The sequence below is a fragment of the Enterobacter sp. EC_50 genome (assembly GCF_019584525.1).
Lineage (GTDB): Bacteria > Pseudomonadota > Gammaproteobacteria > Enterobacterales > Enterobacteriaceae > Enterobacter > Enterobacter roggenkampii.
This window is the reverse complement of record NZ_VDAF01000003.1, coordinates 170,987-227,970: the sequence shown is the minus strand read 5'-3', so window position 1 is coordinate 227,970 and position 56,984 is coordinate 170,987. Positions and strand designations below refer to the sequence as shown.

Genomic DNA, 56,984 nt, shown 5'->3' with positions numbered 1-56,984 from the left:
ATGCGCCAGCGCATATCCAGCTGCTTTTCCAGCGGCGGGCACAGGGCTCCGACGGGGATGTAAACCGGCTGATGGCCATCCAGCTTCGCCTGCGCCTGTCCTGCATGACGCGTTGGCTCAATCCCCAGCATGCCGAAAATGGTCTCCGTCAACACGCGGGTGGGATCTTCGCTGACCCCGTGAACCACCACCGGGAACCCCAGCTTATGCAATAAGATCGCCAGCAGCGGAGTGAGGTTTGCCTGCTTGCGCGCGCCGTTATAGCTCGGGATGACAATCGGCATCGGTTTTGCCACCGGCGGCGTCAGGCGCAGCGTTTGCGCCTGCATCGCCTCGTAAAAACCGCGCATCTCCGCTTCGCCTTCGCCTTTGATACGCAGCGCAATCAGTATGCCGCCCATCTCCAGGTCAGGTACCTCGCCATCGAGCATTCGGGTATACAGGGCGCGAGCAGTTTCATGGTCCAGATCGCGGGCGTGGTTTTTGCCCCTGCCTACCTCTTTGATAATCTTGCGATAATCCACGACATCTCTCCTGAAAATATCCTTCTGGTAACAATATAGCCCTGTTAAACGTTCGGACGTTAGTTTTTTTCTACATCATCAACGTTCTGTTTTTAAGGATAAAAAAGAAACTCAAGCATTATTTCAATTATTTGTGATTTCTGCAGAAGATTCTTAATGCACCATTATTTGTTTAAATAACCAGCGGAAAGTCATTAAGGGTCAACGGTGAAAACGTCCAGGCAACGCTCTCACCAGAAACATATCAGGATTTGTTATGAACAAGGTTGCTTTAGGTTTAATCATCGCCGCAGCGGTGGGATGTTCTGCATCCACGTTTGCGGCAACAAACGGTGAAGGTCAGATCAATTTCACCGGTGAAATTATCGATTCTGCTTGTCAGGTTGTGAATGGATTAAGTAATCCATTAAATGTTCAGCTGGGAAAAGTGTCTAAAACGGTATTTACCGGTGCTGGCTCTACCAGCACATTAACGAAGTTTGATATTCAGTTAACGAATTGTCCTGACACGGTCACCTCCGCAGCCATTAATTTCGGCGGTACGCCAGATGCGAATAACAACGCTACGCTGGCCTTAACGCCAGATAGCGATGCGGCGACCGGTGTGGCAATTCAGCTGGTTGATGCCTCAGAGCAGCCTGTCAGCCTGTATACGCCATCGCAGCAGTATCAATTAACCTCCGGTACGGCGGTTAACGATCTGGAATTTGGTGCCCGTTATATCCAAACCGGCGCTGCGATCACCGCAGGCCCTGCTAACTCTGTATCGACCTTCACCGTTATTTATAACTGATCTTATCAATCCTGAGATATTAATGCTTTTGCGGGCATTAATATCTCATCTATTTATTGAGAAATCTGTATGCGCCACGGTTATTTACTGAGCACGCTTTTACTGGTAGCCGCCACTGCACATGCGGGCGTCATTATTAATGGCACCCGTCTGGTCTACCAGGGAGATAAAAAGGAATCATCTCTTGGTCTTTCAAATCCAGATGCGACGGATTATCTGGTACAGTCCTGGGTTGATTCCGGCGGTAAAAACCTGGCCAAAGCCCCGTTCCTCATCACCCCGCCGCTTTTCCGTCTGGATGCGAAAGAAGATAACGTTCTGCGCGTGGTACGTACGGGCGGAAATTTGCCTGAAGACAGGGAATCCCTGTACTGGTTGAATATTAAAGCGATCCCTTCCTCAAAGCAGGTGGAAGGCGTGAATACGCTGCAAATTGCGATTAATACCCGTATTAAATTGCTGTATCGCCCGTCTGCGGTAAAAGGCAGACCAGAAGACGTGGCCGATAAGCTTGAATGGCGTCGCGAAGGTAACGAGCTGGTGGTGAATAACCCCACGCCGTTTTATATGAATTTCCAGGCAGTCACCCTGAATGGTCAGAAAGTGACGAAAGCGACCTGGGCCGTTCCAAAAACAGAAACGCATTTTGCCATACCGGGTAATGTCAGAGGCTCGAACGTGACGTATTCCATTATTACTGATTACGGCAGCATCAGCCATACCTGGTCGAAATCCGTTCATTAATACTTTTCCCCGGTAATAAAATAATCATGTACAGCCATAAAAAGCCGTTCACCTGCCGATTTTCATCATTGCTGGTCATTCTTTTTGGCCTGGTAATGGCGATCTTTGCGCATCAGGTTATGGCTGATGATTATTTTAACCCTGCCCTGCTGGATATTGATAATCCCCAGCAGGGAAAAACCGATTTATCCATCTATGAAAAAGGCCCTGGCCAGGCGCCGGGTAAATATCAGGTTACGGTGTTTATCAATAATAATAAAATTGATACCCGCGATGTCACCTTTACGCTGCAGAAAGACGATCAGGGCAACAGCACGCTGCAACCTTGCTTTACCGTGGACGATTTAAAAAGCCTCGGGATCAAGACCCAAAAATATCCGCAGCTGAAAGCCAAAGGCCAGTGCGCCGATTTACACGCCATCCCTGCGGCATCCGCGACCTTCCGCGTTCGCAACCAGCAACTGCTGCTGAGCATTCCCCAGTCGGCGCTCGGTCAGGTGCCTCGCGGCTACATTGACCCAAAAGAGTTTGACGAAGGAATTAACGCGGGCCTGCTTAGCTACAGTGCAAATGCCAGCCAAAGCCATGCGCGCCAGCCGGGTGAACAGGATAACAGCAGCCAGTACGTTAACCTGCGTCCGGGTTTGAACATTGGCGCATGGCGCATTCGCAACTATTCCACCTGGAATCGCAGCACCACGGGTAACGAGGAGGACCAAAAATTCACCTCCGTATATACCTACGCGCAACGCGATATGGTGGCGATGAAAAGCGACCTCACCGTCGGCCAGAGTTCCTCGCCTTCCGACGTTTTTGACAGCGTACCCTACACCGGCGTGGAGCTGAAATCCGATAACGACATGCTGCCGGACAGTGAAAAAGGCTACGCCCCCATTATTCGCGGCACCGCCCACAGTAACGCGCAGGTGGTGGTACGCCAGAACGGTTACATCATTTATCAGAACACGGTCGCCCCCGGCGCGTTCGAAATTAACGATCTCTACCCCACCGGCAGCAGCGGCGATCTCCAGGTCACCGTGAAAGAGACCGACGGCAGCGAAAGCCATTTCGTCGTGCCGTTTGCCTCCGTGCCGGTATTGCAGCGTGAAAAAAATCTGCGCTACAGCGTGACTGCCGGACGCTACCGTTCTTATGACAACGACGTCGAGAAGACCCCGTTTGCCCAGGGCAGCGCCATCTACGGTTTACCCTACGGTTTCACCGCCTACGGTGGCGTGCAGCAGAGCAGCCATTACCAGTCTCAGGCGGCTGGCGTCGGGAAAAACATGGGCGATTTAGGCGCCTTCTCCATTGACGTGACCCGCGCGAAGGCTCTGTTGAAAAAACAGCAGGCCAGCAAAGGCCAGTCATGGCGCGTGCGCTATAGCAAAGACATCGCCCGGTCAGGCACCAACTTCTCACTGGCCGGCTACCGCTACAACAGCAAAGGGTTTTACACCCTTGAAGACACCATGGAGTCATATACCCGCTCCGACGACTGGTCTGCACCGCAGCAGCGCCGCGCCCGAACCGAAGCCACCATCGACCAGACGCTGCCGGAAGGCTGGGGATCCGTCACCCTGAGCATGGTGAAAGAGACTTACTGGAGTCAGAGTCAGAACATGACCTCGATGAGCGTCAGCTACAACAATAGCTGGCACGGGGTGAGCTACAGCCTCAGCTACAGCATGAACAAAAACACCCAGGACAGCGATGAAGACGGTAACGAGGTGACAAACGACAACCAGTTCTCGCTGAGCGTCTCGGTGCCGCTGGACCGCTGGATGCATAACACCTGGGCCACCTACAACCTGAACAACACCAAAGACGGCACGACGCAGAACATCGGCCTGAACGGTACGGCGCTGAAAGAGGACAACCTGAACTGGAACATCCAGGAAGGGCTGAGCAGCACCGGCAGCGGTAACTCCACCAGCATCAACGCCGATTATAAAGCGACCTATGGTGAAGTGAGCGCAGGCGTCAGTCAGGATAAATATCAGCAGACCGTGAACGTCGGTTTGCAGGGCGGCGTGGTTGCCCATGCGAACGGAATAACCCTGAGCCAGCCGCTCGGTGACACCATCGCGCTGGTGAAAGCGCCGGGCACGCACGGAACCCATATCACGAACCAGACGGGCGTCGAGACCGACTTCCGCGGCTACACCGTCGTGCCGTTTGTTACCGCGTATCGCCACAACACCATCGCGCTGGATACCGAAACGCTACCGGACAACGCCGACGTCACCCACGCGGCGCAGATCGTGACGCCAACCCGCGGGGCCGTGGTGCGCGCCAGCTTTAACACCCGCGTGGGTAACCGCGTCCTGATGACGCTTACGCAAAAGGGTAAACCGCTGCCCTTCGGCGCAACGGTCACCACCGAGGATAAGGACAGCGAATTTATTGTCGGGAATGACGGCCAGACATACCTCTCTGGTCTGCCGCAGCAAGGGCATCTCTACGTTTCCTGGGGACAGGGGGCGGACGAGCACTGCGTCGCTGACTATGCGCTAACGGATGAGAAAGAGAAAACCAGCATCATTAACGCTGCCGCGCAGTGTCACTGATCCACCGTTCAGGCTAACGATTATGCAAATGATTAAACAGTGCTTTTTCTTACTGGTTCTGGGAACCGCCGCGTTATTTATGCCGCATGCGAAGGCGACCTGTACTACGCCAGATCTGCCGAAAATGATCAACGTGGCCTCTATCTCCGTTCCCACGACGCTGGCCGTTGGCGAAACGATCCCGGGTACAGAGCAAACCGCCCATATCGCCGGTAATTGTGACAATGCGGAAGATAAGGGGCTGGAAATTGTCTCTTGTTACTACGGCACTGGGGCTGAGATTCCAGGCCTGAAAGGTGTCTACGATTCGGGAGTTCCTGGGATCGGTGTGGCCCTAATGAACGATCAGGGGCAGCGCATCAGCGGAGCCGGAGGCGTTAACTGCATTTCCACAGGAACGCCGTTGGGTTATGTTTCCAGCGATGGCAAACAGACCTTTAATTTCGACGTTACGCTGGAGTTGGTCAAAACCAGCGATACCGTAGCGTCAGGCACGCTGAATCAAAGTCAGACCCGTTTTGGGATCGGGGTTTATCACCACGAAGGGCTGGGCGATCCCAACACCATCTCCTATGCAGGCAACGTTATTCTGAAAGAGGTCACCTGCTCCGTCCTGCCGAAAAACCTGACGGTCAATCTGGGGGATTTCCCGCTCAGCGATTTTATCAGCGTGGGGATGCTCTCTTCCCCGGCACGAAACTTTGACGTCACGGTGAACTGCAACAGCACCGTACAGCCTGAAGTGAAAATTACCAGCTCAAACGGCTATGAAACGGCCTTCGAAGGGGTGCTGAAACTCACGCAGCAGACCGGCGTCGCGACGGGCGTCGGTGTCCGAATGCTGTTCGACGACAATATCGCCACCTTTGATACCTACGTTAACACCCGAAGCGAAGCCATTGCCAACGAAACGCTGACCATACCGTTTGAGGTGCGCTACGAGCAGGTCAGCGACGTGGTCACTCCCGGTCCGGCCAACACCGTTGCCACCATCACGCTTGCTTATAAGTAACTGACATGAAGAAGATAATTGCGTTTATGGCGCTGGGGCTGATCGCCCAGGCACACGCCGAGGATATTCAGATCCAGATGACGGGCAACATTTACGCCAATGCCTGCATCATCGACAGCGCCAGCCGGAACCTGACGGTGGATTTAGGTCAGGCGGCATCCGGTGATTTTAAAGACGTGGGCGATACCGGCGAGTGGAAAGACTTTTCCCTGTCAGTATCCCACTGCCCGCCAAGCCTCGCGCTTGCCACCGCCTACTTCTATGGACAGGCGGACAGCACACACCCCACTAAATTCGCCAATATCGGCAGTGCAAAGGGGCTGGCGCTGGAGCTGGCAGACCGGCAGGACAATATTCTCATCGCTCCGCAGGCGAGCTTTAACGCGGTGATTAATCAAAACGATCATACGGCCACCTTCCCACTCGCCGCACGCTACTACGCCACCTCCATGCCGGTGAGCGCAGGGACGTTCAGCAGCGTGGTGCAGGTAACCTTCACTTACCAGTAGGACCGCGCCCCTTAGCACGGATGCTTTTCCTGCGCCCGGCGGTCAGTGTTGCCGGGCGTTTTTTTACCTCGGGGACCTCTGGCTGTTCAATCGGAAAGATCGGCAGCGCGTTTAACAACCGTTGGCCGTAATTTTTAGTGAGCAGACGCTTGTCATAAATCACCACCTCCCCCCAGCAGCCGTGGCTACGGATCAGACGCCCGACCTGCTGAATAAGGTTAAACGACGCCGCAGGTAAGCTCTGCACCTCAAACGGATAGCGGTTGAGGCTCTTCAGCCACTCGCCCTCGGTGATAACGACCGGGCTGTCGATGGGCGGGAAGGCAATTTTATGAATATGCACCTGCGTCAGGTAATCGCCCTTCAAATCCAGACCTTCCGCGAAGGACTGCAATCCTACCAGCACGCTGCGCTCGCCGTTATCGATGCGCTTGCGATGGGTTTCCACCAGCCGGTAACGGGGCTGGTCGCCCTGGACCAGCAGAAGCAGGCGCAGGTCGGTCACATGTTCCAGAAAACGCTGCATCGCCCGTCCGCTGGCAAACAGCACCAGCATGCCGGGGTACTTCCTGCTCTCAACCTGTTCGCGGAAGTAGGCCGCCATTTCTGCAATGTGCTGCTCTTCGTTGTCGATAAGCGGCTCGTACTTCATGCGCGGGATCACCAGCTTACCCTGCTCGCAGTGGTTAAACGGCGAATCCAGCGCGACAAAACGATCGCCCGCTTTCTCTTTCAGGCCGCTCATCTCCTGCAGCCGCGAGAAGTTGTTCAGGGAGCGCAGCGTGGCGGAGGTCACGACCACGTGCGGCACGCTGCGCCAGATGAGTTTTTCCAGCTGATCGGCCACGCGGATGCCCACGCAGTGGAAAAACAGGTGGACCTGGCCGTCGCGCACTTCACGGGTGGCCCATTTGGTGACCGGCGCGCCCGACGCCTGTGCCATCGAGGCCAGCCGCCAGAGCTTGCTCTGGGCTTCGAACATGCCGAGCGCACGGTTCATTTGCAGCAGAATGCGGTGCAGGCGAACAACGTCATGGGTGCCGGTTTTCTCGCTGAGATCGTTTAAGAACATCTCCGCCAGCCCGCGCAGCTTTTCCAGATGCTTCGCCAGCTGCTGGCAAATCTCCATCACCTCCTCCGGCAGTTCGCCCATCGCAAAGCGGTGTTCCGCCTCCTGGGCTGCGGGAAGATAAAGATTCAGGATGTTGTTCAGAGACGAGATAAGGCTGTAAACCTCTTCGCAGTGATCGCTCAGACGCTCCGGCACCGCCAGCGGCGGCGTGGTTTTCGGGCGGAACTGCTCCATGCAGGTGGCGACAAGCTTGCAGAAGAGATCCAGCTGCAGGCGGAACCAGGGCGCGGTAATTTCTGCGCTCATCTCCAGCGCGTCGCGCGCCACGTCGGGCAGATGGTGGCCTTCGTCGAGCACCAGCAGCAGGTTTTTCGGCTCCGGCAGCACCGCTTCGCTCTCCAGCGCCGCCATCACCAGCGCGTGGTTAGCCACCACCACTTCGGCTTCCTGAATTTCGCGCCGCGCGACGAAGAACGGGCATTCGCGGTAGTAGTGACAGTTGCGGTTCAGACAGCTGGCCTTGTCGGTGCTGAGCCTGCGCCACAGATCGTCGCTGATGGCTTTATCGGTGTGATCGCGCAGGCCGTCCCATTTATAACCATCAAGATCGCCTTTCAGCGTTGCGCAGAGCTCCTGCTCGGCTTTGTTGTTGGGCGTGAGATCGTCGTCGAGGAACGCCAGCAGATCCTGTTGCGACGCCTCGCTGCTGGCAAGCCCTGCCAGGTTACGCGGGCAGACGTAGCGACCGCGGCCAAAGGCGGCCGTAAACCGCAGGTCGGGGATGATTTTGCGCAGCAGCGGCAAATCTTTGCTGAAGATCTGGTCCTGCAAGGCCACGTTGGCGGTGCTGACCACCAGCGTTTTGTCCTCCTCCCGCGCGATGGCGATGCCGGGAATGAGATACGACAGGGTTTTCCCGACGCCGGTCGGGGCTTCAATCGCCAGATGTCGCCCGTCGTCCCCGGCGAGCGTTTTTGCCACGTCGGCAATCATCTGCCGCTGCGGCGCTCGGGGGATAAAATCGGGGATCTGCTGCTGTAGCGCCTTATACCAGGCGCCTATTTGCGCTTTCAGCGCCGCGGTTAAAGCCATTGGAAAACCTGAAATACTGTATAAACAGCCACTATTGTGGCACTTTCTCTTCGCTGCCGCAAAAAGAAAAGCCCGGCTTTACGACCGGGCTTCCAGATTACTGCGGGTTAGCAGGCTTGCGCGGGCGGCGTCGGCGCTGCCCTTCCCCTGCCGGCTTGCCTTCGCCGCTGCGCCACGGATTGTCACCGGCCGGTTTGCTGTCGTTGCTACGACGCGGCGGTTTGCCCGCTGTCTTCGGCGCGCCACCTTCGGCACGACGCGGCTGCTGGCCGCGACCACCGCCGCCCTGACCGCGACCGCCCTGACGACCGTTCTGAATCGGCTCGGCTTTGATCGACGGATCCACTTCATAGCCCGGGGTTTCGATGCGCGGGATCTCTTTCTTCAGCAGGCGTTCGATGTCGCGCAGGAGCTTGTGCTCGTCCACGCACACCAGAGAGAGCGCTTCACCGGTGGCCGCCGCACGACCGGTACGGCCGATACGGTGCACGTAGTCTTCCGGCACGTTTGGCAGCTCGTAGTTCACCACGTGCGGCAGCTCTTCAATGTCGAGGCCACGGGCGGCGATGTCGGTCGCCACCAGCACGCGGATGTCGCCAGACTTGAAGTCCGCCAGCGCACGGGTACGCGCCCCCTGGCTCTTGTTGCCGTGGATCGCCGCACTGCGGATGCCGTCTTTGTTCAGCTGCTCCGCCAGGTGGTTCGCGCCGTGTTTGGTGCGGGTAAAGACCAGCACCTGCTGCCAGTTACCCTGGCCGATCATCTGGGAGAGCAGTTCGCGCTTGCGCTTTTTATCCACAAAGTGAACGTGCTGCGTCACCTGCTCAGAGGCGGTGTTGCGGCGCGCCACCTCTACTTCCAGCGGGTTATGCAGCAGCTTTTCCGCCAGCGCCTTGATCTCGTCTGAGAAGGTCGCGGAGAAGAGCAGATTCTGACGACGCGGCGGCAGCTTGGCCAGCACGCGACGAATGTCGTGAATAAAGCCCATGTCGAGCATGCGGTCGGCTTCGTCCAGCACCAGAATTTCGATGTTATCCAGCTTCACCGCGTTCTGGTGTTCCAGATCCAGCAGACGGCCCGGCGTTGCCACCAGCACGTCCACGCCGCCGCGCAGCTTCATCATCTGCGGGTTGATGCTGACCCCGCCGAACACCACCAGCGAGCGAATGTTGAGATAGCGGCTGTAGTCACGCACGTTCTCACCAATCTGCGCGGCCAGCTCGCGGGTTGGGGTGAGGATCAGCGCACGAACCGGACGACGGCCTTTTGCGTGCGGCTGATTTTTTACCAGCAGTTCTAACAGCGGCAGCGTAAAGCCCGCGGTTTTACCGGTGCCGGTCTGGGCGCTGGCCATCAGGTCACGGCCCTGAAGAACGGCAGGAATAGCCTGTTGCTGGATTGGGGTTGGCTCAACGTAGCCCTGCTCTGCGATCGCGCGCAGAATTTCCGGGTTCAGGCCAAGGGAATCAAAAGACATAAAAACTCCGAACCGCCCCGACCATCACAGGTGTAGTTTTCAGGGAGATATAACAATTGAGAGGACAAAAACCACAATGTCGCGAAGGGGCGGAGTGTAGCAGCTTTTGTGACGTGGCGCATAAAATATCCCTCCGCGTTCCCTCGACGTAAGCGTGAATCAGGCATAATCTTAATCAATCGATTGATTAATTTTTAATGCCGCCATGAATACAACACCCACAACAACCAAAGGTGAACAGGCCAAAAACCAGCTTATTGCCGCCGCGCTGGCGCAGTTTGGTGAGTATGGGCTGCACGCGACCACGCGCGATATCGCCGCGCTGGCCGGGCAAAACATTGCGGCGATTACCTACTATTTTGGCTCAAAAGAGGATTTATATCTCGCCTGCGCCGAGTGGATCGCCGATTTTATCGGCACGCAGTTTCACCCGCACGTCGAGGAGGCCACCGCGCTGCTCGGCCAGCCGTCGCCCGATCGCGAGGCCATCCGCCAGCTGATCCTCAATGCCTGTCACAACATGATCCGCGTGCTGACCCACGACGATACGCTTAACCTGAGCAAGTTTATCTCCCGCGAGCAGCTCTCCCCCACTGCCGCCTACCAGCGGGTACACGATCGGGTGATTGCCCCGATGCATACCCACCTGACCCGGCTGATCGCCGCCTATACCGGGCGGGATGCCGGCGATACCGCGACAATTTTGCATACCCACGCCCTGCTGGGTGAAATCCTTGCCTTCCGTCTGGGCCGGGAAACCATCCTGTTACGCACCGGCTGGACACAATTTGATGAGGATAAAGCCGCGCAGATCGGTGAGGTGATCGCCTGTCATCTCGATCTGATCCTGCAAGGCTTAACGCAAAGGAGCCTGAAGTCATGAAAAAACCTGTCGCCATCATTCTGGTGGTCGTTGTGTTGCTTGCCGCGGGCGTCGGTGGATGGCTGTGGTACCAGAGCCATCAGGATAAAGGCCTGACGCTGTACGGTAACGTGGATATTCGCACGGTGAACATGAGCTTCCGCGTGGGCGGACGTCTCGCCTCGCTGAACGTGGACGAAGGCGATGCCATTAAAAGCGGGCAGACGCTGGGGATGCTGGACAAAGCGCCCTATGAGAACGCGCTGCTGCAGGCCAAAGCGGGCGTCTCCGTTGCGCAGGCGCAGTATGACCTGATGCTGGCCGGCTATCGCGACGAAGAGATCGCCCAGGCCGCTGCCGCCGTCAAACAGGCACAGGCGGCCTATGACTACGCGCAGAACTTCTATGCCCGCCAGCAGGGGCTGTGGAAAAGCCGCACCATTTCCGCGAATGACCTGGAAAATGCGCGCTCGTCCCGCGACCAGGCGCAGGCAACCCTGAAGTCCGCGCAGGATAAATTAAGCCAGTACCACACCGGTAACCGCCCGCAGGATATCGCCCAGGCGAAAGCCAGCCTTGAACAGGCGCAGGCCCAGCTGGCGCAGGCAGAGCTGGATCTGCACGACACCACGCTCATCGCACCGTCTGACGGCACGCTGATGACCCGCGCCGTCGAGCCGGGCAGCATGCTCAGCGCGGGCAGCACCGTGTTAACCCTGTCGCTCACCCGTCCGGTGTGGGTGCGCGCCTACATTGATGAGCCTAATCTCGGCCAGATGCAGCCGGGCCGCGAGCTGCTGCTTTATACCGACGGTCGCCCGGACAAGCCGTATCACGGCAAGGTGGGCTTTGTCTCCCCTACCGCCGAATTCACGCCGAAAACGGTAGAAACGCCGGACCTGCGTACCGACCTGGTGTATCGCCTGCGCATCATCGTGACCGATGCGGACGACGCCCTGCGCCAGGGCATGCCCGTCACCGTAAAAGTGAACAGCGGGGAACGACATGAATGACGCGGTTATTCAGCTCAACAGTCTGGTTAAACGCTTTAAGGGGATGGATAAGCCTGCCGTCGCGCCGCTGAACTGCACCATCCAGAAGGGCTATGTGACCGGTCTGGTCGGCCCGGACGGTGCGGGAAAGACCACGCTGATGCGGATGCTGGCAGGGTTGCTGAAGCCGGATGAAGGATCGGCCCGCGTGCTGGGCCTGGATCCGATAAAGGACGACGGCCCGCTCCACGCCATGCTCGGCTATATGCCGCAGAAGTTTGGCCTGTATGAAGACCTGACGGTGATGGAAAACCTGAACCTGTACGCCGACCTGCGCAGCGTCACCGGCGAAACCCGGGAGAAAACCTTCGCCCGCCTGCTGGAATTTACCTCGCTCGGCCCGTTCACCGACCGGCTGGCGGGCAAGCTCTCCGGCGGGATGAAGCAGAAGCTGGGGCTGGCCTGCACGCTGGTGGGCGAGCCGAAGGTGCTGCTGCTGGACGAGCCCGGCGTCGGCGTAGACCCGATTTCCCGCCGCGAGCTGTGGCAGATGGTGCACGAGCTGGCGGGCGACGGGATGCTGATCCTCTGGAGCACCTCCTACCTCGACGAAGCCGAGCAGTGCCGGGACGTGCTGCTGATGAACGAAGGCGAGCTGCTCTATCAGGGCGAGCCGACGACGCTGACGCAGAGCATGGCCGGGCGCAGCTTCCTGCTGCACAGCCCGCAGGCGTCCAACCGCTCGCTGCTGCAGCGGGTGCTCAGGCTGCCGCAGGTCAGCGACGGGATGATTCAGGGCCGCTCGGTGCGGGTCATCCTCAAAAAAGAGGCCACCGTCGACGATATTCGCCGGGCGCCTGGAATGCCGACGATTGAGATGGAAGAGACGGCGCCGCGTTTTGAAGATGCGTTCATCGACCTGCTGGGCGGCGCGGGGACCTCCGAGTCGCCGCTTGGGGCGATCCTGCACACGGTGGAAGGCACGCCGGGCGAAACGGTGATCGAAGCCAAATCCCTCACCAAAAAGTTCGGGGATTTCGCCGCCACCGACAACGTCAATTTTGCCGTGAAGCGCGGCGAGATTTTTGGTCTGCTCGGACCAAACGGCGCGGGAAAATCGACCACCTTTAAGATGATGTGCGGCCTGCTGGTGCCGACGTCCGGCAAGGCGCTGGTGCTGGATATGGATCTGAAGGTCAGCTCCGGCAAGGCGCGCCAGCACCTGGGCTATATGGCGCAGAAGTTCTCCCTGTACGGCAACCTGACGGTCGAGCAGAATCTGCGCTTTTTCTCCGGCGTGTACGGCCTGCGCGGGCGGGCGCAGAACGAGAAAATTCGCCGCATGAGCGACGCCTTCGGGTTAACGACGATTGCTTCCCACGCCACCGACGAACTGCCGCTCGGCTTTAAGCAGCGACTGGCGCTGGCCTGCTCGCTGATGCACGAGCCGGATATTCTGTTTCTGGACGAGCCGACCTCCGGCGTTGATCCCATTACCCGCCGCGAGTTCTGGCTGCATATCAACAGCATGGTGGAAAAAGGGGTGACCGTGATGGTGACCACCCACTTTATGGACGAGGCGGAGTACTGCGACCGCATCGGGCTGGTGTATCGCGGCAAACTGATTGCCCACGGCACGCCGGACGACCTGAAAAACCAGGCCGCTGACGATGAGGTCCCGGACCCGACCATGGAGCAGGCGTTTATCACCCTCATCCACGACTGGGATAAGGAGAATGCCCATGCGCAGTAACGCCCTTTCCTGGCGCCGGGTGCGCGCCCTGTGCGTTAAAGAGACGCGGCAGATCGTGCGCGATCCCAGCAGCTGGCTGATTGCGGTGGTGATCCCCCTGCTGCTGCTGTTTATCTTTGGCTACGGCATTAACCTGGATTCCAGCAAGCTGCGGGTCGGGATTTTACTCGAACAGCAGAGCGAAGAGGCGCTGGACTTTACCCACGCCATGACCGGTTCGCCCTACATTGATGCCACCATCAGCGACAACCGCCAGGAGCTGATCCAGAAGATGCAGGCCGGGAAAATTCGCGGTCTGATCGTCATTCCGGTGGATTTTGCCGCCAATATGGCGCGGGCGAATACCGATGCGCCGATCCAGGTCATCACCGACGGCAGCGAGCCGAACACCGCGAACTTCGTGCAGGGCTACGCGGAGGGGATCTGGCAACTCTGGCAGATGCAGCGCGCCGAAGACCGGGGTGAAGAATTTAAGCCGCTTATCGACGTGCAGACGCGCTACTGGTTTAACCCCGCCGCCATCAGCCAGCACTTTATTATTCCGGGCGCGGTGACGATTATTATGACGGTCATTGGCGCGATTCTGACCTCGCTGGTCATCGCCCGCGAGTGGGAGCGCGGCACCATGGAGGCGCTGCTTTCAACCGAAGTGACGCGCGTCGAGCTGCTGCTGTGCAAGCTTATTCCCTACTACTTCCTCGGCATGCTGGCGATGCTGCTCTGCATGCTGGTGTCCGTCTTTATCCTCGGCGTGCCGTATCGCGGCTCGCTGATCGTGCTGTTCTTTATCACCAGCCTGTTTTTACTCAGCACGCTGGGGATGGGGCTGCTCATCTCCACCATCACCCGCAACCAGTTTAACGCCGCGCAGGTGGCGCTGAACGCCGCTTTTCTGCCGTCGATAATGCTTTCAGGGTTTATCTTCCAGATAGACAGCATGCCTGCCGTCATCCGCGCCGTGACCTACATTATCCCGGCGCGCTACTTCGTGAGCACCCTGCAAAGCCTGTTCCTGGCGGGGAATATTCCGGTAGTGCTGATTATCAACACGCTGTTTTTAATGGCGTCGGCGGTGATGTTTATCGGGTTGACGTGGATGAAAACCAAACGGCGGTTAGATTAAGGAGCGCGCATGTTTCACCGTTTATGGACGTTAATACGCAAAGAGCTGCAATCCCTGCTGCGCGAGCCGCAAACCCGCGCCATTCTGGTGTTGCCGGTGCTGATCCAGGTTTTACTGTTCCCGTTTGCCGCCACCCTTGAGGTGACCAACGCCACCATTGCCATTTACAACGAAGACAACGGCAAACATTCCGTCGAGCTAACGCAGCGCTTTGCGCGTGCGAAGGCCTTTACCCACATCCTGCTGCTGAAAAGTCCGCAGGAGATCCAGCCTACCATCGACACGCAAAAAGCGCTGCTGCTGGTGCGGTTCCCGGCGGATTTCTCCCGCAATCTGGATACCTTCCAGACCGCGCCGATGCAGCTGATCCTCGACGGGCGCAACTCCAACAGCGCCCAGATTGCGGCCAACTACCTCCAGCAGGTGGTGAAGGATTACCAGCAGGAGCTGATGGACGGCAAACCGAAGCCCAACAACAGCGAACTGGTGGTGCGCAACTGGTATAACCCGAATCTGGACTACAAGTGGTTTGTGGTGCCGTCGCTGATCGCCATGATCACCACCATCGGGGTGATGATTGTGACCTCTCTCTCCGTCGCCCGCGAGCGCGAACAGGGCACGCTGGATCAGCTGCTGGTCTCTCCGCTCGCCACCTGGCAAATTTTCGTCGGCAAAGCGGTGCCGGCGCTCATTGTCGCCACCTTCCAGGCCACCATCGTGCTGGGCGTGGGAATTTGGGCCTACCAGATCCCGTTCGCCGGATCGCTGGCGCTGTTTTACTTCACGATGGTGATTTACGGGCTGTCGCTGGTGGGGTTTGGGCTGCTGATTTCCGCACTCTGCTCGACGCAGCAGCAGGCGTTTATCGGGGTATTCGTCTTTATGATGCCCGCGATCCTGCTCTCCGGGTACGTCTCGCCGGTTGAGAATATGCCGGTGTGGCTCCAGGATCTGACGTGGATAAACCCGATACGCCACTTTACGGATATCACCAAGCAGATCTATCTGAAGGATGCGAGTCTGGATATTGTCTGGGGAAGTTTGTGGCCGCTACTGGTCATCGCGGCCACGACAGGCTCAGTGGCCTATGCGATGTTTAGACGCAACATCGCGTAGCTTTTTCTCTTTGGTCAGCAACGAGACCACCGCAGGCCCTGCGAGGATTGCCAGACCCGCCAGGGCCAGCAGCAGGTTGTTTTGCAGCACGCGTGAAAGCAGCCACAGAACAATCATCGCCGCACCAAAGTACCAGGTGGTGGTGAGCTCTTCGAGCACGTCACCCACCTCGCGCCAGCGCGCGTCATGGTGGCGCTGCAAGAACAGCATCGACAGCACGGTGACGCCGTAAAGGACGCATAGCCCCAGGCCAACACGTACCAGCGTGCCGCTCATCCAGCCCATCACCAGTACGGCCACGACCAGTAAATGCAACATTATCTGCCAGCAACTCAGGCCAGTTGCGACACGAACACGTTGTTGCCACTTCATGGCTTCTCTCCTGAAGGATTTTTCTCTGCTTAATCAGACTACCGCACTTTACGGAAAATTCCGTAACGCCGCATCTTTTTGTGACGACGACTACACTTTATTTTCATCGGGATAGTCACTCAGGAAGGAGCTTATGACGAAAAAAATGCAGCATTTCTCGCTTAAAGTGCTGACGATAAACATTCATAAGGGCTTCACAGCATTTAACCGCCGCTTCATTTTACCGGAGCTGCGCGACGCGGTGCGCACCGTCAGCGCGGATATTGTCTGCCTGCAGGAGGTGATGGGCGCACACGAAGTACATCCGCTTCACTTTGAGAACTGGCCCGACACGCCGCACTATGAATTTCTGGCCGACACCATGTGGAGCGATTACGCCTACGGCCGCAACGCGGTCTATCCTGAAGGTCATCACGGCAACGCGGTGCTGTCGCGTTATCCCATTGAACATTATGAAAACCGCGACGTTTCCGTCGGGGAGAGCGAAAAACGCGGCCTGCTCTACTGCCGCATTACCCCGCCCGACCTTGAGCTGCCCGTCCACGTCGGCTGCGTTCATCTGGGCCTGCGCGAAACCCATCGTCAGGCGCAGCTGAAAATGCTGGCCGAATGGGCCAACGCGCTGCCTGACGGTGAACCTGTTGTCGTGGCAGGCGATTTCAACGACTGGCGCCAGCGGGCAAACCATCCGTTGAAGGTGGATGCCGGGCTGGAGGAGATCTTCACCCGGGCGAACGGCAGGCCTGCGCGCACGTTTCCGGTCCGTTTCCCGCTGCTGCGGCTTGACCGCATCTACGTGAAAAATGCCCACGCCAGCAGCCCGACCGCCCTGGCGCTTCTCAACTGGCGGCATCTTTCCGACCATGCCCCGCTCAGCGCGGAGATCCACTTATGAAATGTTCCTGGCAGGAAGGCAACCGGATCACGCTGCTGGTCAACGGGGACGAGTATTACCCGGCCGTGTTTAAGGCGATTGATAACGCCCAGCAGAAAGTGATCCTCGAAACCTTTATCTGGTTCGAAGACAACGTCGGCAAGCAGCTGCACAGCGTGCTGCTGCGCGCCGCACAGCGCGGCGTCAAAATTGAAGTGCTGCTGGATGGCTACGGCTCGCCGGACCTCAGCGATGCGTTCGTCAATGAACTGACCGCCGCAGGCGTGGTATTCCGCTACTACGATCCCGGCCCTCGCCTGTTCGGCATGCGGACCAACCTTTTCCGCCGAATGCACCGCAAAATTGTGGTGGTGGATGAGACGGTAGCGTTTGTCGGCGGCATTAACTACTCGGCGGAACATATGTCCGACTACGGCCCGGAAGCGAAGCAGGATTACGCCATTCGCATTGAAGGCCCGGTGGTGCAGGACATCTTGCTGTTTGAGCTGGAGAACCTGCCGGGGAAAGAGGCCGTACGCCGCTGGTGGCGACGCCGCCATCGCCCGGAAGAGAACCGGAAGCCCGGCGAAGCGCAGGCGCTTTTCGTCTGGCGCGACAACGGCGAGCACCGGGACGACATTGAACGTCACTATCTCAAGATGCTGGCCAACGCCAAGCGCGAAGTGATCATCGCTAACGCCTACTTTTTCCCGGGCTATCGACTGCTGCATGCCATGCGAAATGCTGCAAGACGCGGCGTGCGCGTGAAGCTGATTGTCCAGGGCGAGCCGGATATGCCGATCGTCAAAGTCGGGGCGCGGCTGCTGTACAACTACCTGGTGAAGGGCGGCGTCCAGATCTACGAATATCGTCGTCGACCGCTGCACGGCAAAGTCGCGCTGATGGACGATCACTGGGCCACCGTAGGCTCCAGTAACCTCGATCCGCTGAGCCTGTCGCTTAACCTTGAAGCCAACCTGATCATTCACGACCGCCAGTTTAACCAGACCCTGCGGGATAACCTGCAGGCGTTGATCGTTAACGACTGCGTGCGCGTGGATGAGTCTATGGTTCCCAAACGCACCTGGTGGAACCTGGGCATCAGCGTGGTGGTGTTCCACTTCCTGCGGCATTTCCCGGCGATGGTCGGCTGGCTGCCGGCGCATACGCCGAAGCTGGCGCAGGTGGACCCGCCGGTACAACCCGAAATGGAAACCCAGGACCGCATTGAAGCGGAAGACGGAGGCAAACCCTGATGTCAAAATCGCATCCACGCTGGCGTCTGGCAAAAAAGATCCTCACCTGGGTATTCTTTATTGCCGTCGCGGTGCTGCTGGTGGTCTACGCGCAGAAAGTGGACTGGGAAGAGGTGTGGAAGGTCATCCGCAACTATAACCGGATGGTGCTGCTGGGCGCGACGGGGCTGGTTATCGTGAGCTACCTGATGTACGGCTGCTATGATCTGCTGGGTCGGGCCTACTGCGGCCACAAGCTGGCCAAACGTCAGGTGATGCTGGTGTCGTTTATCTGCTACGCCTTTAACCTGACGCTGAGCACCTGGGTCGGGGGGATTGGCATGCGCTATCGCCTCTACTCGCGGCTCGGCCTGCCGGGCGGGACCATCACGCGTATTTTTTCCCTGAGCATTACCACCAACTGGCTGGGCTATATCCTGCTCGGCGGGGTGATCTTCACCATCGGCGTCGTGCAGCTGCCCGCGCACTGGTATATCGACGAGGCCACGCTGCGCATTCTGGGCATCGTGCTGCTGCTGATTATCGCCGTTTATCTCTGGGCCTGCGCGTTTGCAAAGCGCCGCCATATGACCATCAAAGGGCAAAAGCTGGTCCTGCCCTCGTGGAAGTTTGCGGTGCTGCAGATGGCGGTCTCCAGCGCCAACTGGATGGCCATGGGGGCCATCATCTGGCTGCTGATTGGCGAGGACGTCAATTACTTCTTCGTGCTGGGCGTGCTGCTGGTGAGCAGCATTGCCGGGGTGATTGTGCACATTCCGGCGGGGATCGGCGTGCTGGAGGCGGTGTTTATTGCCCTGCTGGCCGGGGAGCATGTTTCTCAGGGAACGATTATCGCCGCCCTGCTGGCGTACAGGATGCTGTATTACTTCCTGCCGCTGGCGCTGGCAACGATCTGCTATCTGGTGCTGGAAAGTCGGGCGAAAAAGCTGCGGGCGAAGAATGAGAGGATGCTAGCGAAGTGAATAAGTCGGGTGGCGGCTTCGCCTTACCCGACCTATGGTTCGCGATTCGCAGGACGGGTAAGGCGAAGCCGCCACCCGGCAAAGCAACCTTAGCGACGGTTGCCTAAAATCCGCAGCAGCATCAGGAACAGGTTGATGAAGTCCAGATAGAGCGTCAGCGCGCCCAGAATCGAGTATTTGCGCAGGTTGGAACTGTCGCGCACGTCGATCTGCTCGCCGATGTTTTTCAGCTTCTGGGTGTCATAGGCCGTCAACCCGACGAAGAGCACCACCCCGATATAGGTCACGGCCCACATCAGCGCGTCGCTCTTGAGCCACAGGTTCACCAGTGACGCCAGCACAATCCCGATCAGCCCCATAAACAGCATGCTGCCGAAACCGCTCAGATCGCGCTTCGTGGTGTAGCCGTACAGGCTCATCGCACCAAACATCCCGCCGGTGACCACGAAGGTGCTGGCGATGGATGAGTAGGTGTAAACGATGAAAATACTGGAAAGCGTCAGCCCCGTTAGCGCCGAATAGAGCATAAACAGGGTCGTTGCCATGCCGGCACTTAGCTTATGCACCAGACCCGAAAGCACAAACACCAGCGCCAGCTGCGCGATAATCAGCCCAAAGAAGGTGATCTTGCTGGAGAAGATAAACATCATCAGCTCCGGCGTATTCGCCGCATACCACGCGATAAACGCGGTAAGCAGCAGGCCAACCGTCATCCAGCCGTACACCTGAGCCATATACGTCTGCAGGCCGCTACGGGTCTGCTGCACTATTGAATCGGAACGCGGAAATCGGTCCATGATTCACTCCTGATTAAGATTAAGTAGACACACTCGTTAAGAGTAACACATCCACGTAAACCGACTACCAACGGCTGGCGGCCTGTTTATCGCTATCGCGAGATTCTACCCAGCGATCGCCTTCCGGCGTGGCTTCGCGCTTCCAGAACGGCGCTTTGGTTTTGAGGTAATCCATAATGAACTCCCCTGCCGCAAACGCGCTGCCGCGGTGGGCGCTGGTCACCCCGACAAAGACAATCTCCTCGCCAGGCCACATCTCACCGATGCGGTGAATCACCGTGACGCGCCCGAGCGGCCAGCGGTCCCGCGCCTCGTCCACTATCTCCGCCAGCGATTTTTCCGTCATGCCGGGATAGTGCTCCAGCGTCAGCGCCTTCACGCTGTCACCGAGGTTGTGATTGCGCACTTTGCCGGTAAAGGTCACGACCGCACCGTCTTCGTCGCGTTCCGCCAGCCAGCTGTATTCTGTCCCTACGTTAAAGCGCTCAGGGCCAACCAGAATGCGGGTTTCACTCATATTAGCCCCCTGTGACCGGCGGGAAGAAGGCCACTTCATCCCCGGCCTTCAGCGGATGGGTAAGCTCCACCAGCGTCTGGTTAACGGCGGCCAGCAGCTTGCCTTCGTCGAGCGCCAGCGCCCAGCGGTCGCTCTGTGCCGCCAGATGCGCGCGCAGGGCAGCGACGTTTTCAAAAGACGCATCCAGCGTCAGGCTGTCGGTATTCACCAGCTCGCGCACCTGCGCAAAAAAGAGCACCTTAATCATGGCTGTCCACCTTAAAATCTCCGGATTTGCCGCCGCTTTTTGCCAGCAGGCGAACCGGGCCAATCACCATGTCTTTCTGCACCGCTTTGCACATGTCGTAGATGGTCAGCGCGGCCACGGACGCTGCCGTCAGCGCCTCCATCTCCACGCCGGTTTTGCCGGTTAAGCGGCACAGCGATTCAATGCGCACGCGATTGTGCTCCGGCTGTGCCTGCAGGTTTACCTCCACCTTGCTCAGCATCAGCGGATGGCACAGCGGAATTAAGTCCCAGGTGCGCTTGGCGGCCTGAATACCGGCGATGCGGGCGGTGGCAAAGACATCACCCTTGTGATGGCTGCCGTCGATGATCATCGCCAGCGTTTCCGGCAGCATGGTGACGAACGCTTCGGCGCGCGCCTCGCGCACCGTTTCCGCTTTGGCGGAGACGTCCACCATATGCGCTTCGCCCGCGGCGTTAATGTGGGTCAGTTGTGACATAGCTTATTTCTTTAAATGGGGATGGAAATTACACGGACGGGTACGGGCATCCAGCTGCGGGGCGATGATGTTTTCCCACGCGGTGCGGCAGGCTTTGGTCGAGCCCGGCATGGCGAAAATCAGGGTGTTGTTCGCCACCCCGGCAACGGCGCGCGACTGCAGCGTGGAGGTGCCAATCTCTTCAAAGGAGAGCATGCGGAACACTTCGCCAAAGCCTTCCACCTCGCGGTCGAACAGCGGGATCAGCGCTTCGGGGGCCTGATCGCCTGCAGTAAAGCCGGTGCCGCCGGTGATCAGCACCACCTGCACCTCATCGCTGGCGATCCACTGCGAAACCTGCGCGCGAATGGCGTAGCGGTTCTCCTTCACGATCGCTTTATCGACGATGTGATGCCCCGCGTCATGGGCCGCCTCGCGCAGCCAGTGGCCGGAGGTATCATCCTCTTCGCCACGGCGATCGGAAACGGTAAGGATAGCAATGCGTGTCGGGATAAATTCTGCGCTTACCTGACTCATCTTCTGATTCCTTCTTAAGCCTGATTACCCGCCAATGTAAGACAGGTTCTGAGTAATGCCGGTATTGCCCTGATGCAGGAAGTGGGTCTGTTTTTTATGCGTCAGCGCTTCAGAAATGCGCGCTTCAAGCGCCTCCTGCTGGGCATCGTCTGCCAGCAGATCGCGCAGGTCTACGCCGCCGTCCCCGAACAGGCACAGGTGCAGCTTGCCGACGGAAGAGACGCGCAGGCGGTTGCAGCTGGCGCAGAAGTCTTTCTCGTAAGGCATGATAAGCCCAATTTCGCCTTCGTAATCAGGATGGCAGAAGACCTGCGCCGGGCCGTCGCTGCACTGGCGGATCTGGTGGATCCAGCCGCGTTTCAGCAGCGCGTCGCGCAGCACCATGCCGGAGATGTGATGACGACGGAACAGCTCGCTGCCCTCGCCGGTTTCCATCAGCTCGATAAAGCGCAGCTGAATGGGGCGGGATTTGATCCAGGCGAGGAAGGTGTCCAGCTGATGGTGGTTGACGTCGCGCATCAGCACCGTATTGACTTTGACCTTCTCGAACCCGGCGCTGAACGCCGCGTCGATGCCGTCCATCACCTGGCGGAATTTATCCTGGCCGGTAATGGCGTGAAACTGGCGGGCGTCGAGACTGTCCACGCTGACGTTAATGGCGGTTAAGCCCGCATCGCGCCAGGTGGCCACGTCGCGCGCCATGCGGTAACCGTTGGTGGTCACGGCAATCTGGCGAATGCGGTCGTTTTCACGCACGGCGGCAATGATGTCCGGGAAATCACGGCGCAGAGAGGGTTCACCGCCGGTCAGACGCACTTTTTCAGTGCCGAGCTCAGAGAAGGCGCGCGTGACGCGGCGCACTTCATCCACGGAGAGAAAGCCGTTATTGGTGACGCTGCCCGGTTTGTAGCCGTCGGGCAGGCAGTAGGTGCAACGGAAGTTACACACATCGGTAATCGACAGACGTAAGTAATAAAACTTACGCGCGAAAGCATCAGTAAGTTGTGAAGCCATGTACACCTTTCCAGATACGGGAGGCACAGTCATTTCTTTCTGTACCCTGGTGGCAAATTCGCCACGGCCAGAGCGCCATATCTTCCGACACAGGCACAAGGGCTAGAGTGTATGTTTTCAGTGTTGAAAACGTGGTTAAGGCGATAGTAGCGCGGAAAGTCTGACAGCGCCATTATCGCTTTTCGCTATATAATTACGTATATAGCGAATCAATCCTGCATTTTCGCTACAGAATACCTAAAAACTGCGCTTTCACATTGATATACGTCATTTTGCTTCGGGTGAGGCATCGTCTTTTAGGGGTAGTTAGGTTACTGTTACGCGATCGAACGTGATAAGGAATACGTATGCGCAATCGCACTTTTGCGGATCTTGACCGAGTGGTCGCTCTTGGCGGAGGCCACGGCCTGGGCCGCGTTATGTCCTCTTTGTCGTCACTCGGCTCAAGGCTGACAGGGATAGTGACCACCACCGATAACGGCGGCTCAACCGGGCGGATCAGACGTGCCGAAGGCGGCATTGCCTGGGGAGATATGCGCAACTGCCTGAACCAGTTAATTACCGAGCCGAGCGTCGCATCGGCGATGTTTGAGTACCGTTTTGGCGGCAATGGCGAACTTTCCGGGCATAACCTCGGAAATCTGATGTTAAAGGCGCTGGATCACCTGAGCGTAAGGCCTCTTGAAGCCATCAATCTGATCCGTAACCTGCTCAAAGTGGACGCATTCCTGATCCCGATGTCTGAACAACCGGTCGATTTGATGGCCATCGACGCCGAAGGGCATGAAGTGTACGGCGAGGTGAATATTGACCAGCTTCTGCTGCCGCCCAAAGAGCTGATGACTTACCCGAGCGTGCCGGCGACGCGTGAAGCCGTAGAAGCAATTGGCGATGCGGATTTAATTCTGATCGGCCCGGGCAGCTTTTACACCAGCCTGATGCCGATCCTGCTGGTGAAAGAGCTGGCGCAGGCACTGCGCCGCACCCCGGCGCCGATGGTCTATATCGGTAACCTGGGCCGTGAGCTGAGCCCGGCAGCGGCGAGCCTGTCGCTGGCGGACAAGCTGGACCTGATGGAGCAGTACGTCGGTAAGAAAATTATCGACGGTGTCGTGGTTGGGCCAAAAGTGGATGTGACAGGGATTGGCGATCGCGTGGTGGTGCAGGAGCCGCTGGAAGCCAGCGATATTAAATATCGTCACGACCGCCACCTGCTGCGCGAGGCGCTGGAGAAAGCGATTCAGGCGTTGGGTTAACAAAAACCCCGGTGGCGCTGCGCTTACCGGGGCGACAAAAGACGCTAAACCTGTAGGCCCGGTAAGCGCAGCGCCACCGGGCAAAAAACTCACGATGCCGCGATAAACAGATCCCGCAGCTGATGAAGCTGGTCGCGGATCTGCGCCGCCTCTTCGAACTCCAGGTTCTGCGCGTGCTGCATCATCTGCCCTTCCAGCTCGTGGATCTTCTGCTGCAGCGCCTTCGGCGTCAGCACGACGGTATCTTCTTCCACCATTGAACGCGCCTTGCCGCGGCCTTTCGCTTTGGTTTTGGCAATGTTCTGGCCCAGCGCCAGAATATCCACCACCTTCTTGTTCAGCCCCTGCGGGGTAATGCCGTGTTCTTCGTTGTAGCGCTGCTGTTTCTCGCGGCGGCGCTCCGTCTCACCGATCGCTTTCGCCATCGACGGGGTAATTTTGTCACCGTACAGAATCGCTTTACCGTTGACGTTACGCGCGGCGCGGCCAATGGTCTGAATCAGCGAACGCTCGGAACGCAGGAAGCCCTCTTTATCCGCGTCCAGAATCGCCACCAGCGAAACCTCCGGCATATCCAGACCTTCCCGCAGAAGGTTAATCCCTACCAGCACGTCAAACTCGCCCAGGCGCAGGTCGCGGATAATCTCCATGCGCTCCACGGTATCGATATCCGAGTGCAGATAACGCACCTTCTCGCCGTGCTCTTCGAGATACTCGGTCAGGTCTTCCGCCATACGCTTGGTGAGCGTGGTCACCAGCACGCGCTCGTTAATGGCGGAACGGGCGCGGATCTCAGAGAGCAGGTCGTCTACCTGCGTCGCCACCGGACGCACCTCGATAATCGGGTCCAGCAGCCCGGTCGGACGCACTACCTGGTCAACCACCTCATCGCCCGATTTTTCCAGCTCGTAGTTGCCCGGCGTGGCCGAGACGTAGATGGTTTGCGGCGCCAGCGCCTCAAACTCTTCGAACTTCATCGGGCGGTTATCCAGCGCTGACGGCAGGCGGAATCCGTACTCCACCAGCGTCTCTTTACGCGCTCGGTCGCCGCGGTACATCCCGCCGATCTGCGGGATCGTGACGTGGGATTCGTCGATCACCAGCAAACCGTCGGCCGGAAGGTAATCAAACAGCGTCGGCGGCGGCTCGCCCGGCCCGCGCCCGGAGAGGAAGCGGGAGTAGTTTTCGATGCCGGAGCAGTAGCCCAGCTCGTTCATCATCTCCAGGTCGAACTGGGTACGCTGGCTGAGGCGCTGCTCTTCCAGCAGCTTATTGTTCGCCAGCAGCACTTTGCGGCGCTCGGCCAGCTCCACTTTGATCTCTTCCATCGCCTGCACGATACGCTCGCGCGGCGTCACGTAGTGCGTTTTCGGGTAGATGGTGAAGCGCTGGATCACTGATTCAACGTGTCCGGTCAGCGGATCGAAGAGCGACAGGCGTTCGACCTCCTCGTCAAACAGCTCAACGCGCAGCGCCATATCGTCCGATTCCGCCGGGAAGATGTCGATCACTTCGCCGCGCACGCGGAACGTACCACGCAGGAAGGCCTGGTCGTTGCGGGTGTACTGCAGCTCCGCCAGACGACGCAAAATCGCGCGCTGGTCGATGATCATCCCCTGCGTCAGGTGCAGCATCATCTTGAGATAGAGATCCGGGTCGCCCAGGCCGTAAATCGCCGAAACAGAGGCCACCACAACCACATCGCGACGCTCCAGCAGCGCCTTAGTGGCCGACAGTCGCATCTGCTCAATGTGTTCGTTCACCGACGCATCTTTCTCGATGAAGGTGTCAGAGCTCGGCACATAGGCTTCTGGCTGGTAGTAATCGTAGTAGGAGACGAAATACTCAACGGCGTTTTCCGGGAAGAACTCTTTCATCTCGCCGTAAAGTTGCGCCGCCAGGGTTTTGTTGGGCGCCAGCACCATCGTAGGGCGCTGGAGATCCGCAATCACGTTGGCAATGGTAAAGGTTTTACCCGAGCCGGTAACCCCGAGCAGCGTCTGGTGCGCCAGCCCATCTTCCAGCCCCTCTTCCAGACGACGGATCGCTTCAGGCTGATCGCCAGACGGACGGAAAGCAGAATTCAATTTGAACGGTTTACTCATGGGCGACAACCTGATGACGTTATAAGCGGCAGGTGAATAATTTTACTCCTTGTTGCCAGGAATGCCAGCAAAAAACACTGGATGAAAAACCAGTAGCATGTCAGGATATTTAGAGTAGCGCCTGAATGATTAGCGCGATAGCGACCAAAATTTGGACAGTGGCAACATAAAACACCAGTCAGGTCAGGTTATCCCCAGAACTTTTTCTTTTTTAACATTTGTCAAGCCAGGTAATGATAGTTTTGTGGCAACCGGTGACACTTTCATGACGGGAATTGATTTTATCTAACCAATTAAAAAATAAACGATATTTTCTAAAGCCGCGTTTCGCGTCAATTTGGGCGTAAGCCGCGTCTTCTCTCGCTTATCGCGTGTTTTCTAACTCTAATGCACATGGTTATCCACAGGAATAGTGGATAACTGCTTCCAGCCCATACAGACTGGCGCTCTGCAAATTCCCGGATTTTCCCACGAGGCGGCAGCAAAAAATTTTTATAGCTCTTTTTTGCTGATTAACAGTCGCGTCATTCATAACCAACTGACGAGATCTTGCTCACATTTCCATCATTTCTGGCTCTGCACCACAACTCAACACCGTCGGCACCGTCGATGTGCAATCCCCCTTTTTATCCCCCGCGCTTCTGTGACTTATTCCTAAAAAAGACGCTTTTTTAATCACTTTCCGCTTTATGGCAGGGGTTTTGCAGTTTAACAACGAGCCACACCTACACACATTTTTAAGGAGAGAAAGATGTTGAGCCTGCGTGCAGTGAATCAGTTTTACGGAAGTCAACATACGCTATGGAATGTGGATTTAGATTTTCCGCAAGGGATGTGTACAGGCGTCGTTGGCCTGCCGGGGATGGGGAAAACCACCCTCATGAATTGCATCGCCGGGAAAGTGCCCGTCGAAAGCGGCAGCATCATCTGGTATGAGGCGGGCGCGCCGCCGCGCGATTTGCTCAATCCGCCGCCAGAACAGCGTTCCGGGCCGGGAATAGGCTATGTCTCGCAGGACAGGCGGATCTTCTCCCAGCTCACGATTGAGGAGAACCTGCATATCGCCATGCGGGCGACGGGGAAACCGAACCCGGAGGCGAAAAATGACGTTTACGACCTGTTCCCGGCGCTCTATGCCTTGCGACGAACCCGCGCCAACACGCTCTCTCCGGACGACCAGTATCAGCTGGCGCTGGCTAATGCGCTGGTGAACCGCCCTCACCTGCTGATCCTGGATGAACCGCTGCACGGCGCGGGGCACAGCGTTGCCCAGAAGCTGGTGCAGCTGCTGGGGCGCTTAAACCGGGAGTTAGGGATGACGGTGCTGTTAGCGGAGCAGCAGCTGTCGTTTATCCGCCGGGTGGCGGACCGTTTCTGTCTGCTCTATCGCGGGCGTAACGTGGCGCAGGGCCACGTTAACGAACTGGATGACGAGCTTATCGCTCACTGGATGTCGCGGGAAGCAAAACGCTGAGATCGAGATAACGTCCGATTTCGGCATTTTCCGCGCCGTCAGCCAGCCAGGGAATTTCCCCGAGGCACGGCGCGGGAAGGACGCGCCTGAGCGTCGCCAGATACGCCTGATGGCGTTTACCCGGCGCAACCACGTCGTTGGCTATCCAGCCCGCCAGACGCAGCCCGGCCTGCTGGACGGCCTGTGCGGTCAACATGGCGTGATTGATGCAGCCCAGCTTGACGCCGACGACAAGAATGACCGGAAGCTGCTCGGCCTGCACCCAGTCAGCAAACGTCTGCGTGTCTGAAAGCGGCGTAAACCAGCCGCCGGCCCCTTCCACCAGCACCCAGTCGGCCTGATTTTCCAGCGTCCGCAGTCCGGCAGACAGCACGGCAAAATCAATCGGACGACCTTCGTCAGCGCTGACAATGTGCGGCGAGGTCGGTTCGGCAAAGGTGTACGGATTCACTGCAGAATAGGCGAGTTCACGCGTGCTGTTACGCTGGAGCGCCAGCGCGTCGGTGTTGCGTAACCCTTCCGCCGTCATCTCGCTGCCGGACGCTACGGGCTTATACCCGGCGGTGTTTTTCCCGAGCAGCCGTGCCGCCTGCAGCAATGCCGTGCTGGCAACCGTTTTGCCCACTTCTGTGTCCGTGCCGGTGACAAAATAACGTTCAGTCACGTTCGATAACCCCATGAAAAAGTTGATAGGAGAGCGGGAAATGCCCCCGCTGCTGCGGCCAGGCCAGCTCAAGGCGCTGCAGCTGCCCCCGGGTAAGCGGTTTTTTCTCGCGTCCGGTATGCAGGTGCGTGGCGCCGATGCCCTTCAGCGAACGCATGGCGCTGAACGCATCGCTAAAATTGAGCGTGATGGTCTGCACCGTGCTGCGATAGCGCCAGCCTGCCAGCGCCTGCGTCACCTGCCCATGCGATAAAAACCGGTTAGCGTGCGGCTGTTCATCCACTGCTTTCCAGGCCTGATTCAGCTCCGGCAGCGAACTTTCCAGCAGGGTGGTAAAGGCCACCTTCCCGCCCGGCCGCGCCACGCGATAAAGCTCGCGCAGGGCCTGCGGCAGGCTGCTGCACCACTGAACCGCCAGATGGCTCCAGACCAGATCGAACTGCGCGTCCGCCAGCGGGATCGCCTCGATATCGGCCAGCAGATAACGATCTGCCGCCTGCCGCTGGCGTGCCTCCTCCAGCATCCGGGCTGAGAGATCGATAGCCGTCACCTGGCTTCCCGCCCCGCGCCAGTAGCGGCTGTTGCTGCCGGGACCACAGCCGGCGTCCAGTACTTGCGCAAACGAGGTTTCGCCAAGCGCGGCCAGAAGCCCCTGCGCGCTCAGACGCTGCAGCTCATCATGCTGCGAATAGCTCTGCGCGGCGCGGCCGAATGCCGCCGCGATGGCCTGCTTATTCACCGGCATCATGGAGCGCCTCCAGCAACGTCTCAATATCCTGTGCTTCATGCGCCGCCGTCAGGGTTAAGCGCAGCCGCGCCGTGCCCGGTGGGACGGTGGGCGGGCGGATGGCCGTGACCCACATGCCCCGCTGGCGCAGCGCCTGTGCCAGTGCCAGCGCGCGGGCATTTTCACCGACAATCACCGGCTGGATAGCGCTCTGCGAATCGGGACTGTGGAAAGGCAGCGCCGCGAGTCCCTGACGGAAGCGCGCAATATGCTCTGCCAGCCGCTGGCGACGCTCCTCCCCTTCTGCGCTGCGGATGACAGCCAGCGACGCCGACAGCGCCACGGCCTGCGCCGGGGGCATGCTGGTGCTGTAAATCAGGTGGCGGGCAAACTGCAGCAGATAGTCGGCGACGGGTTCGCTGCACAGCACGGCGGCACCGCTGACGCCAAAGCCTTTGCCGAAGGTGACAATCAGCAGTTCCGGCTTCACGTTTTGCTGGTATGCGCTCCCGCGCCCTTCATCGCCCATCACACCAGTGCCGTGGGCATCGTCCACCAGCAGCCAGGCGTTTTGCCGCTTTGCGGCCTCGTGCAGCGCGGCAAGCGGCGCGCTGTCGCCGTCCATGCTGAACACCCCTTCCGTGACCACCAGCTGTTGTCCGTCGCAGGGTTTATCCAGCAGCGCAGCAAGCTGCCCCGCATCGTTATGGACAAAACGCCGCAGCTGCGCCGGGCTTAAATTTGCCGCCTCCAGCAGGGAAGCGTGGCTCAGGCGGTCGGCGACAATGCGATCGTCCTTGCCCATCAGGGCCGTGATGACCGCCTGGTTGGCGGCAAAGCCGGAGATAAACAGCAGCGCGCGCGGGTAGCCCAGCCAGTCGGCAAGCGCCTCTTCCAGCGCCTGATGCGCCGTGGTGTATCCGCTGACGTGTCCCGATCCGCCGCTGCCCACGCCAAACCGCTCCGCGCCCTGCTGCCAGGCGCGGATAATGGCCGGATGCTGGCTCAGCCCGAGATAATCGTTGCTGGAGAAATTGCAGAACTGCTGGCCTTCACGGGTAAGAAAACGGCCCGCGCCGTTTTCCACCACCCTGCGAACGCGAAATGCCTCTGCCGCCCGACGGTCGTCGAGCGCAGAGTTGATACGTGCCTGCCAGGTCATACGGCTGCCGCGTTGTAGAACTGGTCGGTGTCGGCGTTAAAAATCTGCTGCTCCAGCTGCTGCTGTTGCTCGTTATCGCCCGTCAGCACCTCGGTCTGGTGCGGGTTCAGCCCCAGCTTGCGGAACAGCTGAACGTCTTTGTCCTCTTCCGGGTTCGGCGTGGTCAGCAGCTTGCAGCCGTAGAAGATGGAGTTGGCGCCGGCCATAAAGCACATCGCCTGGGTCTGCTCGTTCATCTGCTCGCGGCCCGCAGAGAGGCGAACGTACGAGGTCGGCATCATGATGCGCGCCACCGCGATGGTGCGGATAAAATCAAACGCATCCACGTCCTCGTTATCCGCCAGCGGCGTGCCCTTGACCTTCACCAGCATGTTGATCGGCACGCTTTCCGGCGGGGTCGGCAGGTTCGCCAGCTGCAGCAGCAGGCCCGCGCGGTCTTTCACCGTCTCGCCTAAGCCCACGATGCCGCCGGAGCAGACCTTGATCCCCGCGTCACGCACCTTATCCAGCGTATCCAGACGCTCCTGGTAGGTACGCGTGGTGATGATGTTGCCGTAGAATTCCGGCGAGGTGTCGAGGTTGTGGTTGTAGTAATCCAGCCCCGCCGCCGAGAGGCGCTGCGCCTGCTCCTCGTTGAGCGTGCCGAGCGTCATACAGGCTTCGAGGCCCATCTCCTTCACGCCCTTCACCATCTGCTCCAGGTACGGCATGTCGCGATCGTGCGGGTTCTTCCACGCCGCGCCCATGCAGAAGCGGGTTGAACCGGCGTTTTTGGCCTTGCGCGCGGAGTCGAGGACCTGCTCGACCTCCATCAGGCGCTCTGACTCCAGACCGGTTTTGTAGCGCGCGCTCTGCGGGCAGTATTTGCAGTCTTCGGGGCAGGCGCCGGTCTTGATCGACAGCAGCGTGCTGACCTGAACATGGCGGGGATCGAAGTGCTGACGATGCACCTGTTGGGCTTCGAACATCAGCTCAAGGAAAGGTTTGTTGAATAATTCAGTAACTTGCGACATCGTCCAGCGTGCGTGGTGAGCCATCGGGCTTCTCCAAAGGGTTTTGTTAATTTTCGGTTCGGTTTATACTCGTAAACCTAAAACTTTTCAAAATGGTTTACAAGTCGATTATGACCCAGGACGATCTCGCCTTCGACAAGCAGCATATCTGGCACCCTTACACCTCCACCACCCGCCCCCTTCCCGTCTATCCGGTGGCCTCCGCCCACGGCTGCGAGCTGCACCTCGCCAGCGGCGAGCGGCTGGTTGACGGGATGTCCTCCTGGTGGGCGGCGATTCACGGGTATAACCACCCGCGCCTGAACGCGGCGATGAAGGCGCAGATTGACCAGATGTCGCACGTGATGTTTGGCGGGATCACCCACCAGCCCGCGGTGGATTTATGCCGCCGTCTGGTGGCGATGACGCCTGACTCGCTGGAGTGCGTGTTCCTGGCGGATTCCGGCTCCGTGGCGGTGGAAGTGGCGATGAAAATGGCGCTGCAGTACTGGCACGCCAAAGGCGAAGCGCGCCAGCGTTTCCTCACCTTCCGCAACGGCTATCACGGGGATACCTTCGGAGCGATGTCGGTGTGCGATCCGGACAACTCCATGCACAGCCTGTGGAAGGGGTATCTGCCGGAAAACCTGTTCGCCCCGGCGCCGCAGAGCCGCTTCGACGGCGAGTGGAACGAGATGGACATGGTCGGCTTCGCCCGACTGATGGCGGCGCATCGTCACGATATTGCTGCCGTCATTCTTGAACCGATCGTGCAGGGCGCGGGCGGAATGCGGATGTACCACCCGGAATGGCTGAAGCGTATTCGCAGGATGTGCGACCGCGAGGGCATTCTGCTGATTGCCGATGAGATCGCCACCGGCTTTGGCCGCACCGGCAAGCTGTTTGCCTGCGAACATGCGGGTATTGCGCCGGATATTCTATGCCTCGGTAAAGCGTTGACCGGCGGCACCATGACGCTCTCCGCCACGCTCACGACCCGCCAGGTGGCCGACACCATCAGCGACGGTGAAGCCGGCTGCTTTATGCACGGCCCGACGTTTATGGGTAACCCGCTGGCCTGCGCCGTGGCGAGCGAAAGCCTTGCGATTCTGGAGAGCGGCGAGTGGCAGACGCAGGTTGCGGCGATAGAAGCGCAGTTGAAAGCGGAACTGAGCGCCGCCTCGGGCGCGAATTTCGTGGCGGACGTGCGCGTGCTGGGCGCCATTGGGGTGATTGAAACCACCCATCCGGTGAATATGGCGGCGCTGCAGCGCTTCTTCGTGGACCAGGGCGTGTGGGTCCGGCCTTTCGGCAAGCTTATCTATCTGATGCCGCCGTACAGCATCACGCCAGAGCAGCTTCGAAAATTAACCGACGCGGTTGTGACAGCCGTTAACATTCCCGCGCATTTCACGATTTAACCCAATGCATTACACTTGCTGAACGAGCGATCAACGAGGGTAAACCGTATGAAAATCATCAGTAAAGATCTGCGCGACGGTGAAAAGCTGCCGGAACGGCACGTTTTCAACGGCATGGGGTATCAGGGCGATAACATCTCCCCGCACCTGGCGTGGGACGAGGTTCCGGCAGGCACCAAAAGCTTTGTCGTGACCTGCTATGACCCGGATGCGCCAACCGGTTCCGGATGGTGGCACTGGATCGTGGCAAACCTGCCTGCCGACACGCGCGTGCTGCCGCAGGGTTCCGGTTCAGACCTGGTTGCCCTGCCTGAAGGTGCCATTCAGACGCGTACTGACTTCGGTAAAGCGGGCTACGGCGGCGCGGCGCCACCAAAAGGGGAAACTCACCGCTATATCTTCACGGTGCACGCGCTGGACGTGGAGAGAATTGAGGTCGATGAAGGCGCGAGCGGCGCGATGGTCGGGTTTAACGTGCATTTCCATTCCCTGGGGAGCGCGTCGATTACGGCGATGTATTCGTAAAAAAAGCCGGGTGGCGGCTACGCCTTACCCGGCCTGGATTTCGTACTCGTAGGCCCGGTAAGCGCAGCGCCACCGGGCAAAAAAATCACAGCACCGAAGGTAGCAGCCCCGCCAGCCGCCCTTCTTCCAGAAGCTGCATCGCCTTATCAATATCCGGGGCAAAGAAGCGGTCGTCGTCGTAATGCGTGACGTGCTCGCGCAGCACCTGGCGCGCCTGCTCCAGCAGCGGGCTGGATTTAAGCCCTTCACGCAGATCGATACCCTGACTTGCCGCCAGCCATTCCACCGCCAGCACGCCGCGGGTGTTGGAGGCCATCTCCCACAGACGACGCCCGGCAGCCGGTGCCATCGAAACGTGATCTTCCTGGTTTGCAGACGTTGGCAGGCTGTCCACGCTGTGCGGGTGCGACAGCGCCTTGTTCTCACTTGCCAGCGCGGCTGCGGTCACCTGGGCAATCATAAAGCCCGAGTTGACCCCGCCGTTACGCACCAGGAACGGTGGCAGCTGGGACATATGTTTATCCATCATCAGCGCGATGCGGCGCTCGGACAACGCGCCGACTTCGGCAATCGCCAGCGCGATATTATCCGCCGCCATTGCCACCGGCTCGGCGTGGAAATTACCGCCGGAGACCACCTCGTTTTCCTGGGCGAACACCAGCGGGTTATCGGACACCGCGTTGGCCTCCACCAGCAACACCTCCGCCGCCTGGCGCAGCTGCGTCAGGCACGCGCCCATCACCTGCGGCTGGCAGCGCAGGGAATACGGATCCTGCACCTTCTCACAGTTGTGGTGTGACTCCGCGATCTCGCTGGTGTCGGTAAGCACGTGACGGTACATCGCGGCGGCATCAATCTGTCCCCGCTGACCGCGCACCTCGTGGATGCGGGCATCGAACGGGCGACGCGAGCCCAGCACCGCTTCGGTGGTCAGCGCACCGCACACTACCGCCGAAGCAAACAGATCTTCCGCTTCAAACAGACCGCGCAGCGCGAAGGCGGTCGACGCCTGGGTGCCGTTCAGCAGCGCCAGCCCCTCTTTCGCCGCCAGCGTGATCGGCGTTAAGCCGGCTTTTTTCAGCGCCTCTTTCGCAGGAAGCCACTCGCCCTGCCAGCGCGCTTTGCCTTCGCCCAGCAGCAGCAGCAGCGACATGTGCGCCAGTGGCGCGAGATCGCCGGAGGCACCGACGGAGCCCTTCGCCGGGATCCACGGATAGACCTCCGCATTAACCAGCGCCATCAGCGCCTGAATCACGCTCAGGCGAATACCGGAGAAACCGCGCGCCAGGCTGTTGATTTTGAGCACCATCATCAGACGGACAATCTCATCGTCAAGCGGCTGACCGACGCCCGCCGCGTGCGACAGCACCAGCGAACGCTGCAGATTTTCCAGATCGTGCGTCGCGATGCGGGTCTGCGCCAGCAGCCCAAAGCCGGTATTAATCCCGTAAGCCGTGCGCCCTTCGGCAACGATGGCTTCAACGCAGGCCACGCTGTCGTTAATGGCGGCGTGGGCGCTTTCATCAAGCGACAGGGTGACCGGCTGACGCCAGACGTTACGCAGCTGCTTGAGCGTCAGTGAGCCGGGAGTGAGTGTTAACGCGTTCATTCATGCTTTCCTTGTGTGGCAGGGATCATCGGCAGGTTAAGTCCCTGCTCTTTGGCACAGTCAATGGCAATCTCGTAACCCGCATCCGCGTGACGCATCACGCCGGTGGCCGGGTCGTTGTGGAGCACGCGGGCGATACGCGCGGCGGCTTCATCGGTACCGTCGCAGACGATGACCATCCCGGAATGCTGGGAGAAACCCATTCCCACGCCGCCGCCGTGGTGCAGCGACACCCAGGTCGCGCCGCTGGCGGTGTTGAGCAGGGCGTTCAGCAATGGCCAGTCGGAGACCGCGTCCGAGCCGTCGCGCATGGCTTCGGTTTCGCGGTTCGGGCTGGCGACGGAGCCGGAGTCCAGGTGGTCTCGGCCGATGACGATCGGCGCGGAAACTTCACCGCTGCGCACCATTTCGTTGAAGGCGAGGCCCAGTTTTTGACGCCACTCCAGCCCTACCCAGCAGATACGCGCCGGCAGGCCCTGGAAGTTAATGCGCTCGCGGGCCATGTCCAGCCAGTGGTGAAGATGCTCGTCATCCGCGACGATCTCCTTCACTTTGGCGTCGGTTTTGTAGATATCCTCCGGGTCACCGGACAGGGCAACCCAGCGGAACGGTCCGATGCCGCGGCAGAACAGCGGGCGGATATAGGCCGGGACGAAGCCGGGGAAGTCGAAGGCGTTACTCACGCCCATCTCTTTCGCCATCTGGCGGATGTTGTTGCCGTAGTCAAAGGTCGGAATGCCCATCTGGCTGAAGGCCAGCATCGCGGAGACGTGTTCCGCCATGGCGCGTTTCGCGGCAAGCACCGTGCCTTCCGGGTCGGTCTCCGCTTTTTGCTGATAGTCTTCCCACGACCAGCCTTTTGGCAGGTAGCCGTGCAGCGGGTCATGGGCGCTGGTCTGGTCGGTGACCAGATCCGGGCGCACGCCGCGGGCAACGAGTTCAGGAAGAATGTCTGCCGCGTTGCCGCACAGGGCAATCGACACCGCTTTGCCTTCGGACGTGTACTTTTTGATGCGCGCCAGCGCGTCATCGAGATTCTCGGCCTGTTCGTCGACGTAACGGGTACGCAGACGGAAATCAATGCGGCTCTGCTGGCACTCAATGTTCAGCGAGCACGCGCCGGCCAGCGTGGCGGCCAGCGGCTGCGCGCCGCCCATCCCGCCAAGACCGGCGGTCAATACCCAGCGGCCTTTCAGCGAGCCGTTGTAGTGCTGGCGACCGGCCTCCACGAAGGTTTCGTAGGTGCCCTGCACGATCCCCTGACTGCCGATGTAGATCCAGCTCCCGGCGGTCATCTGGCCATACATCGCCAGCCCTTTCGCGTCGAGTTCGTTGAAGTGTTCCCAGGTGGCCCAGTGCGGCACGAGGTTAGAGTTGGCGATCAGCACGCGCGGGGCATTTTTGTGGGTTTTAAACACGCCAACCGGCTTGCCGGACTGCACCAGCAGGGTTTCGTCGTTTTCGAGTTCGGTCAGTGCCTTAACAATGGCGTCATAGCATTCCCAGTTGCGCGCGGCGCGGCCAATGCCGCCGTAGACCACCAGCTCGTGGGGGTTTTCCGCCACCTCAGGATCAAGGTTGTTCATCAACATGCGCAGCGGGGCTTCGGTGAGCCAGCTTTTGGCAGTAAGGGTGGTGCCGCGCGCGGCGCGGACGTCCTGCTGGCGGTATTTACCTGACGACATTGTGTGCTCCTATACGGGACAGATGATGCATTTAGATATACTTGTATAGACAAGCACACACAAGGTCGGATTTAACAAAAAAGATACAATTTTGTTATATTGCGTTAGCGATCACGCTTATAAAACTTATGACATAAAGTGGCCCTGCAGCCGGTAACGGTTCCCCGGGAAAAGCAGACGGGCATGTGACACGATGTGCGACGAGGACCAGGTTCGACGGCGGATCAGCAGGCACGGGTCGTGCTCTTTAATGCGCAGCCGTTCGCACTCCTGCGGCGTGGCGCGCACGGCTTCCACAATGTGCTCCCCTTCCGTCAGCGGTGCGACGAGCGAGAGATAGGCATGCGGCGTGGTCTGGGTGTAATCCTGGTTCAGATAGTCCGGTATCCGTTCGGCGTTCACGCAGCGATCTTCAATCTGCACCGGAATGTCGTTTTCGAAATGCACCATCACGGAGTGGAAGATGCGGCTGCCTTCTTTGACGTTCAGCTCTACCGCCTGCTCGGCGCTGGCCTGGGTCTCTTCGAGCACCAGCACCTCACAGCGGTGCTGATGATTACGCGCGGCAATCTCGTCCGCAATGCTGCGGATTTCAAACAGGGCGGACTGCCCTTTCGGCTCCGCCACAAACGTCCCCACGCCCTGAAGGCGTACCAGAAGCCCTTCGTCGGTCAGCTCGCGCAGCGCCCGGTTGATGGTCATCCGGCTAAAGCCAAACTGCGCCACCAGATCGGCCTCCGAGGGAATGCGGTCGTGCGGCCGCCAGACACCGGTGGCAATTTTTTCGCTGATCGCCTGCTTCACCTTTTCGTAGAAAGGCGCGGGAGGGCTCGACGGCGGCAGGGGTGAGCGTGAAAACATCGTGACTCCTTGAATAGTGTTATGCCCACCAGTGAGCAATTTGCCAGGCCAGACGGGCGGCAAGCTTTGCGCCCTGCCCGTCCCGATCGAACTGCGGGTTAAACTCTACCAGATCGGCGGCCTGTAGCTTACCGCTACGGCAGATTTGTTCGATGACGGGGAGGAGATCCAGTGCCGGTATGCCTAACGCAGCCGGAGCGGAAACGGCAGGCATTTCGCTGGCGGGCAGGACGTCCAGATCGATTGTCAGGTAGACGCGATCGGCCTGGGCCAGCACCTTTTCCAGCGCGGATAGCGCATCGCGCCTGAAATGGAGATCCTCCACCAGCGTGACGTTCAGGCGTTCAGCCTCATCCCACAGCGCCTGCGTGTTCGCCGCCCGGCTCACGCCAAAGCAGGCGTACTGAAATGCCCGCCCGCGCTCATCGCAGTAGTGCGCCAGCTGGCGAAACGGCGTGCCGGACGTCGCCCGGTCGGCCTTGCGCAGATCGAGATGGGCATCCAGGTTGATAATGACCACCCGCTCGTTCGGGAAGGCGTCCAGCACGCCGCGACCGTGCGCCCACGCGGTTTCGTGTCCGCCGCCAAAGACCAGCGTGCGCATCCCGGACCGCTGGCATAACGTCACGGCATCGCTTAACGCCTGCTGTGCCGCTTCCAGCTCGTCACCTTCAACGTAAACCGACCCCATATCCGCCAGCCGCTCGTGTCCCAGATGGCTTGCCATATTTGCCAGCGCCTTACGCAGCACATCAGGCGCCTGCACGGCGCCGGGCCTGCCCTGATTACGTTTAACCCCTGCATCACATTCAAAGCCTATCAGCGCAATGCCGGATGCCAGCGGCGTGAACGTCCCCTGCTGCCGTATCGTCTGGAAAATGCGCGTTGCGTTGCTGGCCTCGGCGCTGTCGTCGCGCCCCTGCCAGACCGTTTCGGCGACGGGCCGCCATAACCTCATACTGCCTCCCCACGGAAAATACGTTGATACAGCGGATTGCGTCCCGGCTCGTAGACCATCTCTACCGGATGGTGTGCATCCCAGACGATGAAATCAGCGACAAACCCGGCTCGTAGCTGTCCGTGGGTTTCCCCGCGGCCCAGCGCCTGCGCGGCATGGCGCGTGACGCCAGCCCAGGCTTCCTCGGGCGTCAGGCCAAACTGGACGCAGGCCATGTTCATCGCCAGGTGCAGGCTGGCAAACGGGCTGGTGCCGGGGTTATAGTCGGTGGCGACCGCCATTGGCACGCCCTGTTTTCTGAGCTGTTCCACCGGCGGACGCTGGCGCTCCTGCAGAAAATAGAACGCGCCGGGCAGCAGAACCGCCACCGTGCCGCTTTGCGCCATCGCCTGAACGCCTGCGTCGTCAAGATATTCGATATGATCGGCTGAGCGTCCTTTATACCGGCTGACCAATGCCGCACCGCCCTGATTCGACAGCTGCTCGACGTGACCTTTCACCGGAATACCGAGCGCGGTCGCCGCCTTGAAGAGGCGCTCGGTTTGCGACGGGGTAAAGCCGACGTTTTCACAGAACACGTCGACAGCTTCAAACAACTCTTTTTGCCACAGCGTGGGCAATATTTTCTCGCAGACCAGCGTGAGGTAGGCATCCGGATCCTGTCGGTATTCCGGCGGAACGGCATGGGCCGCCAGCAGCGTTGGGCTGATATCGATCGGATTATTGAGGCTCAGCTGGCGTGCGACCTGCAGCATTTTCTCTTCGGCCTCGGCGTTGAGGCCGTATCCCGATTTGATTTCAATCGTGGTCACGCCTTCATTCATCAGACGCTGAAGCCGCTGCTGTGCCAGCTTAAGCAGGGTTTCGGGTGAACTGCTGCGCGTCGCCGTCACGGTCGCGTTAATCCCGCCCCCCTGGGCGCTGATGGTTTGATAAGAGACACCGTTCAGACGCTGCTCCCACTCCGCCGCGCGATCGCCGCCAAACACCAGGTGGGTATGGCAGTCAATCAGGCCCGGGGTGACCAGACGACCCTGAAGATCGACACAGTGAGTGTGTCCGGCCGGAATGTCAGATTCAGGGATCACGGCAAGGATAGTTTGACCCCGTATAACCAGGGCGTGATGATCTTTCAGTCCATAGGGCGCACGGACGTCCGGCGCCATCGTAGCCAGTCGCGCATTTCGCCATATCACATCGTCAGGATGAATCTGCTGCATGGGATTTCCACTTGTCATGGGTTGTATAGACATTTATTTTCATCTGTTGTCTGCTGTCAACCGACTTTGCGGAAAATGTTATTTATTTGTGATCACTTACCCGCCGCTCCAGGGCTAAAAATGCAACTTTTACCCTTTTTATCTTCCCGTTTCGCTCAACTTAGTATAAAAAAGCAGGCTATTTCGTCTATCCCGTAAAGACTTGCATACCCAGGAGCTTCACCTTGAACATTTCCAGGATTTCCCGTCTGGCGTTAGCGCTCGCCTTTGGCGTGACCTTATCCGCATGCAGTTCAACCCCACCGGATCAGCGCCCTTCTGAGCAGGTCGCGCCCGGTACCGCCTCCCGCCCGATTTTGTCCGCTGATGAAGCGAAGAACTTCGACCGTGCGCACTACTTCTCGTCGATGGATCCTAACGCTGCGCCGTGGACCCCGTCTTCGATTAACCTGCCGAAACAGCCTGACTTCGTGGTTGGCCCGGCAGGTGCGCAGGGCGTAACGCATACCTCGATTCAGGCTGCGGTAGATGCTGCCATCACGAAACACAGCGCGTCTCGCCAGTACATCGCGATCCTGCCAGGCGAATATGAAGGCACCGTGTATGTTCCGGCTGCACCGGGCAGCATTACGCTTTACGGTCTGGGCGAAAAAGCAATCGACGTAAAAATTGGCCTGGCGATCGATTCTGAAATCGACAGCAACACCTGGCGTCACCTGGTGAACCCGGCCGGTAAATATATGCCGGGCAAACCGGCGTGGTATATGTTTGATAACTGCCAGAGCAAGCGTTCCGCCACCGTTGGCGTGATGTGCTCAGCGGTGTTCTGGTCTCAGAATAACGGTCTGCAGCTGCAGAACCTGACCATTCAGAATACCCTGGGCGACAGCGTTGACGCCGGTAACCACCAGGCGGTCGCGCTGCGCAGCGATGGCGATAAGGTTCAGATTAACAACGTGAACATTTTGGGTCGTCAGAACACCTTCTTCGTGACCAACAGCGGCGTGCAGAACACCCTGCAGAATAACCATCTGACCCGTACGCTGGTAACCAACAGCTACGTTGAAGGTGACGTGGATCTGGTCTCCGGCCGCGGCGCGGTGGTATTTGATAACACCGATTTCCGCGTGGTGAACTCACGTACCCAGCAGGAAGGTTACGTGTTTGCTCCGGCAACCCCGTCGAACCTCTTCTTCGGCTTCCTGGCCGTGAACAGCCGCTTTAACGCTGCCGGTGACGGCGTGGCGCAGCTGGGACGCTCCCTGGACGTGGACGCAGCGACCAACGGTCAGGTGGTGATCCGCGACAGCGTGATCAACGAAGGCTTCAACATGGCGAAGCCGTGGGCGGATGCGGCGATCTCTAAACGTCCGTTCTCCGGCAATACCGGTGCGGTGGACGATAAAGGGAACGTGCAGCGCAACCTGAACGACGCTAACTTCAACCGTATGTGGGAGTACAACAACCGCGGTCTGGGTAGCAAAGTGGTTGCTGAGCCGAAGCAGTAAGCTGTCCTTTTGCCGGGTGGCGGCTTTGCCTTACCCGGCCTACAGGTTATGTAAGCCCGGTAAACGCACTGCCACCGGGCATAAAAAAACCTCGCATTCGCGAGGTTTTTTGTTTTAAGCCGCTTAGTGAGCGTTAACCACCACCCACATCGGCCCCTGGCCTACGGCGTAGCGCCCTTTCTCTTCCAGCAACCCCTGCTCGCCTTTAATTTCATACAGCGCGATGTGGTGGGATTTCTGCCCCGCCGCAATCAGGTATTTGCCGCTGTGATCGATATTAAAGCCGCGCGGCTGGGTTTCCGTCGGCTGGAAGCCTTCAATCGCCAGCACGCTGCCGTCTTCGGAAACGCTAAACACGGTGATCAGGCTGGAGGTGCGGTCACAGGCGTACAAATGACGGCCATTTGGCGTAATGTGAATATCCGCCGCCCAGCGGGTGTCGGAGAAATCAGACGGCATCATATCCAGCGTCTGCACGCACTCAATCTGACCGTTTGGATCTTTCAGCTCCCATACGTCCACGGAGCTGTTCAGTTCGTTGACCACATAGGCGTACTGCTGGTTCGGATGGAAGACCATATGACGCGGGCCCGCGCCTTCTACCGTCGTGACTTCAGCTGGATTCTGCGCCACGAGGTGACCATCGTCGCTCAGGGTGAACAGGCAGATACGATCCTGCTTCAGGGCAGGCACCCACAGCGTGCGGTTATCCGGAGAGATATTCGCCGAGTGGCAGCCTTCCAGCCCTTCCACCACATCCACGGTTTCGACCGGAATGCCATCTTCCAGACGCGTTACGCTGACGCAGCCCGCATTATACGAGCCGCTGAAGACAAAGTTGCCTTTACGATCGGTTGAGATATGGGTTGGACTGCCCGGCAGCGGCGCTTCGGCAGTGTAAGTCAGCGCGCCGTCGTCCGGAGAGATGCGATAGGCCAGCACGCGAAACTCCGGGCGCACACCCACGTACAAGAAACGTTTATCCGGGCTGATGACCATCGGCTGTACCTGGCCTGGCACATCAACAACCTGAACCAGCGTGAGTGTCCCTTCGGTATTTAAGCGCCAGACGTGGATCTGCTGGCTTTCAGGACTGGCGGTATAAACGGTTTGTTTCATGAATATTCACTCCTCACTGCGCATGAAAGTAATTAACTTTTGACGGTGAATGCTGAACTGTCGACAGGAATTTTGAAGCATTCGCCTCTCGGTGTACCATCCCATCAAAACGTAAATTCAATATTAACCCGGGAAAACAGATGACCTCGCGTGTGATTGCTCTGGATTTAGACGGTACCTTACTGACGCCGCAAAAAACCCTTCTCCCCTCCTCCCTTGAAGCGCTTAAACGCGCGCAGGAAGCGGGATATCAACTCCTTATCGTAACGGGTCGACATCACGTAGCCATTCACCCTTTTTATCAGGCACTGGCGTTAGATACACCTGCAATTTGTTGTAATGGCACTTATTTGTATGATTATCAGGCAAAAAAGGTTTTAGCCTCCGACCCGCTGCCGGTTTCCCAGGCGCTGCAACTGATTGATCTGCTGGATGAGCATGCCATTCACGGCCTGATGTATGTGGATAACGCAATGGTCTACGAGCGCCCTACCGGCCACGTGGTGCGCACCAGCAACTGGGCGTTGTCCCTGCCTGAAGCGCAGCGTCCGGTCTTTACCCAGGTATCCTCCCTGCGTCAGGCAGCCCAGGACGTTGAGGCTATCTGGAAATTCGCCCTGACGGATGAAGACACGACCAAACTGAATACCTTCGCGAAGCACGTCGAGGAAACGCTGGGGCTGGAGTGCGAGTGGTCCTGGCACGATCAGGTGGATATTGCCCGCAAAGGCAACAGCAAAGGCAAGCGTCTGACGCAGTATGTGGAATCACAGGGCTGGTCAATGCAGGACGCGATCGCCTTCGGCGACAACTACAACGACATCAGCATGCTGGAAGCCGTCGGTACGGGCGTGGCGATGGGCAATGCCGACGACGCGGTAAAAGCGCGCGCTAACGTGGTGATTGGCGACAACACCACCGACAGCATCGCGCAGTACATTTATACCCACCTGCTGTAATCAGGCGGTGATCGAGACGCTCTTAATTTGCGCGTAAAGCCACAGGCCGGGTTTGATCCCTAACTCATCCCTGGCCCACGGGCTGATGCGCGCCCAGAGCGTCCGGCTTCCCACCTCGAGCTTCACTTCCACCTGGCCGTTATCATCAAAACACTCCGCGACTTTGGCGCGCAGAATATTTCGAATACTGGTTTGCAGCGGCGGCTGCAGCACCAGCGAGACGTCAGATGCCTGAATACGAATACGTAGCGCGGACTGCAACGGCTTGTCGATCTTATTGACCCACAGGTGCTGATCGCCCAGCGCCAGCGCCGTCATCGCGTAGTGCGGATGGTGTTCCAGCACGCTCACCTTCAGAATGCTGCTCTGCTGTTCCCGGGGCAGCCACGGGTGCATGACGCTGCTGCCCCACACCTCTTCCAGGTTGCCGAAGGCCTTGACGCTGCCCTCTTCCAGCACCAGCACTTTGTCGGCCAGATGGAGGATCTCATCCAGCGAATGGCTGACGTAGAGCATCGGAATATTAATTTCTCGCGTCAGGCGCTGCAGGTAGGGCAGGAGCTCACGTTTGCGCGGAATATCCAGCGAGGCCAGCGGTTCGTCGAGCAGCAGCAGTTCGGGCGCGGTCAGCAACGCGCGGCCAATGGCCACGCGCTGTTTTTCTCCGCCGGAAAGCGAGGATGGCAGCCTGTCGAGCAGTGGCTCAATGCCTAAAAGCGTCACCAGCTTATCAAACTGCCCGGCCATGCTTTTCGCCATGCCGTAACGCAGGTTGCCGCGCACGCTGTAGTGCGGGAATAAGCGCGCGTCCTGGAAAACATAGCCAATGCGGCGTTTATCCGGCGTGAGATACACCTTGTTTTCCACGTCGTTTAAGACGCGGTTATTCAATACAATCCGTCCTGACTGCGGGCGCGTCAGGCCGCTGATGGCATTTATCAGCGACGTTTTTCCCGCCCCCGAGACGCCAAAGATGGCAGTGATACCGCTTGCAGGCAGCGTCTCGTTAAGCGTCAGGGTATGGTTTCCCAGCGTCTGGGTGAAATTCAGTTCCAGCATGCTTATTTCCCCATCCGCTCACGGCTCAGCCGCGCCAGCCATTCCGACACCAGCAGCGATACCAGGGCTAGTACGATTGAGATGATACACAGCCGCGCCGCGGCGCCTTCTCCGCCCGGCGTTTGAATCAGGGTATACATGGCCGACGGAATCGTTCGCGTCTCGCCGGGGATGTTCGAGACAAAGGTGATGGTCGCGCCAAACTCGCCCAGCGAGCGGGCGAAGGCCAGTACCGTCCCGACAATAATGCCGGGTAACGTCAGGGGAAGCGTGATGGTGAAAAAAACGCGCCAGCGCCCGGCACCCAGCGTACGGGCCGCCTGTTCGAGCTTCATGTCCACGCCTTCCAGCGCGAGGCGGATCGCCCTCACCATCAGCGGGAATGACATTACCGCCGCCGCCAGCACCGCACCGCGCCAGCTAAACGCAAAGGTCAGCCCAAACCAGTCGTAAAGTTTTTCGCCAATAAAACCGCGTCGCCCCATGGAAATTAACAGCAGATAACCGACCACCACGGGCGGCAACACGAGCGGAAGATGAAGCACGCTGTCGAGCAGCGCTTTGCCGGGAAACCGACAGCGAACCAGTAGCCAGGCAAAGAAGATCCCAAAGGGCAAACTCAGCGCAACCGCCAGGGAAGAGACTTTAAGGCTCAGCAGAACAGCCTGCCATTCAGGATCGGTCAATATCATCAGTGAGTCGTAAATCCGTAACGTTTAAAGATCGCGGACGCTTCCGGCCCCTTCAGGTAATCGCGGAAGGCCGTCACGGTCGCATTTTTATGTCCATCAACAATCGCAACAGGATATTCCACTTTCTTGTGGGAGTCTTCCGGGAACGTTGCCACCACTTTCACACCCTTACTGGCAACGGCATCAGAGCCATACACAATGCCCAGCGGGGCTTCGTTGCGTTCCACCAGCGCCAGCGCGCCGCGGACATCTTCCGCCGGGGCCAGCTTCGGTGACAATGTCTCCCATGCGCCCAATTTTTGCAGCGCTTCTTTGGCGTAGATCCCGGCCGGAACGTGCTCCGGATCGCCCACCGCCAGACGCCCGCCGTTCAGCAGGCTTATCCAGTGGGTCTCTTTGTTGATGGTGAAGTCAGCCTGGGCGCTGGCTTTTGGCGCCACGACAACCAGGCTATTCCCCAGCAGCGTTTCGCGGGTTGCCGCATCAATCGCTTTTTTCTCCGCCGCGTAATCCATCCACTTCTGGTCAGCCGAGATGAACAGATCCGCCGGCGCGCCCGCTTCTATCTGGCGAGCGAGCGTCGAGGAAGAGGCAAACGAGGAGACCACCTCGACGTTTTTCTCTTTTTTATACGCCGCCGCGATATCCTGCAGCGCGTTAGTCAGCGACGCCGCCGCAAAGACCGTGATTTTACCGTCGTCCGCCAGCGCGTGTCCGGTAAGGGAAAGCGTCAACGTTGTCCCTGCAAAAAGGCGTACCCATGAACGTGCCATCTGTAACTCCTGTGAGTAGCGTTATATACACATTAATATAACGGTAACGTCAGGGAGATCCCAGCGTTTAATCGTACCGCTGAAGAGGTAAACCGGCGTAGTGCGTTAAAGAGTATCGGCGAAAACGGGAAAATCTTGAGAGCAAAACGCCCGGGCAAGCCGGGCGTTTTGGGGGGAATCAATGCTGCTTTTTAGCCTGGTCTCTGTGACCAATGTTCGAAAAGACGTTGAACACTTCACCCAGGCCGTAGATGGCACCGAGGATGATGGCCATCACTACTGGTACCATGATCACGGCGAATACCAGACTTTTCAACAACTCTAACATGGTTTTCTCCAGATATTGTGAACAGCTTATTCTACCCTTTCAAGTGAGAAAAACATCCCCTTTTGTGCGGTACCCTTTGCGCCCTGCACCATTTGGGTCACAATACCCTTTTTGCCAGGACACTGTTATGCAGGCCGAAATTCTTCTCACACTCCGACTTCAGCAAAAGCTTCTCGCCGATCCGCGACGTATCGCCCTGCTTAAACAAATAGAACAAACGGGCTCGATTAGCCAGGGGGCGAAAAACGCGGGCATCAGCTACAAAAGTGCCTGGGACGCCATCAACGACATGAACACCCTGAGCGAACAGCCGCTGGTGGACAGAGCCACGGGCGGCAAAGGCGGCGGCGGTGCAATCGTGACGCGTTATGGCCAGCGTCTTATTCAGCTTTACGATCTGCTGGCCCAGATTCAGCAAAAGGCGTTCGATGTGTTAAGCGATGACGATCACGTTCCGCTGGACAGTCTGCTGGCCGCCATTTCCCGTTTCTCGCTACAAACCAGCGCCCGCAACCAGTGGTTTGGTACGGTGACGGCGCGCGACAATCTGCAGATACAGCAGCATATTGAGATCCTGCTTGCCGATGGCACCACCCGTCTGAAGGCCGCCATAACGGCGCAAAGCGCGGAACGTCTTGAACTGGATGAAGGGAAAGAGGTGCTGGTGCTCCTGAAGGCGCCGTGGGTCAGTATTACACGCGATCCCGACGCGGCAAAGACAGCAGATAACCAGCTGCAGGGCACCATCAGCCATATCGAACGCGGCCAGACGCAGTGCGAAGTGCTGATGACCCTGGCAGATGGACAGCCGCTTTGCGCGACCGTACCGCTCAGCGAGTCGGACAACGTAGAAGAAGGTGCTGCCGTCACCGCGTATTTCAACGCGGACCGGGTGATTATCGCCACTTTGTGCTGAGCACATTGACAATCGTACCGACAGTGCGTATCCCTGATATCTGGTGCTGCAAAAACAGGGATAAACCATGTCATCATTGCATATTTCGCAAGGCACGTTTCGTCTTAGCGATACCCGAACGCTGACAATTGCTGATTTGACGCTACGCGCGGGTGAAAGCTGGGCGTTTGTCGGCACAAACGGCAGCGGTAAATCCGCGCTGGCCCGCGCGCTGGCCGGAGAGCTCAACCTTCTCAAGGGCGAATACCAGAGCGACTTTACGCGCCTGACGCGCCTGTCGTTTGAACAACTGCAAAAGCTGGTCAGCGACGAGTGGCAGCGCAACAACACCGATTTGCTCAGCCCTGGCGAAGACGATACCGGCCGTACGACGGCGGAAATTATTCAGGATGAAGTGAAGGATCCCGCCCGCTGCCAGCGCCTGGCAGAACAGTTCGGTATCACCCCTCTGCTGAACCGGCGCTTTAAATACCTTTCGACCGGCGAGACGCGAAAAACGCTGCTTTGTCAGGCGCTGATGAGCGAACCTGAACTGCTTATTCTGGACGAACCGTTCGACGGTCTTGACGTGCAGTCCCGGGCGCAGCTGGCGTCTCTGCTGGCGTCGCTTAATCAGCAGGGATATACCCTCGTGCTGGTGCTTAACCGTTTTGATGAAATTCCGGAATTTATCCAGCACGCGGGCGTCCTGGCCGACTGTAACCTGACCGAGACCGGCGAAAAAACCGCGCTGCTTAAGCAGGCGCTGATTGCCCAGCTCGCGCACAGCGAACAGCTCGACGGTATTACCCTTCCGGAACCCGACGCCCCGTCGGCGCGCCACGCGCTTGATCCCCACCAGCCGCGCATCGTGCTGCGCGATGGGGTGGTCGCTTATGACGATCGCGCTATCCTTAATCACCTCAACTGGACGGTCAATCCAGGCGAGCACTGGCAGATTGTCGGTCCCAACGGCGCGGGAAAATCCACGCTGCTGAGCCTGATCACCGGCGATCATCCGCAGGGCTATAGCAACGACCTCACGCTGTTCGGTCGGCGTCGCGGCAGCGGCGAAACCATCTGGGATATCAAAAAACATATCGGCTACGTCAGCAGCAGCCTGCATCTGGATTACCGGGTCAGTACCACGGTACGCAACGTGATCCTCTCCGGGTATTTTGACTCCATCGGCATTTATCAGGCGGTGTCGGACAAACAGCACAAGCTGGCCCAGCAGTGGCTGGACATTCTGGGCATGGACAACCGGGTGGCTGACGCGCCGTTTCATAGTCTTTCGTGGGGGCAGCAGCGTCTGGCGCTGATCGTTCGCGCGCTGGTGAAACACCCTACGCTGCTGATCCTCGACGAACCGCTGCAGGGACTCGACCCGTTGAACCGCCAGCTTATCCGCCGCTTTGTGGACGTGCTGATTAGCGAAGGTGAAACGCAGCTGCTGTTCGTTTCACATCATGCCGAAGATGCCCCCTCCTGCATCACCCATCGCCTGGAGTTTGTTCCGGACGGTGAGCACTATTACTATCGGCAAAGCAAAATCGATTAATCCCCGGAGGGCACCGCCCTCCGTTTTTCAGATAACCTGCACTAATACATTGCTATCCCGTTGATCTACAATGCCTCACGGTAGCTGAAAATCGGATTTTAAAAACAGTGTAAACGATTCCACTATTTTATCCCATGTCACACTTTTCGCGTCTCTGTTATGCTATGGTTATTACATACCATAAGCCCAATGGAGCGAAATATGCGAGTTCTGGTAACAGGTGGTAGCGGTTACATCGGTAGTCATACCTGCGTGCAGCTGCTGCAAAACGGCCATGACGTCATCATTCTCGACAACCTGTGCAACAGTAAGCGCAGCGTGCTGCCTGTGATTGAACGTCTTGGCGGTAAACACCCGACGTTCGTGGAAGGCGACATCCGTAACGAAGCGCTGATGACCGAGATCCTTCACGACCACGCCATTGAAGCGGTGATCCACTTCGCGGGTCTGAAAGCGGTCGGTGAATCCGTTGCTAAGCCGCTTGAGTATTACGATAACAACGTCAACGGCACCCTGCGTCTCATCTCCGCCATGCGTGCGGCCAACGTCAAAAACTTCATCTTTAGCTCTTCCGCCACCGTCTACGGCGATCAGCCTAAAATCCCTTACGTTGAAAGCTTCCCGACCGGGACGCCGCAAAGCCCGTACGGCAAAAGCAAGCTGATGGTGGAGCAGATCCTGACCGATCTGCAAAAAGCCCAGCCGGAGTGGAGCATCGCGCTGCTGCGCTACTTCAACCCGGTCGGTGCGCATCCGTCTGGCGATATGGGGGAAGATCCGCAGGGCATTCCGAACAACCTGATGCCGTATATCGCCCAGGTGGCCGTAGGCCGCCGCGAGTCGCTGGCGATTTTTGGCAATGACTACCCGACCGAAGACGGCACCGGCGTGCGCGACTATATCCACGTGATGGATCTGGCCGACGGCCACGTTGCGGCCATGCAGCAGCTGGCGGATAAACCGGGCGTGCATATTTACAACCTCGGCGCCGGGGTCGGCAGCAGCGTGCTGGACGTGGTTAACGCCTTCAGCAAAGCCTGCGGCAAGCCGGTGAACTACCACTTCGCACCGCGTCGTGAGGGCGATCTGCCTGCTTACTGGGCCGACGCCACCAAAGCCGACAAAGAGCTTAACTGGCGTGTTACGCGCACGCTTGATGAAATGGCACAGGATACCTGGCACTGGCAGTCACGCCACCCGCAAGGCTATCCGGACTAAGGATCCGTCATGACGCAATTTAATCCCGTCGATCATCCGCATCGTCGTTTTAACCCGTTAAGCGGGCAATGGATTTTAGTTTCTCCGCATCGCGCCAAGCGCCCCTGGCAGGGGGCGCAGGAGACGCCTGCAAAACAGACCCTGCCGCAGCACGACCCGGACTGCTTTCTCTGTCCGGGCAACACGCGCGTCACCGGGGATAAAAACCCGGACTACAAAGGCACCTTCGTGTTTACCAACGATTTTGCCGCCCTGATGACCGACACGCCGGACGCGCCGGAAAGCCACGATCCGCTGATGCGCTGTGAAAGCGCGCGCGGTACCAGCCGCGTGATCTGCTTCTCCCCCGCTCACAGCAAAACGCTGCCGGAGCTGAGCGTTGAGGCACTGAAAGAGGTGGTCAGCACCTGGCAGGCGCAAACTGCCGAGCTGGGTCAAACTTACCCATGGGTGCAGGTGTTTGAAAATAAAGGTGCGGCCATGGGCTGCTCTAACCCGCACCCGCACGGCCAGGTCTGGGCGAACAGCTTCCTGCCTAACGAAGCCGAGCGTGAAGACCGCCTGCAAAAAGCGTATTACGCAGAAAACGGCTCATCGATGCTGGTGGATTACGCGCAGCGTGAGCTGGCCGACGGCAGCCGTACCGTGGTGGAGACCGAACACTGGCTGGCCGTCGTGCCTTACTGGGCCGCCTGGCCGTTTGAGACGCTGCTGCTGCCGAAAGCGCACGTGCAGCGCATCACCGAACTCAGCGACGCGCAGCGCGACGACCTTGCCCTGGCGCTGAAAAAGCTGACCAGCCGTTACGACAACCTGTTCCAGTGCTCCTTTCCGTACTCCATGGGCTGGCACGGCGCACCGTTTAACGGGGAAGAGAATCAGCACTGGCAGCTGCACGCCCATTTCTATCCGCCGCTGCTGCGCTCTGCGACGGTGCGTAAATTTATGGTGGGCTACGAAATGCTGGCAGAAACCCAGCGTGATCTGACGGCGGAACAGGCGGCTGAACGTCTGCGTGCCGTTAGCGACGTCCACTATCGCGAATCAGGAGTCTAAAAGATGAGTCTGAAAGATAAAACACAATCCCTGTTTGCTGAGAAATTTGGCTACCCTGCCACCCACGTAATTCAGGCACCTGGCCGCGTCAACCTGATTGGTGAACACACCGACTATAACGACGGCTTTGTGCTGCCGTGCGCTATCGATTACCAGACGGTCATCAGCTGCGCGAAGCGCGACGATCGCCAGGTTCGCGTGATTGCGGCGGATTACGGTAATGAAACGGACGCGTTTTCCCTCGATGCCCCGATTGTGACGCACGACAGCCAGCAGTGGTCTAACTACGTGCGCGGCGTGGTGAAGCATCTGCAGAAGCGTAATAAAAACTTCGGCGGCGCCGATTTGGTCATCAGCGGCAACGTGCCGCAGGGGGCGGGCTTAAGCTCCTCTGCGTCTCTGGAGGTCGCCGTGGGCACCGTGTTTCAGCAGCTCTATCATTTGTCGCTGGATGGCGCGCAAATCGCCCTGAACGGCCAGGAAGCGGAAAACCAGTTCGTGGGCTGCAACTGCGGCATCATGGACCAGCTGATCTCCGCGCTGGGCAAAAAAGAGCACGCGCTGCTGATCGACTGCCGCTCGCTGGGCACCAAAGCCGTTCCCCTGCCAAAAGGCGCGGCTGTCGTGATCGTCAACAGCAACTTTAAGCGCACGCTGGTGGGCAGCGAGTACAACACCCGCCGCGAGCAGTGCGAAACCGGCGCCCGCTTCTTCCAGCAGCCCGCCCTGCGCGACGTCACGCTCAATGAATTTAACAAAGTGGCGCACGAGCTGGATCCGATTGTTGCCAAACGCGTTCGTCACGTGCTGACGGAAAATGCCCGTACCGTTGAAGCCGCGTCCGCGCTGGCGAAAGGTGACCTGAAACGCATGGGTGAACTGATGGCGGAATCTCACGCCTCCATGCGCGATGATTTTGAAATCACCGTGCCGCAGATCGACACCCTGGTGGAGATCGTCAAAGCGGTCATTGGCGACAAAGGCGGCGTGCGCATGACGGGCGGCGGTTTTGGCGGCTGCATCGTTGCGCTGGTGCCTGAGGAGCTGGTCCCTGCCGTACAGGACGCCGTGGCGAAGCAGTACGAAGCAAAAACAGGTATCAAAGAAACCTTCTATGTTTGCAAAGCATCACAAGGAGCCGGACAGTGCTAAACGAAACACCTACCCTCGCACCGGATGGTCTGCCGTATCGCCTGTTAACCCTGCGCAATCGCGCAGGGATGGTGGTTACGCTCATGGACTGGGGTGCAACCCTTCTTTCAGCACGCGTACCGATGCCGGACGGCAGCGTGCGCGAAACCCTGCTCGGCTGCGCATCGCCCGAGCAGTATGTTAATCAGTCTGCCTATCTGGGCGCATCCGTAGGGCGCTATGCGAACCGCATCGCGAAGAGCCGTTTTGAACTCGACGGCGTGCAGTACACCCTGCTTCCAAGCCAGGGTGAGAACCAGCTGCACGGCGGCCCGGACGGGTTTGATAAACGCCGCTGGAAGATTGTTCGTCAAAACGACGGCGAAGTGCTGTTCTCGCTGGATTCGCAGGACGGCGATCAGGGCTTCCCGGGTAACCTTATCGCCTCTGCGCGCTTTACATTGACGGACGACAACCGTATTGCCATCGAATACCGTGCGACGGTCGACAAGCCGTGTCCGGTTAACCTGACCAATCACGCGTACTTTAATCTGGACGGTAACCAGTGCGACGTGCGGAACCACAAGCTTCAGATCCTGGCGGATGCGTATCTGCCGGTTGATGAGATGGGCATTCCGTACCAGGGCCTCAAAGACGTGAGCGGAACCAGCTTTGACTTCCGCAACGCGAAATCCATCGCCCAGGATTTCCTGAGCGATGACGACCAGCGCAAGGTGAAAGGCTACGACCACGCGTTCCTGCTGCAGGCTAAAGGCGATGTGAAACAACCTGCCGCACAGGTCTGGTCCACCGATGAGAAGCTGCAGATGACGGTTTATACCACCGCTCCTGCCCTGCAGTTCTACTCAGGTAACTATCTCGGCGGCACGACGGCGCGCGAACACGAAGAGTACAGCGACTGGCAAGGCCTGGCGCTGGAGAGCGAGTTCCTGCCGGACAGCCCGAATCATCCGGAATGGCCGCAGCCGGACTGCGTGCTGCGCCCGGGTGAAGAGTACGTTAGCGTGACGGAATATCATTTTATTCCACATTAATATTCAGCCCTCCCTCCGGAGGGCTTTTTTCTGTGCGTCTTGCTGAAAATAGCGCCGATCGCAGACAAAATCATAACCCTGGATTCACAAGCATCTTACACTCAGAGACTATTTTCGCTATGGTTAGGGTTAAGCGTTGCTGCTGGCACGGCCACGGCAATATAATGAGAATTGTTATCATTCTAAAAATGCTTGAGGAGTAAGAGATGGCTATTACTAAGCTGGTTCTGGTGCGTCACGGCGAAAGCCAGTGGAACAACGAAAACCGCTTTACCGGTTGGTACGACGTTGATCTGTCCGAGAAAGGCGTAAGCGAAGCAAAAGCAGCAGGTAAACTGCTGAAGGAAGAAGGCTTTAGCTTTGATTTTGCATACACCTCTGTGCTGAAACGTGCCATCCATACCCTGTGGAACGTGCTGGACGAACTGGACCAGGCCTGGCTGCCGGTTGAGAAATCCTGGAAACTGAACGAGCGTCACTACGGTGCGCTGCAGGGCCTGAACAAAGCGGAAACCGCTGAGAAATACGGTGACGAGCAGGTTAAACAGTGGCGTCGCGGCTTCGCGGTCACCCCACCAGAGCTGACCAAAGATGACGAGCGCTACCCGGGCCACGACCCGCGTTACGCGAAACTGACCGACGCTGAGCTGCCAACCACCGAGAGCCTGGCGCTGACCATCGACCGCGTTGTGCCTTACTGGAACGAAACCATTCTGCCACGTCTGAAAAGCGGCGAGCGCGTGATTATCGCTGCTCACGGTAACTCCCTGCGTGCGCTGGTGAAATACCTGGACAACATGGGTGAAGACGAAATTCTCGAACTGAACATCCCAACTGGCGTACCGCTGGTGTATGAGTTCGACGAAAACTTCAAGCCAATCAAACACTACTACCTGGGTAACGCGGACGAAATCGCAGCGAAAGCGGCGGCCGTTGCGAACCAGGGTAAAGCGAAGTAATTTTCGCTGACCATAAAAAAAGCGCGGAACCGTCCGCGCTTTTTTATTTGAGCCGTCAGAATTAACCGCGACGCGCTTTCACCGCATTCGCCAGCTGGCGCAGGATGGCGTCGGTGTCATCCCAGCCGATGCAGGCATCGGTCACGCTCTTGCCGTACACCAGCGGCTCGCTGCCTTCCAGGTTCTGGTTACCTTCAACCAGATGGCTTTCGATCATCACACCAATTACCGCCTTCTCACCGCCGGCAATCTGCTGACAGACGTCTGCGCCCACTTCCATCTGCTTTTTAAACTGCTTGCTGGAGTTGGCGTGGCTGAAATCGATCATCACCTGCGGTGGCAGCCCGGCTTTTTCCAGCCCGACTTTGACTTCGGCCACATGCTTTGCGCTGTAGTTCGGCTCTTTGCCGCCGCGCAGAATGATATGGCAGTCACCGTTACCGCTGGTGTTAACGATGGCGGAGTGGCCCCATTTGGTCACGGACAGGAAGCAGTGCGGTGCGCCCGCTGCGTTGATGGCGTCGATAGCCACCTTAATGGTGCCGTCAGTGCCGTTTTTGAAGCCCACCGGACAAGAGAGACCGGACGCCAGCTCGCGGTGAACCTGAGATTCAGTAGTGCGGGCACCAATTGCCCCCCAGCTCATCAGGTCTGCCAGATACTGGGGCGTAATCATATCCAGGAACTCACCGGCCGCAGGCAGCCCGCTGTCGTTAATCTCCAGCAGCAGCTTGCGCGCAATGCGCAGGCCGTCGTTGATCTGGAAGCTGTTATCCATGTGCGGATCGTTAATCAGCCCTTTCCAGCCAACGGTGGTGCGCGGTTTTTCAAAATAGACGCGCATCACGATTTCCAGCTCATCCTTCAGCTCTTCACGCAGGGTGAGCAGACGGGCTGCGTATTCTTTCGCGGCAGCAGGATCGTGGATAGAGCATGGGCCAATCACCACCAGAAGACGATCGTCATTACCTTTCAGGATCTTATGGATCGCTTTACGAGCATGAGAAACCGTGTTTGCGGCATTTTCAGTGGCGGGGAATTTCTCAAGGAGTGCTACAGGAGGTAATAACTCATTGATCTCTTTAATACGTAAATCGTCATTCTGATAATTCATCTTCGTTCCAGCTCTGCCATATCTTTAGTAATGAAAGCAATCCTTTCAATCTATCTTGTCGCTCAGGAAGTGTAAACACGGTTTTACACTTCACGCAGATAATTCCTGGAATTCGCCTAAAAATCGCCACAAAATAGCGAAAAACGAGATCTAACCTAAGCTTTTTAACTGTAACAACCATTTTTACACGCTTAAACGCGATTCCCGACTGACGTAAGTCCGTATGGCGGAATCTTTCGCCTCTGAAAAAGATGCACTGTTGGAAAATGTTATCCAGCGTAACGACAAGAACAGGAGCACCATGATGAAAATGACAAAACTGGCAACCCTCTTCCTGACCGCCACCCTCACCCTGGCCAGCGGTAGCGTTCTTGCGGCCGAAACGGGCTCATCGGGTAACGGTGATGCAAACGCGGCTGCGTCAGCAGGCCAGGTCGCCCCTGATGCCAAACAGAACGTCGCCCCGAACAATGTCGATAATAGTCAGATCAATAATGGAAACACCAACACCGGCGGCACCATGCTGCCCCCCAACGGTACCGACTCCGGCACCATGAATCATGACAGCATGAGCAAAGATGAAGTTCATAAGAACTCCATGTGTAAAGATGGCAAATGTCCCGACCCGAATGACAAAGTGGGGGATGATGCCAATACCAAAACAGATGGTACGACTCAGTAACCGGCTGTGAAATTAATGATAAAAGGAGAGCTAAGGCTCTCCTTTCTTTTTGAGTAACCTATTAAAAACGCTACACTAAAAACGATAACGAATCAGGAAAGATAACATGGCACACACACATTCCCACGCCGCCGGCGACGACAACGCTAAACGATTGCTGCTGGCCTTCGGCGTCACCGCAACCTTCATGATTATTGAGGTCATCGGCGGTCTGGTCTCCGGCTCTCTGGCGCTACTGGCTGACGCCGGGCATATGCTTACCGATGCAGCGGCGCTACTTTTCGCCCTTCTGGCCGTACAGTTTGCCCGTCGTCCCCCCAATACACGCCATACCTTCGGCTGGCTGAGGCTGACGACCCTTGCCGCCTTTGTTAACGCGATTGCCCTGGTGGTCATTACCATTCTTATCGTCTGGGAGGCCATTCAGCGGTTCAGACATCCTCAGCCGATTGCCGGGGCGACAATGATGGTGATTGCCGTGGCAGGGCTGGTGGCGAATATCCTAGCCTTCTGGATTTTGCACCGCGGCAGCGAGGAAAAGAACCTCAACGTGCGCGCGGCGGCTCTGCATGTGCTGGGGGATTTGCTCGGTTCAGTCGGGGCGATTGTCGCCGCGCTGGTGATCCTCTATACCGGCTGGACGCCTGTCGATCCGATTTTGTCCGTGCTGGTGTCGTGTCTGGTCTTGCGCAGCGCCTGGCGGCTGCTGAAGGAGAGCGTGAATGAACTGCTTGAAGGGGCTCCGGCATCCATGGACATCGACGAGCTGAAGCGCAACCTGCGCCGTACTGTTCCGGAAGTCCGCAATGTCCACCACGTGCACGTCTGGCTGGTGGGGGAGAAACCGGTCATGACGCTCCATGTCCAGGTGATCCCGCCTCACGACCACGATGCGCTGCTCGATCGCATCCAGCACTTCCTGGAACATCACTACGACATTAGCCATGCCACCGTTCAGATGGAGTATCAGCCCTGTAGCGGACCAGACTGCCACCTTAACGAGGCGCAGTCCGGTCATTCACATCATCATGACCACTAGCTGGAAAGCGCGCGAGAGCCTCGCTCACGCGCGCTGTTAATCCACATCCGGCTACCGTTCAGCGCGATGAAGGTCAGCAACAGATATTCCAGCGACATGGCATAGACGCCCTGCAGGGCGAAGATCGCTACGCTGATAACGTTGATGATGACCCACAGCAGCCAGTTCTCAACGTATTTACGGGTCATCAGAATCATCGCCGCAATCGACAGCACCATCATGCAGGAATCCCAGAACGGGAAAGCATCCGGCTGGAGTTCTGGCATCGTCACGTTCAGGCCGATGCCGGACATGACCGAAACGGCAATGCGGGTCAGGAACGCAAATACCGGATTGATGAAGACGGTCATTAAGCCAATGGCCACCACGCAGGCGACAAACCAGGCGATGGCTTTCGGCAAGGGCAGCCAGCGAATCTGCAGCTCTGCCTCCTGCTGGCTGTTCTGACGCGACCACGCATACCAGCCGTAAATATTGGCGGCGAAGAAGAACAGCTGCAAAAGCA

Annotated in this window: 55 protein-coding genes and 1 riboswitch (2 of these 56 running past the window's edge); of the genes, 28 read left to right on the top strand and 27 right to left on the bottom strand. The window is 58.3% G+C overall.

Going from position 1 to position 56,984, the window contains the following annotated elements; all coding sequences use genetic code 11:
- Positions 1–524, bottom strand: partial view of a DNA-binding protein YbiB gene (ybiB, locus tag FHC48_RS04405; protein WP_008501163.1) — the 5' portion only. 439 nt of this gene lie to the left of the window's left edge; only the first 524 of its 963 coding nucleotides appear in the window; the start codon lies at positions 522–524; the stop codon falls past the left edge of the window.
- A 256-nt stretch (positions 525–780) separates the two neighbouring features.
- Here ybiB and FHC48_RS04400 point away from each other — a divergent pair, with 256 nt between their 5' ends.
- The 5 genes from FHC48_RS04400 to FHC48_RS04380 all read left to right on the top strand — a co-directional run bounded on the left by FHC48_RS04400 (position 781) and on the right by FHC48_RS04380 (position 6,152).
- Positions 781–1,317, top strand: a complete 537-nt coding sequence (locus FHC48_RS04400) for a fimbrial protein (RefSeq protein ID WP_021240980.1) — start codon at positions 781–783, stop codon at positions 1,315–1,317.
- A 69-nt stretch (positions 1,318–1,386) separates the two neighbouring features.
- Positions 1,387–2,061: a molecular chaperone gene (locus FHC48_RS04395; RefSeq protein ID WP_008501161.1), complete on the top strand. Its 675-nt coding sequence runs from the start codon at positions 1,387–1,389 to the stop codon at positions 2,059–2,061.
- Positions 2,062–2,087: 26 nt separating this feature from the next.
- A complete protein-coding gene (locus FHC48_RS04390; protein WP_220420510.1) occupies positions 2,088–4,631 on the top strand; it encodes a fimbria/pilus outer membrane usher protein in 2,544 nt (847 codons plus the stop codon).
- A gap of 22 nt (positions 4,632–4,653) precedes the next feature.
- Positions 4,654–5,643 (top strand): fimbrial protein, encoded by a 990-nt coding sequence (locus FHC48_RS04385; protein WP_039024390.1) that lies wholly within the window; start codon positions 4,654–4,656, stop codon positions 5,641–5,643.
- A gap of 5 nt (positions 5,644–5,648) precedes the next feature.
- A complete protein-coding gene (locus FHC48_RS04380) occupies positions 5,649–6,152 on the top strand; it encodes a fimbrial protein (RefSeq protein ID WP_059362991.1) in 504 nt (167 codons plus the stop codon).
- Here the strand turns inward: FHC48_RS04380 and dinG are convergent.
- Positions 6,139–8,316 (bottom strand): ATP-dependent DNA helicase DinG, encoded by a 2,178-nt coding sequence (dinG, locus tag FHC48_RS04375; RefSeq protein ID WP_059362989.1) that lies wholly within the window; start codon positions 8,314–8,316, stop codon positions 6,139–6,141. The genes FHC48_RS04380 and dinG overlap by 14 nt on opposite strands.
- Before the next feature lie 97 nt (positions 8,317–8,413).
- Positions 8,414–9,793, bottom strand: coding sequence for an ATP-dependent RNA helicase RhlE (rhlE, locus tag FHC48_RS04370; RefSeq protein WP_023292954.1), 1,380 nt, complete (start codon positions 9,791–9,793; stop codon positions 8,414–8,416).
- Positions 9,794–9,998: 205 nt separating this feature from the next.
- Here rhlE and cecR point away from each other — a divergent pair, with 205 nt between their 5' ends.
- Genes cecR through FHC48_RS04345 form a run of 5 tightly spaced genes read left to right on the top strand, consistent with a single transcriptional unit; the run spans position 9,999 to position 15,639 of the window.
- Complete coding sequence (gene cecR / locus FHC48_RS04365) at positions 9,999–10,676, top strand: transcriptional regulator CecR (RefSeq protein WP_045405920.1); 678 nt, start codon at positions 9,999–10,001, stop codon at positions 10,674–10,676.
- Positions 10,673–11,668: a secretion protein HlyD gene (gene hlyD / locus FHC48_RS04360; RefSeq protein WP_008501153.1), complete on the top strand. Its 996-nt coding sequence runs from the start codon at positions 10,673–10,675 to the stop codon at positions 11,666–11,668. The genes cecR and hlyD overlap by 4 nt, the downstream gene beginning before the upstream one ends.
- Positions 11,661–13,400 (top strand): ATP-binding cassette domain-containing protein, encoded by a 1,740-nt coding sequence (locus FHC48_RS04355; protein ID WP_059362986.1) that lies wholly within the window; start codon positions 11,661–11,663, stop codon positions 13,398–13,400. Before hlyD ends, FHC48_RS04355 begins: the two co-directional genes overlap by 8 nt.
- On the top strand, positions 13,390–14,523 hold the full coding sequence (locus tag FHC48_RS04350) for an ABC transporter permease (protein WP_039266012.1): 1,134 nt from the start codon (positions 13,390–13,392) through the stop codon (positions 14,521–14,523). Before FHC48_RS04355 ends, FHC48_RS04350 begins: the two co-directional genes overlap by 11 nt.
- Before the next feature lie 9 nt (positions 14,524–14,532).
- Positions 14,533–15,639, top strand: a complete 1,107-nt coding sequence (locus tag FHC48_RS04345; protein WP_046092316.1) for an ABC transporter permease — start codon at positions 14,533–14,535, stop codon at positions 15,637–15,639.
- Here FHC48_RS04345 and FHC48_RS04340 read toward each other — a convergent pair.
- Entirely contained in the window at positions 15,601–16,011 is a 411-nt protein-coding gene (locus FHC48_RS04340) for a YbhQ family protein (RefSeq protein ID WP_008501149.1), read from the bottom strand. The two genes, FHC48_RS04345 and FHC48_RS04340, sit on opposite strands and share 39 nt — an antisense overlap.
- 133 nt (positions 16,012–16,144) lie before the next feature.
- On the opposite strand from FHC48_RS04340, the gene FHC48_RS04335 reads away from it, so the two are divergent.
- The 3 genes from FHC48_RS04335 to FHC48_RS04325 are packed head-to-tail and all read left to right on the top strand — an operon-like array spanning position 16,145 to position 19,103.
- On the top strand, positions 16,145–16,906 hold the full coding sequence (locus FHC48_RS04335; RefSeq protein WP_059362982.1) for an endonuclease/exonuclease/phosphatase family protein: 762 nt from the start codon (positions 16,145–16,147) through the stop codon (positions 16,904–16,906).
- On the top strand, positions 16,903–18,141 hold the full coding sequence (clsB, locus tag FHC48_RS04330; protein ID WP_023343620.1) for a cardiolipin synthase ClsB: 1,239 nt from the start codon (positions 16,903–16,905) through the stop codon (positions 18,139–18,141). Before FHC48_RS04335 ends, clsB begins: the two co-directional genes overlap by 4 nt.
- On the top strand, positions 18,141–19,103 hold the full coding sequence (locus tag FHC48_RS04325; RefSeq protein WP_023292958.1) for a YbhN family protein: 963 nt from the start codon (positions 18,141–18,143) through the stop codon (positions 19,101–19,103). Before clsB ends, FHC48_RS04325 begins: the two co-directional genes overlap by 1 nt.
- Before the next feature lie 89 nt (positions 19,104–19,192).
- Here FHC48_RS04325 and FHC48_RS04320 read toward each other — a convergent pair whose 3' ends face one another.
- The 6 genes from FHC48_RS04320 to moaA all read right to left on the bottom strand — a co-directional run bounded on the left by FHC48_RS04320 (position 19,193) and on the right by moaA (position 22,672).
- Complete coding sequence (locus FHC48_RS04320) at positions 19,193–19,900, bottom strand: Bax inhibitor-1/YccA family protein (protein ID WP_008501145.1); 708 nt, start codon at positions 19,898–19,900, stop codon at positions 19,193–19,195.
- Between the two features lie 64 nt (positions 19,901–19,964).
- Complete coding sequence (moaE, locus tag FHC48_RS04315; RefSeq protein WP_059362980.1) at positions 19,965–20,417, bottom strand: molybdopterin synthase catalytic subunit MoaE; 453 nt, start codon at positions 20,415–20,417, stop codon at positions 19,965–19,967.
- 1 nt (position 20,418) lies between these two features.
- A complete protein-coding gene (moaD, locus tag FHC48_RS04310) occupies positions 20,419–20,664 on the bottom strand; it encodes a molybdopterin synthase sulfur carrier subunit (protein WP_008501143.1) in 246 nt (81 codons plus the stop codon).
- Positions 20,657–21,142, bottom strand: a complete 486-nt coding sequence (gene moaC / locus FHC48_RS04305; RefSeq protein ID WP_008501142.1) for a cyclic pyranopterin monophosphate synthase MoaC — start codon at positions 21,140–21,142, stop codon at positions 20,657–20,659. Before moaC ends, moaD begins: the two co-directional genes overlap by 8 nt.
- Positions 21,143–21,145: 3 nt before the next feature.
- Entirely contained in the window at positions 21,146–21,658 is a 513-nt protein-coding gene (gene moaB / locus FHC48_RS04300; RefSeq protein ID WP_023292963.1) for a molybdenum cofactor biosynthesis protein B, read from the bottom strand.
- Positions 21,659–21,682: 24 nt separating this feature from the next.
- The gene (gene moaA, locus FHC48_RS04295) at positions 21,683–22,672 is read right to left on the bottom strand and encodes a GTP 3',8-cyclase MoaA (RefSeq protein WP_220420509.1); all 990 of its coding nucleotides are present in this window, start codon (positions 22,670–22,672) and stop codon (positions 21,683–21,685) included.
- Positions 22,660–22,794: riboswitch (molybdenum cofactor riboswitch) on the bottom strand. Its footprint overlaps the gene before it by 13 nt.
- A 225-nt stretch (positions 22,795–23,019) precedes the next feature.
- Here moaA and yvcK point away from each other — a divergent pair.
- On the top strand, positions 23,020–23,928 hold the full coding sequence (yvcK, locus tag FHC48_RS04290; RefSeq protein ID WP_008501139.1) for a uridine diphosphate-N-acetylglucosamine-binding protein YvcK: 909 nt from the start codon (positions 23,020–23,022) through the stop codon (positions 23,926–23,928).
- An 89-nt stretch (positions 23,929–24,017) separates the two neighbouring features.
- Here yvcK and uvrB read toward each other — a convergent pair whose 3' ends face one another.
- The gene (gene uvrB / locus FHC48_RS04285) at positions 24,018–26,033 is read right to left on the bottom strand and encodes an excinuclease ABC subunit UvrB (RefSeq protein ID WP_059362977.1); all 2,016 of its coding nucleotides are present in this window, start codon (positions 26,031–26,033) and stop codon (positions 24,018–24,020) included.
- A gap of 751 nt (positions 26,034–26,784) precedes the next feature.
- Between uvrB and FHC48_RS04280 the strand changes: the two genes are divergently transcribed.
- The gene (locus FHC48_RS04280) at positions 26,785–27,507 is read left to right on the top strand and encodes an ABC transporter ATP-binding protein (protein WP_008501137.1); all 723 of its coding nucleotides are present in this window, start codon (positions 26,785–26,787) and stop codon (positions 27,505–27,507) included.
- Here FHC48_RS04280 and bioD read toward each other — a convergent pair.
- The 4 genes from bioD to bioB are packed head-to-tail and all read right to left on the bottom strand — an operon-like array spanning position 27,470 to position 31,097.
- Positions 27,470–28,171, bottom strand: a complete 702-nt coding sequence (bioD, locus tag FHC48_RS04275) for a dethiobiotin synthase (RefSeq protein WP_021240995.1) — start codon at positions 28,169–28,171, stop codon at positions 27,470–27,472. The two genes, FHC48_RS04280 and bioD, sit on opposite strands and share 38 nt — an antisense overlap.
- Positions 28,164–28,919 (bottom strand): malonyl-ACP O-methyltransferase BioC, encoded by a 756-nt coding sequence (gene bioC, locus FHC48_RS04270; protein ID WP_059362973.1) that lies wholly within the window; start codon positions 28,917–28,919, stop codon positions 28,164–28,166. Before bioC ends, bioD begins: the two co-directional genes overlap by 8 nt.
- Positions 28,903–30,060: an 8-amino-7-oxononanoate synthase gene (gene bioF / locus FHC48_RS04265; protein ID WP_059362971.1), complete on the bottom strand. Its 1,158-nt coding sequence runs from the start codon at positions 30,058–30,060 to the stop codon at positions 28,903–28,905. Before bioF ends, bioC begins: the two co-directional genes overlap by 17 nt.
- Positions 30,057–31,097, bottom strand: coding sequence for a biotin synthase BioB (bioB, locus tag FHC48_RS04260; RefSeq protein WP_008501133.1), 1,041 nt, complete (start codon positions 31,095–31,097; stop codon positions 30,057–30,059). Before bioB ends, bioF begins: the two co-directional genes overlap by 4 nt.
- 86 nt (positions 31,098–31,183) lie before the next feature.
- Between bioB and bioA the strand changes: the two genes are divergently transcribed.
- Positions 31,184–32,473, top strand: a complete 1,290-nt coding sequence (gene bioA / locus FHC48_RS04255) for an adenosylmethionine--8-amino-7-oxononanoate transaminase (protein ID WP_072253811.1) — start codon at positions 31,184–31,186, stop codon at positions 32,471–32,473.
- 48 nt (positions 32,474–32,521) lie between these two features.
- Entirely contained in the window at positions 32,522–32,998 is a 477-nt protein-coding gene (locus tag FHC48_RS04250; protein ID WP_021240999.1) for a kinase inhibitor, read from the top strand.
- Between the two features lie 85 nt (positions 32,999–33,083).
- Here FHC48_RS04250 and hutH read toward each other — a convergent pair whose 3' ends face one another.
- The 5 genes from hutH to hutI all read right to left on the bottom strand — a co-directional run bounded on the left by hutH (position 33,084) and on the right by hutI (position 39,331).
- Complete coding sequence (gene hutH / locus FHC48_RS04245; RefSeq protein WP_220420508.1) at positions 33,084–34,607, bottom strand: histidine ammonia-lyase; 1,524 nt, start codon at positions 34,605–34,607, stop codon at positions 33,084–33,086.
- Positions 34,604–36,292, bottom strand: coding sequence for a urocanate hydratase (hutU, locus tag FHC48_RS04240; protein ID WP_021241001.1), 1,689 nt, complete (start codon positions 36,290–36,292; stop codon positions 34,604–34,606). Before hutU ends, hutH begins: the two co-directional genes overlap by 4 nt.
- 126 nt (positions 36,293–36,418) lie before the next feature.
- Positions 36,419–37,153, bottom strand: coding sequence for a histidine utilization repressor (locus tag FHC48_RS04235; protein ID WP_008501127.1), 735 nt, complete (start codon positions 37,151–37,153; stop codon positions 36,419–36,421).
- A 19-nt stretch (positions 37,154–37,172) separates the two neighbouring features.
- On the bottom strand, positions 37,173–38,111 hold the full coding sequence (gene hutG / locus FHC48_RS04230) for a formimidoylglutamase (protein WP_032674405.1): 939 nt from the start codon (positions 38,109–38,111) through the stop codon (positions 37,173–37,175).
- Positions 38,108–39,331: an imidazolonepropionase gene (gene hutI, locus FHC48_RS04225; protein ID WP_059362967.1), complete on the bottom strand. Its 1,224-nt coding sequence runs from the start codon at positions 39,329–39,331 to the stop codon at positions 38,108–38,110. The genes hutG and hutI overlap by 4 nt, the downstream gene beginning before the upstream one ends.
- A gap of 224 nt (positions 39,332–39,555) precedes the next feature.
- On the opposite strand from hutI, the gene FHC48_RS04220 reads away from it, so the two are divergent.
- A complete protein-coding gene (locus FHC48_RS04220; RefSeq protein ID WP_059362964.1) occupies positions 39,556–40,839 on the top strand; it encodes a putative acyl-CoA thioester hydrolase in 1,284 nt (427 codons plus the stop codon).
- A 123-nt stretch (positions 40,840–40,962) separates the two neighbouring features.
- Here FHC48_RS04220 and pgl read toward each other — a convergent pair whose 3' ends face one another.
- Entirely contained in the window at positions 40,963–41,958 is a 996-nt protein-coding gene (gene pgl, locus FHC48_RS04215; protein WP_023292974.1) for a 6-phosphogluconolactonase, read from the bottom strand.
- Positions 41,959–42,098: 140 nt separating this feature from the next.
- Here pgl and FHC48_RS04210 point away from each other — a divergent pair, with 140 nt between their 5' ends.
- A complete protein-coding gene (locus FHC48_RS04210) occupies positions 42,099–42,917 on the top strand; it encodes a pyridoxal phosphatase (RefSeq protein WP_220418762.1) in 819 nt (272 codons plus the stop codon).
- Here FHC48_RS04210 and modC read toward each other — a convergent pair whose 3' ends face one another.
- The 4 genes from modC to FHC48_RS04190 all read right to left on the bottom strand — a co-directional run bounded on the left by modC (position 42,918) and on the right by FHC48_RS04190 (position 45,769).
- The gene (gene modC / locus FHC48_RS04205) at positions 42,918–43,976 is read right to left on the bottom strand and encodes a molybdenum ABC transporter ATP-binding protein ModC (protein WP_008501121.1); all 1,059 of its coding nucleotides are present in this window, start codon (positions 43,974–43,976) and stop codon (positions 42,918–42,920) included.
- Between the two features lie 2 nt (positions 43,977–43,978).
- Entirely contained in the window at positions 43,979–44,668 is a 690-nt protein-coding gene (modB, locus tag FHC48_RS04200) for a molybdate ABC transporter permease subunit (RefSeq protein WP_023326931.1), read from the bottom strand.
- Positions 44,668–45,441 carry a molybdate ABC transporter substrate-binding protein gene (gene modA / locus FHC48_RS04195; protein ID WP_059362474.1) on the bottom strand — a complete coding sequence of 258 codons (774 nt, stop codon included), beginning with the start codon at positions 45,439–45,441 and terminating at the stop codon, positions 44,668–44,670. The genes modB and modA overlap by 1 nt, the downstream gene beginning before the upstream one ends.
- Before the next feature lie 178 nt (positions 45,442–45,619).
- The gene (locus FHC48_RS04190; RefSeq protein ID WP_008501118.1) at positions 45,620–45,769 is read right to left on the bottom strand and encodes an AcrZ family multidrug efflux pump-associated protein; all 150 of its coding nucleotides are present in this window, start codon (positions 45,767–45,769) and stop codon (positions 45,620–45,622) included.
- Between the two features lie 127 nt (positions 45,770–45,896).
- On the opposite strand from FHC48_RS04190, the gene modE reads away from it, so the two are divergent.
- From modE to gpmA, 7 genes are all read left to right on the top strand, one after another.
- On the top strand, positions 45,897–46,685 hold the full coding sequence (gene modE, locus FHC48_RS04185) for a molybdenum-dependent transcriptional regulator (protein WP_059362472.1): 789 nt from the start codon (positions 45,897–45,899) through the stop codon (positions 46,683–46,685).
- Between the two features lie 67 nt (positions 46,686–46,752).
- Positions 46,753–48,225 (top strand): molybdate ABC transporter ATP-binding protein ModF, encoded by a 1,473-nt coding sequence (gene modF / locus FHC48_RS04180; protein WP_059362469.1) that lies wholly within the window; start codon positions 46,753–46,755, stop codon positions 48,223–48,225.
- A 201-nt stretch (positions 48,226–48,426) separates the two neighbouring features.
- Positions 48,427–49,443 carry a UDP-glucose 4-epimerase GalE gene (galE, locus tag FHC48_RS04175; RefSeq protein ID WP_008501115.1) on the top strand — a complete coding sequence of 339 codons (1,017 nt, stop codon included), beginning with the start codon at positions 48,427–48,429 and terminating at the stop codon, positions 49,441–49,443.
- 9 nt (positions 49,444–49,452) lie between these two features.
- A complete protein-coding gene (gene galT / locus FHC48_RS04170; protein WP_059362466.1) occupies positions 49,453–50,499 on the top strand; it encodes a galactose-1-phosphate uridylyltransferase in 1,047 nt (348 codons plus the stop codon).
- A 3-nt stretch (positions 50,500–50,502) separates the two neighbouring features.
- Entirely contained in the window at positions 50,503–51,651 is a 1,149-nt protein-coding gene (gene galK, locus FHC48_RS04165; protein WP_059362463.1) for a galactokinase, read from the top strand.
- Complete coding sequence (gene galM, locus FHC48_RS04160; protein WP_119312018.1) at positions 51,645–52,685, top strand: galactose-1-epimerase; 1,041 nt, start codon at positions 51,645–51,647, stop codon at positions 52,683–52,685. Before galK ends, galM begins: the two co-directional genes overlap by 7 nt.
- A gap of 206 nt (positions 52,686–52,891) precedes the next feature.
- Entirely contained in the window at positions 52,892–53,644 is a 753-nt protein-coding gene (gene gpmA / locus FHC48_RS04155) for a 2,3-diphosphoglycerate-dependent phosphoglycerate mutase (protein WP_008501111.1), read from the top strand.
- A gap of 61 nt (positions 53,645–53,705) precedes the next feature.
- Here gpmA and aroG read toward each other — a convergent pair whose 3' ends face one another.
- A complete protein-coding gene (gene aroG, locus FHC48_RS04150; RefSeq protein WP_008501110.1) occupies positions 53,706–54,758 on the bottom strand; it encodes a 3-deoxy-7-phosphoheptulonate synthase AroG in 1,053 nt (350 codons plus the stop codon).
- Between the two features lie 304 nt (positions 54,759–55,062).
- Between aroG and FHC48_RS04145 the strand changes: the two genes are divergently transcribed.
- Both FHC48_RS04145 and zitB read left to right on the top strand, forming a co-directional pair.
- The gene (locus tag FHC48_RS04145) at positions 55,063–55,440 is read left to right on the top strand and encodes a protein YbgS (protein ID WP_059365184.1); all 378 of its coding nucleotides are present in this window, start codon (positions 55,063–55,065) and stop codon (positions 55,438–55,440) included.
- Positions 55,441–55,546: 106 nt separating this feature from the next.
- On the top strand, positions 55,547–56,479 hold the full coding sequence (gene zitB, locus FHC48_RS04140) for a CDF family zinc transporter ZitB (protein ID WP_008501107.1): 933 nt from the start codon (positions 55,547–55,549) through the stop codon (positions 56,477–56,479).
- Here the strand turns inward: zitB and pnuC are convergent.
- A protein-coding gene (gene pnuC / locus FHC48_RS04135) for a nicotinamide riboside transporter PnuC (RefSeq protein ID WP_023293003.1) crosses the window boundary here: on the bottom strand, positions 56,476–56,984 show its 3' portion. 211 nt of this gene lie beyond the right edge of the window; 509 of the gene's 720 nt are visible here — the last part of the coding sequence; the start codon falls outside the window, past its right edge; its stop codon occupies positions 56,476–56,478. The two genes, zitB and pnuC, sit on opposite strands and share 4 nt — an antisense overlap.

Bases quoted from the DNA above. Each gene is read 5' to 3' on its own strand.
- FHC48_RS04385 (WP_039024390.1), top strand. From the start codon at position 4,654: ATGCAAATGATTAAACAGTGCTTTTTCTTACTGGTTCTGGGAACCGCC.
- clsB (WP_023343620.1), top strand. From the start codon at position 16,903: ATGAAATGTTCCTGGCAGGAAGGCAACCGGATCACGCTGCTGGTCAAC.
- FHC48_RS04280 (WP_008501137.1), top strand. From the start codon at position 26,785: ATGTTGAGCCTGCGTGCAGTGAATCAGTTTTACGGAAGTCAACATACG.
- cecR (WP_045405920.1), top strand. From the start codon at position 9,999: ATGAATACAACACCCACAACAACCAAAGGTGAACAGGCCAAAAACCAG.
- FHC48_RS04350 (WP_039266012.1), top strand. From the start codon at position 13,390: ATGCGCAGTAACGCCCTTTCCTGGCGCCGGGTGCGCGCCCTGTGCGTT.
- modF (WP_059362469.1), top strand. From the start codon at position 46,753: ATGTCATCATTGCATATTTCGCAAGGCACGTTTCGTCTTAGCGATACC.
- moaA (WP_220420509.1), bottom strand. From the start codon at position 22,672: ATGGCTTCACAACTTACTGATGCTTTCGCGCGTAAGTTTTATTACTTA.
- pgl (WP_023292974.1), bottom strand. From the start codon at position 41,958: ATGAAACAAACCGTTTATACCGCCAGTCCTGAAAGCCAGCAGATCCAC.
- FHC48_RS04320 (WP_008501145.1), bottom strand. From the start codon at position 19,900: ATGGACCGATTTCCGCGTTCCGATTCAATAGTGCAGCAGACCCGTAGC.
- galE (WP_008501115.1), top strand. From the start codon at position 48,427: ATGCGAGTTCTGGTAACAGGTGGTAGCGGTTACATCGGTAGTCATACC.
- FHC48_RS04250 (WP_021240999.1), top strand. From the start codon at position 32,522: ATGAAAATCATCAGTAAAGATCTGCGCGACGGTGAAAAGCTGCCGGAA.
- bioC (WP_059362973.1), bottom strand. From the start codon at position 28,919: ATGATGCCGGTGAATAAGCAGGCCATCGCGGCGGCATTCGGCCGCGCC.
- modA (WP_059362474.1), bottom strand. From the start codon at position 45,441: ATGGCACGTTCATGGGTACGCCTTTTTGCAGGGACAACGTTGACGCTT.
- FHC48_RS04235 (WP_008501127.1), bottom strand. From the start codon at position 37,153: ATGTTTTCACGCTCACCCCTGCCGCCGTCGAGCCCTCCCGCGCCTTTC.
- galK (WP_059362463.1), top strand. From the start codon at position 50,503: ATGAGTCTGAAAGATAAAACACAATCCCTGTTTGCTGAGAAATTTGGC.
- FHC48_RS04145 (WP_059365184.1), top strand. From the start codon at position 55,063: ATGAAAATGACAAAACTGGCAACCCTCTTCCTGACCGCCACCCTCACC.
- hutI (WP_059362967.1), bottom strand. From the start codon at position 39,331: ATGCAGCAGATTCATCCTGACGATGTGATATGGCGAAATGCGCGACTG.
- hutU (WP_021241001.1), bottom strand. From the start codon at position 36,292: ATGTCGTCAGGTAAATACCGCCAGCAGGACGTCCGCGCCGCGCGCGGC.
- FHC48_RS04355 (WP_059362986.1), top strand. From the start codon at position 11,661: ATGAATGACGCGGTTATTCAGCTCAACAGTCTGGTTAAACGCTTTAAG.
- modB (WP_023326931.1), bottom strand. From the start codon at position 44,668: ATGATATTGACCGATCCTGAATGGCAGGCTGTTCTGCTGAGCCTTAAA.
- modC (WP_008501121.1), bottom strand. From the start codon at position 43,976: ATGCTGGAACTGAATTTCACCCAGACGCTGGGAAACCATACCCTGACG.
- hutG (WP_032674405.1), bottom strand. From the start codon at position 38,111: ATGAGGTTATGGCGGCCCGTCGCCGAAACGGTCTGGCAGGGGCGCGAC.
- FHC48_RS04210 (WP_220418762.1), top strand. From the start codon at position 42,099: ATGACCTCGCGTGTGATTGCTCTGGATTTAGACGGTACCTTACTGACG.
- uvrB (WP_059362977.1), bottom strand. From the start codon at position 26,033: ATGAGTAAACCGTTCAAATTGAATTCTGCTTTCCGTCCGTCTGGCGAT.
- bioB (WP_008501133.1), bottom strand. From the start codon at position 31,097: ATGGCTCACCACGCACGCTGGACGATGTCGCAAGTTACTGAATTATTC.
- bioF (WP_059362971.1), bottom strand. From the start codon at position 30,060: ATGACCTGGCAGGCACGTATCAACTCTGCGCTCGACGACCGTCGGGCG.
- FHC48_RS04380 (WP_059362991.1), top strand. From the start codon at position 5,649: ATGAAGAAGATAATTGCGTTTATGGCGCTGGGGCTGATCGCCCAGGCA.
- modE (WP_059362472.1), top strand. From the start codon at position 45,897: ATGCAGGCCGAAATTCTTCTCACACTCCGACTTCAGCAAAAGCTTCTC.
- aroG (WP_008501110.1), bottom strand. From the start codon at position 54,758: ATGAATTATCAGAATGACGATTTACGTATTAAAGAGATCAATGAGTTA.
- hutH (WP_220420508.1), bottom strand. From the start codon at position 34,607: ATGAACGCGTTAACACTCACTCCCGGCTCACTGACGCTCAAGCAGCTG.
- rhlE (WP_023292954.1), bottom strand. From the start codon at position 9,793: ATGTCTTTTGATTCCCTTGGCCTGAACCCGGAAATTCTGCGCGCGATC.
- galT (WP_059362466.1), top strand. From the start codon at position 49,453: ATGACGCAATTTAATCCCGTCGATCATCCGCATCGTCGTTTTAACCCG.
- hlyD (WP_008501153.1), top strand. From the start codon at position 10,673: ATGAAAAAACCTGTCGCCATCATTCTGGTGGTCGTTGTGTTGCTTGCC.
- FHC48_RS04335 (WP_059362982.1), top strand. From the start codon at position 16,145: ATGACGAAAAAAATGCAGCATTTCTCGCTTAAAGTGCTGACGATAAAC.
- FHC48_RS04390 (WP_220420510.1), top strand. From the start codon at position 2,088: ATGTACAGCCATAAAAAGCCGTTCACCTGCCGATTTTCATCATTGCTG.
- moaE (WP_059362980.1), bottom strand. From the start codon at position 20,417: ATGAGTGAAACCCGCATTCTGGTTGGCCCTGAGCGCTTTAACGTAGGG.
- zitB (WP_008501107.1), top strand. From the start codon at position 55,547: ATGGCACACACACATTCCCACGCCGCCGGCGACGACAACGCTAAACGA.
- dinG (WP_059362989.1), bottom strand. From the start codon at position 8,316: ATGGCTTTAACCGCGGCGCTGAAAGCGCAAATAGGCGCCTGGTATAAG.
- FHC48_RS04395 (WP_008501161.1), top strand. From the start codon at position 1,387: ATGCGCCACGGTTATTTACTGAGCACGCTTTTACTGGTAGCCGCCACT.
- gpmA (WP_008501111.1), top strand. From the start codon at position 52,892: ATGGCTATTACTAAGCTGGTTCTGGTGCGTCACGGCGAAAGCCAGTGG.
- bioA (WP_072253811.1), top strand. From the start codon at position 31,184: ATGACCCAGGACGATCTCGCCTTCGACAAGCAGCATATCTGGCACCCT.
- FHC48_RS04345 (WP_046092316.1), top strand. From the start codon at position 14,533: ATGTTTCACCGTTTATGGACGTTAATACGCAAAGAGCTGCAATCCCTG.
- FHC48_RS04400 (WP_021240980.1), top strand. From the start codon at position 781: ATGAACAAGGTTGCTTTAGGTTTAATCATCGCCGCAGCGGTGGGATGT.
- FHC48_RS04340 (WP_008501149.1), bottom strand. From the start codon at position 16,011: ATGAAGTGGCAACAACGTGTTCGTGTCGCAACTGGCCTGAGTTGCTGG.
- FHC48_RS04190 (WP_008501118.1), bottom strand. From the start codon at position 45,769: ATGTTAGAGTTGTTGAAAAGTCTGGTATTCGCCGTGATCATGGTACCA.
- moaD (WP_008501143.1), bottom strand. From the start codon at position 20,664: ATGATTAAGGTGCTCTTTTTTGCGCAGGTGCGCGAGCTGGTGAATACC.
- yvcK (WP_008501139.1), top strand. From the start codon at position 23,020: ATGCGCAATCGCACTTTTGCGGATCTTGACCGAGTGGTCGCTCTTGGC.
- FHC48_RS04325 (WP_023292958.1), top strand. From the start codon at position 18,141: ATGTCAAAATCGCATCCACGCTGGCGTCTGGCAAAAAAGATCCTCACC.
- moaB (WP_023292963.1), bottom strand. From the start codon at position 21,658: ATGAGTCAGGTAAGCGCAGAATTTATCCCGACACGCATTGCTATCCTT.
- moaC (WP_008501142.1), bottom strand. From the start codon at position 21,142: ATGTCACAACTGACCCACATTAACGCCGCGGGCGAAGCGCATATGGTG.